Below are 57,671 nucleotides of genomic sequence, written 5' to 3'. Positions count from 1 at the left end.
GAGATATGGTCCGTTGTAACGGAATCGCCCAAGAGAGCCAGCACGCGCGCTTCCTTGATGTCCTGGATGTCGTTCAGGCCGTTGCCCAGGCCTTCAAAGAATGGCGGGTTCTGGATGTAAGTGGATTGATCGTCCCACTCGTACAGCTCGCCTTCAGGAACAGGAATCTTGTTCCAACGCTCATTGGCAGTAAACACATTCTCGTACTTCTCACGGAAAGCGTCAGGGCTAACGGCTTGACCGATCGCTTCGCGGATTTCCGCACTCGTTGGCCAAATGTCTTTCAGATAGACAGGCTCATTGTTCGGATCGTAGCCGATCGGATCGTTCTGCAGGTCGATGTTCACTGTGCCTGCCAGAGCGTAAGCAACAACCAATGGCGGCGAAGCCAGGTAGTTGGCTTTGACTTGAGCATGCACGCGGCCTTCAAAGTTACGGTTACCCGACAATACGGCGGCTACCGTCATGTCGTTGTCGGCAATCGCTTCGCTCACTTCATCCGGCAATGGACCGGAGTTACCGATACAAGTTGCGCAGCCATAGCCTGCAACATAGAAGCCGAGAGCCTCAAGGTAGTGCAAGAGACCGGACTTCTCGAGGTAGTCGGTTACAACAAGGGAACCTGGGGTCAAGCTGCTCTTCACATAGCCAGGCTTCGTCAGGCCGCGTTCAACGGCTTTCTTCGCCAGGAGACCTGCGCCGAGCATAACGCTTGGGTTGGAGGTGTTCGTACAGCTGGTGATGGCTGCGATAACAACCGCACCCGTTCCCATTTCACTGGTAGAGCCGTCTTTATGATTGACTTTAACGGTTTCCGCAATTTTCTCATCGCTGAGGCCGTACCCGCCTTTGTCGATTGGCGTACGGATGATATCGTTAAAGTTTTGTTTCATGTTGGTAAGCTCGATACGGTCTTGCGGACGCTTTGGTCCAGCCAAGCTCGGTACAACCGAAGCGAGATCCAATTCGATCACATCGGAGAACTCAGGGTCCGGCGTATCTGCCGTACGGAACATGTTTTGCGCTTTATAGTAGCTCTCCACGAGCTCAACCTGCTCATCGGTACGGCCCGTATTACGGAGATAAGCCAAGGTTTCGCTATCAACCGGGAAGAAGCCCATGGTAGCGCCGTATTCCGGAGCCATGTTGGCTACCGTTGCGCGGTCAGCCAGGCTGATGTTCGCAAGACCAGGGCCGTAGAATTCTACGAATTTGCCTACAACGCCTTTCTTGCGGAGAAGCTCGGTTACCGTGAGGGCAAGGTCGGTCGCTGTTGCGCCTTCCGCCAGGCTGCCTGTCAGCTTGAAGCCGATAACTTCAGGTGTTACAAAATACAGCGGTTGGCCGAGCATGCCGGCTTCCGCCTCGATACCGCCTACGCCCCAGCCCACAACGCCAAGACCGTTGATCATGGTTGTATGGGAGTCCGTACCTACGAGGGAATCAGGGAAGACCAGCGTTTCGCCGTCAACCGTCTTCGTAGCGGCTACGGAAGCAAGGTATTCCAGGTTAACCTGGTGAACGATCCCCGTTCCCGGAGGAACTGCGCGGAAGTTGTTGAATGCCGTTTGAGCCCAGCGGAGGAAGCGGTAACGCTCTTCGTTACGCTCAAATTCAAGCTTCATATTCGTTTCCAGAGCTTGATCGGTACCAAAAGCGTCAACCATGACGGAGTGGTCGATAACGAGGTCAACCGGAACGAGAGGGTTGATCTGTTTAGGGTCCCCGCCGGATTTTTTAACGGTGTCACGCATAGCTGCAAGGTCTACGACAACCGGCACACCGGTGAAGTCCTGCAATACGATACGGGCAGGAATGAACGGAATTTCCTTGTTGTTGTCGCGTCCTTCATTCCACTTGGACAAGAGTTTTACATGATCTTCGGTAATTGCGCGTCCGTCGAACTGACGCACGGCTGCTTCCAGCAGCACCCGAATGGAGAAAGGAAGCTTGGATACACTGCCGTATCCTTGCTCTTCGAGAGCCTGCAGGCTGAAATAACGGTAACTTTTACCGCCCACCTCTAGGTTGCGGGAGATGGAGAATTGATCCTTTGCTGGCATTGATGAACCTCCTTAAGTCATTTCATAAATCGAATAAAGACAGTTTGAGATAAATCCTCTTTCGTTTCACTAGGTGAAACCTAATTTCATAAATTGACTACTTTAAGTATACCGTTTTCAACTCGCTGCGTAAAGCATTTTTTATAGAAGAAACGTATTTCAAAAAGGTGAAAACAAGCCTGTTTTTTACCTGAATACAGTCGCTGTGATCCCGGTGTTTCTGTATTCTCTTGACCGAAGTACATAGCCCGAACATTTTCTTCATATAGTTGTGATAGGGAACAGCGTGAAAGGCAAGGTTAGAGGAGGAGAGTAGATGAACAGTCTGAAGCAAGCAGAGAAGCCTTGGAAGCAAGCTCTATATATTTACGTCAATCAATATAACCAAAATCGCGTGGACTATTCTTCAGGCCTGAAAGAGCAGATTGTAGCGGATCTGAATTTCCTGGTAGAGAGAGGAGAAAGGCAGTTTCGGCTGCAGTCGTGGTATGCGCAGCGGGAGGTTACGCCGCTTAAGAGCGAGACTCGTGCCCGCCTCCTGCGCATTCTGAGGGAGACGGAGGATGATGTGGTCGCGGACGTGCGGCTTCACAGCGTATTTTATTATGAAAAAAGAGGGATGACGCACCGGGAAGATACGGTTTTTAGAGAGCGGCTGACGCTGATCCGGGACGGGGATGCCTGGTTGATTGTAGGCATCGAACGTCTGCAGGATGAACGCCATCCCCTGCAAAGAGCCGATGTTCCGGCAACAGGCGCGGATGGGGCTGGAAGAGAGCCGTCCACTCCCTTTATGAACGGACGCGTATACGCCGCTGGCAGCAGCCCGCGGTCAGGACGTTACGAGCGTGAAGCCGCAGCTGCATATGCCGACCGTTGGTGGGATTCCGGGAATCCGGAGTTTGAGGAATTTGACGTGGATTGCACGAATTATATCTCCCAGTGCCTCTTTGCAGGCAAAGCCCCAATCCACTATACTGGTAAAAGAGAAACGGGATGGTGGTACAAGGGGTACGTAAACAAACGGGAATGGTGGAGCTACAGCTGGGCGGTATCGAACAGCTTTGCGCATTATTTGAACGCCAGTACCTCGGGGCTGCGGGCCGAGCGGGTGGAACGTCCCGAACAGCTGATGCTGGGGGATGTCATCGTATACGATTGGGATGGTGACGGCGGGTTTCAGCACAGCACCATCGTGACGGCGTTTGACGCGGGCGGTATGCCGCTCGTCAATGCACATACGGTGTCCAGCCGCCATCGCTATTGGGACTACCGGGATTCCTACGCTTGGAATGATAACACCGAATACCGGTTTTACCATATCCCCGATTATTTTTAAGTGACAGCATGTCGTGCTGCAATACGGACAAGAGAGAGGTTAACATGGGACAGGATAAATTGACGGTAGGTTTAGTATACGGGGGGAAATCCGGCGAGCATGAGGTGTCGTTATCCACGGCATTCGCGGTCATGAACGCTTTTGATTTTGATAAATATGAGATTGTTCCATTTTATATTTCCAAGCAGGGTAGCTGGAGAATCGGCAGCAAGCTGTCGGCTCCTTTTGCCCAGTTGGAGGAATTGAAGCTGGCTGAAGGGGAAGGCACGCAAACCGCGCTGAACGCCGTGTTCAGCAGATTGTATGGCCAAGAGAGTCAGGCGGTGGATATTATGTTCCCGCTGCTTCACGGGACGTTCGGTGAGGACGGAACGATTCAGGGACTGTTCGAAATGGCGGACATTCCTTATGTGGGAACCGGTGTGCTTGCGTCTGCAGCGGGGATGGATAAAGTCGTGATGAAGAAGCTCTTCGCACAAGCGGGATTGCCGCAATGCGAGTACTGTTATTTCAATCGTACCCAGTGGGAGCGGAGCCAGCATGAAGTGCTGAAGGATATCGAGGACAAACTCGGATACCCGAGCTTCGTCAAGCCGGCTAACCTGGGTTCAAGCGTCGGGATATCCAAGGCTAAGAACCGGGAGCAGCTTAAGGCAGCGATTGAATCCGCGCTCCGGTTCGACGACAAGATCATCGTTGAAGAGTTCGTAGATGCGCGCGAAGTGGAGGTCAGCGTGCTCGGCAATGATGAGCCGATGGCATCCGTTCCGGGTGAAATTGTCTCTTCCAGTGAATACTACGACTATGCGGCCAAATATACGGATGGACAATCACAGATGCAAATTCCGGCCGAAATCGAGCCGGATACGGCTGATCGTCTGCGCGACCTCGCCATTACCGCGTTCAAAGCGATTGAAGGCGGCGGCATTACTCGGGCCGACTTCTTTGTCCGCCGTTCGGACGGCGCGATTCTGATCAATGAAGTGAACACGATGCCCGGCTTTACGCCGTTCAGCATGTACCCGCTCTTGTGGCGGGAAACGGGCGTGTCCTACCGCGAGCTGCTTGACCGGATGATCGAGCTGGGCCTTGAGCGGTACAACCGCAAGCAATCCCTGATTTATGAGAACCAGGCGTAAGCCGTCAATAGGATATGAAACACCAGGGGGAGTCCGCGCTATTTAATACGGCTCCCCTTGAGTCTAATATTATGGGATGAAAGGAAGATACGTATTATGGGATTTCAAACCGAGTTCAATTCCGTTTGTAAGTTTAAGAGTGAGCAGGAGCTCTATGAGCTGCTGGAATACGGCCGCGGTAAAATGCTGAAGGACGGGCTTCGGGTATTTCCGACAGGACAGAAGGTTATTGCTTATACGCCGGATAACCAGGCGGTGGCCATCGTCCTGATCACTGCATGCGTATCGGAGATTAACTTCCAGGGCCGCGAGGTCACTTCGGTCGAACTGCAGCTGATCCGCAAATTGACGGATGAGGAAGCACGCGTACAAACAGCGCTGGCTCACGAAATGTTCTTTGGAGATCATGCATGATTGTCCGTTTCGGTTATGTGGCCATGTCCACGGTCGTGCAGAATGCTTCTCCTTCCAAGACGATGACCATGAAGAGTTTTATGAAGCTGAATGACCGTGAGGCCGGCTTACACAAACTGGAGCGGATCGCGAATGAGAATCTACATAATACCCTTCGGCTTCTGAAGCATAATGCGGCTCACGATATCAAGGTGTACCGCTTCTCGTCCAAGCTGATTCCGCTGGCCACGCATAATGACATGCGGGACTGGGATCCGTTTCCGGCTTTGCGGGAAGGCTTTCAGGCCATTGGGGAATTCGTGAAAAAGCACGGGATGCGGGTCTCCTTTCATCCGGATCATTTCACGGTGCTGAGTACGCCGCGTCCCGAAGTGCTGGCCAATTCGATCCGTGATCTGGAGTCGCACGTCCAGATGCTGCAGGCGATGGAGCTGCCTGCTTCCATGAAGAATAACATTCACATCGGGGGAGCTTATGGGGACAAGCCTTCGGCAGCGGCGCGATTCGTTGAACATTTTCTTGAGCTTGAGCCGCACATTAAGGAACGGCTGACCCTTGAAAATGACGATAAAACCTTTACCGCCCAGGAAACGTTGGCCGTGTGCAAGCAGACCGGGCTGCCGATGGTACTGGACATTCATCACCAGTGGGTCAATAACGATGGCGAGGCTCCCTGGGAGCTGTGGCCGGATATCCTTCGCACCTGGGAGGCGCCGCTTGCGCAGGCCGATTCGGACCGGGCGCAGCCGCTCCCGCCCAAGATTCACGTATCCAGTCCCAAGAGCCCTACCGATATCCGCAGCCATGCGGATGGGGTGGATGTCGTGCCATTGCTGGCGTTTTTACGGAATATTGCGGGGGCTACGCCGAAGGTGGACGTCATGATTGAAGCGAAGATGAAGGACGGCGCCTTGTTTGATCTGATGAAGGATTTGGGAGATTATACGGAAGAGGGCGTAACCATTCTCGATGGTGCTTCCATCGAAGTAAACCCTTAACCCGGTAAGATGAGATTGTTAACACTTGCAAGTTGATGGATTTTGGGTTACGTTGGAAGTGTCCAAACAGAGATTCCCCTTAACACATGACATCGGATAAAAAAGTTCGTTCTCGCCAAGCATTCAGGTGCACAGCATAGGACGGACTTTTATTGAAATAGGCGGAATTTTCGCGTGGTTGCCCTTTCGATTACCGCCATGACTGAATAGGATGTAGGGATTGTCAAAAATCACTAGATTTATATAGAAAGTAGAGTGAATGCTTTGAACGAGAATGAAAAGATTCCTTATGTTGTCAGCAGTAAGAGTTACACCGCCGTTGCGATTAATTGCGCCGCCAAAGCGGGTGAGTGGATTAAGAGCAAACTCGGTACCGTCAAGCAGTTGAGCACCAAGTCTTCGGCACAGGATATCGTAACCGAGGTGGACAAAGGCGCGGAGCAGATGATCCGCAAGCTGATTTTAACGCACTTTCCGGATCATGCGATCCTCGGTGAAGAAGGGGTTGCCCCGGGTACCGATGCCTACAATAAGGCACTCGAGGACGCCAAGGAGGAAGAGTATCTCTGGATTATTGACCCTGTGGACGGAACGACGAACTATGTTCATGGATTTCCGTTTTACTCCGTGTCGATTGCACTGGCTCATCATGGAGAAGTCATTGTCGGCGTTATTTACGACCCTTCCCGGGACGAGTTGTTTGTTGCGGAAAAAGGAAAAGGGGCCTACGTTCACGGCAACCCTACCTATGTTTCCAAGGAAGATCAATTGTCGGACAGCTTGCTGGCCACGGGCTTCCCGCTGGACAGCACGGTCAACCTGCCGCTGAATATGGCGGAGCTGCAGGCGCTTTTGCCGCTGGTCCGCAATGTAAGAGCAGGCGGTTCCGCTGCGCTTCATCTTGCTTATGTGGCTGCCGGCCGGCTCAGCGGATACTGGGAGCACGGCTTGAGCGCTTGGGATGTTGCCGCAGGCGCACTATTGGTTCAGGAGTCCGGCGGTAAAGTAACCGATACGGAAGGAAAGTCATACGATTTGTCGGTGCGTCATTTGGCGGCAACCAACGGGCTGATTCATCAGCGTTTTCTGGATACACTAAAGGACGCGGGCGAAGCTTTGGTTCGCTAAAGGCCCGGGACAGCAGAGAAGTGCAGGTCACTTACAACCGCTTGATAAAGGAGTGTGCTTACGATGAATGAGAAGTCGGATCAGGATTTGGAGCGCCAGCTCAGCGAGATGTTAACGGACGGTGAAATGCAGAAGAAGGACCGGGAGAAGGAGGAGCGCAGGCTTCTCTCTCCGAAATACGAGATCCGGATTCAGACGCAGCTCGATCCCATTGTGGAAGAGACGCAGAAGTATCGCAGCATGGCGAAGGAAGTGGATGATCGCTATGACAAGTACATGGATAAGGCAGTTAAGAAGGATAAGCCTGAGAATTCAGGTGAAGAAGCTTGATAGCGCTTTAAGAGATGTTTACGAAGCGGGACATCTCTATTCATTAAAGACCGAACCAGGAATGGACAGCATAGAGCGTGCTGTCCATTTTTTTATGATGGCTGGCCAAGATAACACTGTTCTAGGCTGGCTCAAGTTGGTGTGACTATGGTTGACCTTGTCCACATAGGGGGGAAATCGGTGCGAGTTCGGCTTATTCCGATGAGAACAGCTGGAAACCGGCCATAACTACGTTCGTTATGCTGTTTCTTCCAGCCAGCTTGGCGATGCTCGGGGTGATTTATTCCTATCGATTGCTGCTGCTGGTTGCTTTTGGATGGTCGATATTGCCAAGCCTGTATCTGGCAGCCACGCCTGGGATATTTGCTTGGTTTGGAGCTACATCCCTCGGTTATTTATTCGCTTATCTTCTCATGAAGCCTTATCGTCCTGGTTGAGTTCAGTACCATTCACAGGTTGCTGGTGGTAAAATAAGGCTGTATTAAGATAATTGATGTTAAGGGAGTGAAGGCATGTTCAAACAATGGAAGAAGGGGCTGGCGGCAGTAACCGGCACCTTGACGCTCGCGGTGGCACTGGTTGGACCGGGCGTTGCGCCGGCTTATGCCGATGAGGTTACAGCCAAGGATACATATCATATTGTAGCATTGGGGGACTCGTTGACCGTCGGGTATGAGCCGGGAATGGATCTGAACAGCAAGCCTTACGGTTTTGTTGACCGGCTGTATGAGCAAGGTTTGTTCCACGGCCGAACCGAGATAACGAATCTGGGGATCGGCGGCCTGAAAACCGATGGGCTGAACCATTACGTCAAGGCCGTCTTGGATGAACGCGCAATTACGGCGGAGGAGCTGCAGCCGGGGTTAAGCGGCATCGATCCGCGCACTAAACAGATGGGCGCTGACGCAGCGAAAGCCAAGCCGATTATCGCGGGTGCGGATCTGATTACCATTACCATCGGCGGCAATGACATGATGAGTCTGGTCAGTACCGTCGAAACATTAAACGATGAACAGCTGAAAGCAAAGATGCAGGAACTGTTCAAGATCTATACCGATAATGTCTCATCCGTTATTACCAACTTGCACGCCATCAATCCGGATGCCGCAATCGTGGTGTCGGACCAGTATAATCCGGTGCCCAAAGTCGCTGACGAGGTCGCATACGCTAAACTGCTTGCAGCATCCGGAGAGTTTACGAAGCTGGTGGAAGGCGTAGCTGACAGTTTTGCCACACAGGGCGTGAATATCAAGGTAGCGCATGTCGCGAAGAAATTCGTGGGCTCCGAGCTGACGATGACCCATATCCTGAAAGACGATATTCATCCGAACCAATATGGATATGAGACGATGGCCAGTGTGTTCGCAGAGACGATCTGGGGCAGCTACAAGAATCCCGCTGTCCAAGAACAGGGGCAGCCGATGCGCATCATCGTGAAGGGGCAGGAGCTGAACACGCCGTATAAGCCAATCCTTCGCGATAACCTGAATTACGTAGCGATACAGGATATCGTAGATGCAGTGGGGGCGACGACCACATGGGAAAATAAAACGTCCAGTGCAACGATTACGTTCGGAGATCAGACGGTGGTAGTGAAGATCGGTGCCAAAACCGTTCAAGTTAACGGAACGGCTGTCCCGATCGATACGCCGGCTTTCCTGCAAAAAGTAGGAAAAGAAGATAAAACCTACGTTCCGCTCGCGGTAATTGCATCCGGTCTTGGTTTTGATGTTCAATACAGCACCAAATTGCGTACCGCATTCATTAACTTGTAATCCATAAGCAAGCTGCATCGGCTGGAAGGAGCCGATGCAGCTTTTTTTGTAATTACCGATTGTGGTGATGGCCAATGAGAGATTTCCAGTTGCTATCCCCCCTTTGTTGACGACGCGTTAGAGAACATGCTTGGGATTTAGTTCAGAGATGTCTTTGCACGGCGGTGTGATGTTTTTAACGTAAGTAACTCCAGGCAGATGGTACAATACGACATCATTTCCTTTCACGGATGATTTGACATCAGATCAGATTTTGAACCCCGACTCCCGCCAGACACGCCCGCCGCTTTTGCAGGAAATCGCTTGTCGTAAGGCTAATACATCAATTTAGGACTTTCTGCCTGATCGTAAAAATACGCATCATTTCCGTAGAAATAACTACGCTGATGCCGCTGGATTGTTGCTATGCTTGAGAAAGCCGGAGGTGCAAGGACCGATGAAGAACCGCTTCAAAAATCCGCTGGGCCGCATGAATATCAAGCAGCAGATGATTCTGCTGTTCCTGGTGCTGGTCATTCCGTTGTTTGCGCTGAACGCCTACGGGAATTCCATGGCCGGTCAAATTCTGAAGCGTCATGTGACCAATGCTTATATCGAACTGAACAAGCAGAACTTTAAGCTGATTAACCGTGATGTTGAAACCGTTAACAAAGTGACCTCCACCATCATCCAAAACTCGCAGATCCAGCAACTGGATCCCTTTGCCGAGGGCACCGTTCTCGCACGCGTCAAAAACTACGAGAGGCTGGAAAAGATGCTGTTGTCCTTCTCCCAAGAGACAGATGAACGCGAGCCGGTTTATTACTCACTCTATGTGTATGATCCTGACAACAGCTACTTCTTTGCTCCCTATTACCCTGACCGCAGAAAAGCGGGGGTGTATTTTTTCTCCGACGAGAAGGAGAAGCCGGCATGGTTCGATGAAGCCGTGGCGATGAAAGGGAACGGGTATCTCAAGCGCATAGCGAATCTGTCGCCGCCGGTACAAGGGCGGCAGGATCAAGAGACCTTAAGCTATGTGAGGGCCGTGAACAATATTTATAAGGGCGGGACCATCGGCGTTCTGGTGGTCACGAATTTAGACGCGCGGATCGGCGAGTCGTTATCGACGGTATCGATACCGGATGGGGAGCTGTATTTTACGGATGGGAACGACCATATCCTGACTTCGTCGGTACAAGGTTTGGCAGGAAGGCTTGAATTGCCGCCTGAAGCGGATCCGGGTCAATCCACGATCGGTATTATGGACGTGATCACGTCGGATTTTATTTATGTCATTGATTATAACTACGTGCTCAATCAGAAGCTGGTCTATAAGGTGCCCGTCAAAACGCTGCTCTCCCAGCAAAGCGAGATGAAGCGTGTTATCCAGTTTATCTCCATCGCTTACTTTGCCGTGGGTCTCATTATCGTTTTTTATTTCTGGCAGTCGCTGATGACGCCGCTCCAGAAGCTGGCGCATTTTGTGAGAAGGTACGAACCGGGGAACGTTGTACCGGAAACCCCCTATCGGCGCAGAAAAGATGAAGTCAGTGTCCTCATCTCCACGATCTATGACATGGCCCGCCGATTGAATGATCTGATCCACTACAAATACCGTATGGATCTGAAGCAGAAGGAAGCGCAGCTGCAGCTGCTTTATCAACAGATTAACCCCCATTTGCTGTATAACACCTTGGAAAGCATCTATTGGAAGAGCACGATGGAGGGCAATACCGAGTCCGCAGAGATGATCAAGGATTTGTCCAAATTGATGAAGATCAGTCTCAGCCGGGGGCGGGATCTCATTATGCTTGGGGAAGAGCTCGAGCATGCTGGGGCTTATATCAATCTGCAGCTGAACCGTTACGATTATCAGTTTACCGTCCACTGGGAAGTGCCCGAGTCCTTGCTGGTGAACCTTGTGCCGAAGATTACGCTGCAACCGCTGCTGGAGAACGCGATCATTCATGGCATTAAAAATATGGGCGAGGACGGAAATATACGGATTTCAGGGCATCTTGAAGAGGGACAATGCCGAATCGTCATTGAAGATAACGGCTTCCGCCCCGTAAACTACGAGTCCATCCACAGGCTGCTCCATGATGAAGCTCCGGACCCTTCGCTAGGCTACGGGATCCGCAATATCCAGGAGCGGCTCCAGCTGCATTTTGGAAGCGGCTACGGACTACAATATAAACCAAGAGAAGAGGGGGGAACCCGCGTGACGATCGCGATTCCCCGAATAGAAGAAACAACCATTACCGCAACCGGACAGGAGGTTTCCTGATGTATAACATTTTGGTGGTAGATGACGAGCCTTTGATCTGCAAGGGCTTGGCAGGGCTGTTAACGTCCTCGGGCCTAGCCATCGATGGGATTGCTACGGCCTACAGCGGGCAGGAAGCGCTGGATTACATACGGATGGGAGATATCGACCTGCTGGTCACCGATATCCAGATGGGCGAGATGAACGGCATCGAGCTGATGCAGCAGGCCAAGATCGTGAAGCCTTGGGTTCAGACGATCATTATTTCAGCCCATGAAACATTTCAATATGCGCAGCGGGCGCTCCAGCTCGGAGCCAAGGATTATTTGATCAAACCGCTGAACAGCGAGCAGTTTCTGGATTCGGTTCGCAGCGTTCTGCTCAAGATGGATCGATCGGCGCCTCAGATGGAGCCATTTCTCATGGCCGATAACGAGCATTTTCGGATGGAGGAGCCTCCCTCCGAACGAATAGATCGGCTGAATCAACGGCTCTCCACGGGGCGGGATCAGCCGCAACTGGCCGGCCTAGACGATTCGGAGTTGGGCTTGATCGGTCCTTATTTTGCGGTCATCAAGATGAAGCTGGGATTAAGGGAAGACAGCAGCGCTTCTTTTTCAAGGCAAGATCTAAGCCTGATTCAATATGCCGCGCTGAATATCGCCAAGGAACTGCTGGAGCAGGAGCCGCACGCCTTCGTATTCTATTCGCCGGAGCGGGACATCAACATCATTCTCCAATGGAGCGAGCAGGAGATGGAGGAGAATGCGAGCGGCAAGATCCACCATCTGGAGATGATCGGCCGGAGTCTGCACTACCATGTGGAGCTGTACCTGAAACGAAGCTGTACCGTTGGGATCAGCCAAATATTGAGGGGGCCTGAATTTTTGACTGTGCTCAGCCGTCAGGCGGACAAAGCGATGCTGTGGAGCGAGCAGCTGCAGGACTTCCACGTGTTTTATTACGGGGATTTCAATTGGCACAACTATGCCCATGAGACATCGCACGAGGTGCTCTCGAGCCAGGGCAATCGGATCGTGGAGAATACGAGGGAATATATCGAGGAGCATTACCGCCAGAAGGGATTGACGATTCACGAGATAGCCAAGAACAATCACGTGAGCCCGAACTATTTGAGTTATCTGTTCAAAAAATATACCGGCAGCAGCCTGTGGGAGTATGTCGTGAAGCTGCGAATGGAGGAGAGCAGGTCCCTGATCCTGAGCACGGATCTCCGCCGCTACGAAATCGCGGAGCGAGTCGGCTATGAATCCCCGGAGCATTTCAGCAAAATCTTCAAAAAATACTACGGCGTCAGTCCCAGCGAGCTAAAGAAGTAAGAACGGTTATACTTCACATAGTTTTAGACATGTTCGAAGACTCCCTGTCTTTTTAAAATTAAAGCTGGACATTTAATTAAGGAATGAGGGAGTCAGATGGAAGAAACGGCCATGCCGCAAGGCCAGGCTCGGATAGAGCCCGGTCATCGCACCCGGCAGGAGCACAAGCGCAAGCCGCTGTGGAAGAAGTACATATGGGGGTATATGTTCCTCGTTCCGGCCATTGCGATCTTTATCGTTTTTTTATGGGTGCCGATCTTGAAAGGGATCTTTTACAGCTTTTTTCATATCGATTTCGTCAAAGGCAACACCTTCGTCGGGTTCGATAATTATGCCAAGGTTCTCAGCAATCCTGATCTGCTGCTTTCCGTTCGAAATACATTGTATTTCATGCTGTTAACGCTGGTCATCGGCTTCTGGGTGCCCATCGCGGCCTCTATCGCCATCTCGGAGCTGAAGCTGTTCCAGGGCTTTGCCCGGATTGCGGCGTATCTCCCGTTTGTCGTACCTGGCGTCGTGCTTTACGGCATGTGGAGGTGGATGTATGACCCGGTAGGACCGATCAACGCCCTGTTCGGCTTCTTCGGGGCAGAAGCGGTATCGTTTATTTCGGATAGCCGTTTCTCCATGGTTTCGCTGGTCGTGATGGAGACATGGCAGCAATTCGGCTCGGCGATGCTGATCTATCTGGCCGGCGTGCTCAGCATACCGAAGGATTGGTATGAAGCCGCCGAGATCGACGGTGCGGGCGTATGGGCCCGGATTAAATACATTACGCTCCCCTCGATGCGCAATTTGATTATGCTCATGCTGATCCTGCAACTGATCGGTACTTCGCAGGCGTATCAGTCGCAGCTGGCGATGCTGGACGGCGGACCGAACAAGGCCACGCTCACCTACGCGCTTCTAACCGTAAAATATGCGTTTAACCAGCTGGATTACGGGGCAGGAACCGCGATGGGCATCTTGATGTTTCTGGTGCTGAGTTTGCTGGGCATCCTGCAATTCAAGATGAACAGGGAGGAGTACTAGGATGAAAGAGAGAGGCATACTGTCCGCTTCGGATCTGAGAAAACCGTGGAACAAGGCGGTATACGGATTTATGGTGCTGTGCATCGCGGTGATGATCTTTACGATGCTGTACCCGATCGGCATGACGATGTTTAACGGGCTGAAGAGCAATCAGGAGATCAACACGTTTCCGCCGCGCTTTTTCCCGTCGGAATGGCATTGGGACAACTTTCCGAAGGGGTGGGAATACATCGATCTGCCGATGTTTCTGAAGAATACGCTGCTTATTTTTGGCGGCAATCTGCTGGTGACGATTCTGGTACTGGGCTTGGCGGCATTCAGCATTTCCCGTATCCGGGTTCCCTATCACCGCGTCATCTATTTCTTCATTCTCATGACCTTGTTTATTCCGGCGTCGAGTTACATGATTCCGAACTTCGTTAATTTGAAGGAACTGGGGCTGCTGAATTCTTACTGGGCCTTCTGGCTTCCGGCGGGAGCGAATGCGTACTTCTTCCTGCTGATCAAAAACTTCTTTGATGGTATTCATCCGGAGATCTTCGAGGCGGCACGCATCGATGGCGCTTCGGAGTTGAGCAGCTTCCTGCGAATTGCCGTTCCGCTGTCCGTCCCGATTTTTGCAACGCTGGCGATTTTTATCTTCTCCACGGCATGGAATGACTGGTTCTGGCCGTCGCTGGTCATGCAGACGCAGGACAAGTACACGCTGGCCACGGCCATCTACAAGTATGTCATCAACGCAAGGAGCCTGGACAGCAGCATAAAATTCGCGATCCTGTTCATGGTCATGGTGCCGCCGATCTTCGTATTTCTGGTGTTCCAGAAATTCATTATGCGCAGCGTCAGTCTCTCGGCTGTTAAAGGGTAGGGCAGCGTGTACACCATCGTAGCCCTGCACATGATCGTCATATGAATGCACATCGTCCTTTAAGAGTTTCGATTCTATGATGGAGATAAGAATGGACATTATCAATTCAATAAGGAAAAGGGGAGTATCCATGCGCAAGTTCTCAGCACTACTGATCTGCCTTATGCTGTTCAGCTCCTTGCTCGCCGCTTGCGGCGGAGGCAAAGCAGCGCCGGAGGCCGGCAATAAAGACGGAGGGACTGCCAATTCGGGCGGAACGACTGCAACGCAGACGGAGGAACCGAAACAGGATATCGCGGATCAAAAAATAACGATCAAGATCCACTATCCGCTGCCGGATGACACAACGCTGCGTCAGCAGGAGGATGATAAAATCGCCCGTTTCCAGGCGAAATATCCGAACGTGACCATCGTGAAGGACGACTGGCAGTACAGCGTCAATGAAATTGGGGTGAAGATGGCTTCGAACGAAGCGCCGACATTTTATAACACTTGGGCCACGGAGGCACAGCTGCTCGTGGAGCGGGGCTGGGTGGCCGACATCACGGAGTTCTGGAACGAGTGGGAGTACAAGGACGACATGAATCCCGTGCTGCAGGATCAATTCATCGTGGACGGCAAAGTGTATGGTGTTACGCAGAACGGGTACATCACGTCAACGATCGTGAACAAAAAACTGCTGGATGCGAAGGGCGTACCGGTTCCGCCGATGGATTGGACGTGGGACGACATGTACAACACGGCGAAAGGGGCCGCAGATCCAAAGGCCGGCATATCCGGCATAGCGCCAATGGGTAAGGGTAATGAAGCCGGATGGAACTGGACCAACTTCCTGTTCGAAGCCGGCGGTGATATCGAAGTGAACGAGGGCGGCAAAGTGAAGGCCGTGTTTAACTCGGAAGCCGGAGTGAAGGCGCTGGATTTCTACAAGAAGCTGAGATGGGAGGCGAATGCCATTCCGCAGGACTGGGCCCTCGGTTGGGGGGATGCCGTCAGCTCGTTCCAGCAGGGACGTACGGCGATGGTCATTGCTGGCGCATTTGACGTGATCCAGCCGGCATTGAATGAGGGCGGCATGAAGCCCGAGGATGTGCTGGCATATCCGATGCCTGCCATGGAGAAAGGCGGAGCGCATCACGGCATTTTGGGAGGCAATTATTTGGTTATCAACCCGAATGCCACGAAGGAAGAGCAGGAAATGGCTTTCCGTTACATCACGTTTGATTATTTTACGGATGATGCGCTGAAATCGGTGGAAGATACGATTAATGCCCGCAAGGCCGAAGGCAAATACTTTGTACCGACGCCGCTGGAATATTTCAGCGATGATTCCGAGTATGCCGCGAAGGTGAAAGCCATCTACGATAAGTACGACAACGTCTACAAATATGATCCGCAGCTCTTCAGCCTGTTGGAAGGCAAACCGGAAGCGCAATTCGGTACGCAGGATTATTATGCCGCGATGTCCAACGTTGTACAGGAATCGTTCTCGAAGGAAGGCACGGACTCCAAGAAACAGCTGGATGAAACAGCTAAGCTGGTTCAGGAGAACTTCTTCGATAAGATCGAGCAGAAGTAAGAGGGCGGATGCCCGGATGGGGTTGGGGAACATGGCAGCACAAAAGAGAGACGCCGGAGCGGCGTCTCTCTTTGCTGATTCATATCCTTGGTTATAGTTGCTAAAGCCGGACGAAAGATCAGCCCTTCTTAAGCACGGCCGCCTGATTGGTGTCCGGATCCCGAGACCTGCACAGACGACTTTTTGTATTATCTTTCATTTACAGCGTTCCTACGAGAAAAGAGCCATACTGTATAATGATTGGCTATGATGACAGCCTTAAGCCAAAAAACATCATGCTGCTTACTTGGAATCCGCCTTTGGAATGATTGTCTTGGCGATGCGGATCAGCTCTTCGACAGCGATGTCACCCGTGGTAGAGTTGAGCGAAAACAAGTAGTGATGTCCGGTGGTTGGTTCTTCATAGACCCAGTCCAGCTGCACCAGCTGCGCCGAGTTTCCGCCGTTCCACGTTTTTTGCAGCACACCCTGCCCGTTGATCTCGATTTTCCGACTGGTCATGCCCGTGCTCTCATCCCAGTAGGAGGTCACGCTTCCGTGGTCCCCGTTATTCAGAATGGTAAGGGAGACTTCCTTGTTGTCGCTGGTATAATATACCGTTGAAAGCCAGAAGTTATCGGTGAACTTCACCGGCATCAGGGCGTAGTCCTTCCCGGAAGCTTTGGCTTTCTCAAGCAGCTTTTTGGCGATGTCGGCTTTTTCCTGCTCGGTCAGCGGGTTCACGTCAGTCTCGCGCTCCATGTGCACGCTGGCGTTTTTGAACGTATACTTGCCCGAACCGGACAGCTCCTTGGCGAGCGGTAAACCGGGCACGTTCACCATGCTTTGCAGCTTGGCGAAATCCTTGACGGCATGTGGAGTGGATTTGATGTCGATGGCATGCTTCGGATTATCCGGTACGACATAAATGATGGCGGCTTCGCCCGGCTTGATCTGTTCGTCCCAGATGGTGTTCATGAGGTGTATGCGGTTCAGTTCCTCTTTTGAATAGTCCTTAGGGGAAGGCGACTCTGCGCTCGATTTCTCCTCATAGACTACCTCTCCCTTGCCGTTGGTTAAAGAGTGGTACTTTACCGCTGCGAAACCGGTCGATGCGGTAAGCAGCATGCCGGTAATTAAGAGAATGCTTACTTTGTTTTTCACGAAAAATCGCTCCCTTTTCAAATGCTTTTCACGAATTTGGTTCATGACGCGTTCCTGGAGGGCCGTCCCGATCGGCTCAACCCTTTGAAAGAGTGGTTTCAGGTCCTGGTCGTTGTCCATGCTCATTCGTTTCTTCCCCCTTGGCCATGGCATAATGTTTGCGGAACTTGGCTGCGGCTCGCTGAAATTTTTTCCTAAGATAGGTCGTGCTTTGTTGCAAAATAAGGCTGATCTCATGATAGCTCTTGTCCTCGACGCAGCGCAGGATGAGCAGGCTTCGTTCCTCGGCGGTCAACCTGGCCAGCGCCCTGAGCACGGACGGATTGTAGTATTTGTGCTCGATGACCTGATCGACATGCCTGTTATCCTGATCCTTCTGGTACAGAAAGGGGAGGTATCGGGATAGCTTTCGCTTGCGGAGGTAGTCGATGCACTGGTTGGAGGCGATGCGGTACAGCCAGGCTTCGAAAGGCTTGTCCGGTTCGAAATTAGATAGATTGCGATAAGCTTTCAAAAAAGCTTCCTGGGTGCAATCTTCGGCTTCGGCATAGTCGCCAAGCATGTGATAGCAATAGTTGAAGATGGCTTTGTGGCAGCGGTTCATGATCAGCTCATATTTGTCGATCTCTCCCTTCAAAACATCAGCAACGATCTGATGGAATGCTGGTTCATCCAAGTGGTTTCACCCCTTTACAATCTGTATTACGCTTGGGCAAAGCACAAATGTGACAAATGGATTTAATAAATCTTGTTTGCAGGAGAGGGCATTCGGCAAAATCAAGTTGGAGTAAGCGGTGCCCTGTATGGGTTGGCGGGAATTCTGCAACAAATAAAGAGAGACGCCGGAGCGGCGCCTCTCTTTACTGATTCATATTCTTAGCAATCGTGGCTTCATTTGGACCAGTGGTTATTCCTCTTCGGGCCGGGCTGCCCGGGTTCGATATTTGGAATCAAGGGAACCGCAGCTTCCCGCAATCTTAATAGATCGCCTTGGCATCCGCCGGCAGCTGCCGGACATGCTGCAGGAAGGAGGTAACGCGCTGATCCTGTCCCATATCGTATTCGAAGCCCAGTTGTTCAGCGACATAAAGCGCGGTTCTGCGGAACAGCGCTCCCATCGTAAACAGCGCCTCCCACACCTCTTCGTAGGTTCCGCGAGGGTAGGTGGACATCAGCTCGTTCCAGCTGTCCGATGTCAGGTAGTTTTTCAAGTACTTGCCGTTCTTGCCTATGCTGAGCGAGAAACCGGTCTGGGTACCTACCTGCCACCCCAGCATTTTCATCAGCATCGGACGCATGATGTTGTGAAAGTGGTCTTGGGCATACAGTATTTCTTCCCGCCACAAGCCCTTGGCTACATACGTGGATACCCACCAGAATTCATTGCAGCAATCCTCGAAAAAGGCTGCCGACGGGCGCTTTACCCAGAAATCCTCGTCGGAGGGAGCAGGAATATTGGGAAAGGCCTGATCTTTATCCATTAGGATTCGGATCAGTTTGTCTTCCTTGCAGTATTTCTCCTTCTCCTCGATGGGAATCAGAGTCATGTCAATCCGGTTGCCGTCGGTAAATAACATCAGGTACGAGAACCAGCCTCCAAGATCCGGAGGGAACATGGCCATATCTTCGGGCGTCTGCAAAATAATCCGTTCCCCGAAGACGTCGATCCAATCAGGATCCTGAATAAAGCTCTCCATGTCCGTTACATGAAAGCTGATATCGTAATCCTGAAATATATCCTTAGGCACGTTCGGATTCGTTCTGGAGCCTTCGAGGGTCACGGCCCGAACCCGTTCGTCGTGGGCTGCGTAGCCCAATATCAAATCCATTATTTCTTGCTCGCTTCTCATGTTATCCAGCCTCCGCATTCATATTTAGATTACTCAAGGTTTGAATCGGACTGGTCAGGAGGTCCACGAATCCGGACCGAAGAAGCATGGCATGGATGTGGAGCACGTTATAACTTGTTCAACAGCTTTTTCATGAGGAGATCTCCTTTCGCGGTTTTGCATTTATCTATATTAATTCTTCATGGCCTTAAAAGATTCCTCCGCAGCCTCAAGCGTAGCCTCAATGTCGGCATCCGTATGGGCTGTGGTCATGAACCAGGCCTCGTACTTGGAAGGAGCCAGGTTCACGCCACGGTCCAGCATATGGCGGAAGAATGCGGCGAACGCTTCGCCGTCGGTGTCCTGCGCTTCATCATAATTCGTGACCGGATGATCGCAGAAGTGAGTGGAGAAAGAACCACGGATGCGGCTGATTGTGAGCGGAATGCCGTGGCGGTCGGCGGATGCCTGCAAGCCTTCCGTCAACTTGATGGTCAAGCGCTCCATTTCTTCATATACGCCTTCACCCTGCAGAACCTCCAAGCAAGCGATTCCGGCGGCGATGGAGGCAGGATTACCCGCCATAGTTCCTGCCTGATAAGCAGGGCCGAGCGGTGCGACCTGTTCCATCACGTGTTTACGGCCGCCATAGGCGCCGATCGGCAGACCGCCGCCGATGATTTTGCCAAGAGCCGTAAGATCCGGCTGAATTGCCTCGTGATTGTTCAGACCCGCATAAGTTTGGGTAGATCCGTAGTGGAAGCGGAAAGCGCTGATGACTTCGTCATAGATGACCAGCGAGCCGTTGTCGTGCGTCATCTGGCATAAGCCTTCGAGAAACCCCGGCTTCGGCATCACCATGCCGAAGTTGCCAACGATCGGCTCCACCATAACGGCAGCCACATCATCGCCCCATGCGTCGAGGGCAGCGCGCAGGCCTTCCAGATCGTTGAACGGAACGGTAATGACTTCCGTTGCAATGCTGGCCGGGATCCCGGCGCTGTCCGGAATGCCGAGCGTGGAAGGGCCGGAGCCTGCTGCCACGAGGACAAGATCGGAATGGCCATGGTAGCAGCCGGCGAACTTGATGATTTTGTTGCGTTTGGTGTAGGCGCGTGCGACCCGGATCGTGGTCATGACCGCCTCGGTGCCGGAATTGACGAAACGCACCTTATCCATGGACGGGATGGCGGCCTTCAGCATTTTGGCCAAAGTGATCTCAAGCTCCGTTGGGGTCCCGTAGAGGGTGCCGTTTTGAGCTGCTGCCGTGATTGCTGCCGTAATATGGGGATGGGCATGTCCGGTTATGATCGGGCCATAGGCTGCCAAATAATCGATGTAGCGATTGCCGTCCTCGTCCCAGAAGTGAGCTCCATTCGCGCGTTTCATGAAAACGGGGGCGCCGCCGCCTACGGCTTTGAACGAACGGGAGGGGCTGTTTACGCCGCCTACGATATGCTGCAGCGCTTCTTGATATAGAGTTTCCGAACGGTTTCTTGATGTAGTCATCATATTTAACTTCCTTTCTTCATGAAGCAGGACAGGCAGCTAAAATGACATAGCTCCTGTCCTGATTGCTGTAAGTGTATTAGTTACGATCCGTTGTTGCAGATGGAGCAGTGGTGCTATCCGAATGACCATTCTCAGAATCGTTATTCTCAGAACCAGTGGTTTCAGAATTGCTATCCGTACCTTCGCTGCCTTCTGTCTCAGGGTCAGGCGTTGGCGGATTTAAGATGTCCTGGATATACTGTTTCAGCGTATCCGAATTGCCGACCGTTAGCACGGCTGCCCCGCCAATATGTTCTTCCTTCAGGAGCTTCATCGGAGGCACCTGTTCGCTGCCGCTCATTTTACTCTTGTAGGCAACGTTCGCAAGCTTCCACATATCCTCAACATCGAGATTGGTATCGATATACGGGCTGACGGACTTCAGAATGTCCGGAAGCTTCATGATGGAAGTGGTGGTCTGCATTTTCTTGGCTACGGCCTTCAAGAGCTCGCGCTGACGCTCGGTGCGGGTAAAGTCGCCCATCGCATCATAGCGGAACCGGACATATTGCAGCGCCGCGTTGCCATCCAGATGCTGCATGCCTTGCTTCAATTCGATGTCGTATTCGTTTTTGTCAGCTTTACTGGAATATTTCATGTCCTTCTCAACATAGAAATCAACTCCGCCAACGGAATCAACCAGCTTCATGAAACCCTGGAAATCCGTATAGACGTAGTATTGAACCGGAATGCCCAGCAGATCGCCAACAGCTTTCATAGCCGTATTCGGGCCGTGTGTAATGGCCGTATTGATTCGATTTCGGTCGTACCCGGGTATTTCTACGTAAGTATCGCGCAAAATAGAGAATAAGTGCATTTTCTTCTTCACGGGATCAATCGAGGCAACAAGCATACTGTCGGAACGAGGAATTTCGCCTTCCTCAAAACCGCGCGCATCCACGCCCATCAGCAGAATGTTAACCGTCTCCGTTCCTTCCCACTCGGGCGGCGCTGGTACTTTGGCATCTACCTTTTCAATTTCACGAAAAGGGGAGGATTCACCTGATTTCTGAAGACTCTGCAAGCCGTCGTAGAACGATGCCGCATAATAAATGCCGTAACCAATAATAGCGGCGAGGATCAGGCTGACACTCCATATAATCGTCTTCTTTGTTTTTTTGGTCATTGTGTTCTTCCTTTCGGATTACGCTGATGAATTAATTCGATAGAACATTTGAACATTCGACATTCATTCTATTATAATTTTTTTCGAAAAGACAATCAATTTTCGGGACTAAAGTCCGTATTTTAGGAGTTGAGCCTTATCGCAGATCAAACGCAGTTGACAGTTGGAAGCCAGGTGCCGGATTTTTCACTTCCGGCTTCGAACGGGGAGAAGGTAGCTTTAAGCGATTTTCGTGGACGTAAAGTCGTGCTGTTCTTCTATCCGAAAAATATGACCCCAACCTGCACGGAAGAGGCTTGCAGCTTCCGTGACCATTATGGAAGCTTGGAGCAGGCAGGGGCAGTCGTGATCGGGATTAGCCCGGATCCCCTGAAATCCCATGCCAAATTCATCGATAAGCATAGCCTGCCCTACTTGCTCTTGTCTGATGAGGAGCATAAGGTAAGCGAAATGTTTGACGTGTGGCAGATGAAGAAGATGTTCGGCCGCGAGTATATGGGTATTGTACGCTCGACCTTCTTGATTGATGAGCACGGAAAGCTGGCCGCCGAGTGGCGGAAAGTGAAAGTGAAAGGTCATGTCGAAGCGGTTCTTGCAGCCGTGCTGTCATAGCTATATGAAGAACGGTCCCTCAGCATGCCTGGACAGGCATGATAAGGGACCGTTTTTTAAATAAATAAGACCAGAGGTATAGGTCGGCCTAGTTGGATGAATGCTTCAAGAACGTGCCATTCCGATACTCGCGAAAAGCTTCGTTCACTTCTTCTTCCGTATTCATGACGAAGGGACCGCGGGCCGCCACGGGCTCTCGCACTGGTTCGCCCGCATATAGGACAAAGCGAAGAGGCTCCGTCGCCGTTGCCTGTATTTCACTTGGCTCTCCATCGATTCCAGCGCCCAGCCGCAACACCTGGCCTTTAGCCGCGTTCACGCCGTTGCTGCCAAAAGTTCCGCTGCCCTCTAGGATGTAGATGAAGCCGTTATAACTGCCGGGCAGATCTTGCGTGAAGGAAGCGCCAGATTCCAGGGACACCTCAACCATAGTGACCGGAACATGATTTTTAGTGGGGGAAGCGACATCGCCGGAAGAACCGGAGAAGACCCGAACGAGCGCGCCATTTTCTTGTCTGACCGGCATATCGGTTCCCTTCAGGTTTTGGTAGCGGGGAGTTGTCATTTTCTGCTCGCGGGGCAGATTGACCCAGAGCTGCAGGGTGTGAGCCGTTATTCCCTCTGACGGCACTTCGTTGTGAATGACGCCGCTTCCGGCTGTCATCCATTGGACATCTCCCGGTCCCAGCATCCCGCCTTGCTTGGAGAGGCTGTCATAATGCTCGATAGTCCCATCGATAACATAGGTAACGGTCTCGATTCCCCGATGGGGATGGTCGTCGAATGATCCGGCTTGGAACTTGTCTTCCATCATTCCGAGAAACGGATCGGATTGGCTCCAGTTACCAAATTCGATGACGGGTCCTGCAGCATGGATCGGGCTGTGACGCCGAAGAATGACATCTTGGACGTCCGTAATATCACGCTTAATGAGAGGTTGGTGATTCATCTGTTCTATCATCCCTTCCAATTGTGTAATGGGTGAAGAGGGCATTTCGTATAGCGAAGCTCCAAATGCAGCTATTTGAACATGATAATGAATGTAGGAATTGAATTCAGTTTACTAGTAATGTGAAGATAAATCAAGACAAAGAAAATATCAAATCCTAGTCTTTTTTTGAAACGCCCTCCATATAATCTATCAGGAAGCCGAACTCATAGAAACGATGGAGGTAGAGTTGATAATGAAAAATATGGTGCGGGTAACATCAATTGCGGTATTTTTCGGCGTGTTGGCATTGCTGATTATGATCGGTATGGGGCTTGAGGTCCAGCGGCCGATAGACATATATGTGGAACAGGCTCCTCTGGCATCGGCGCCAATGACAGTAACTCGGCAGGATGTACAGGTGAAGCCGGAAGAGCCCAGCAAGCCAATCGTCACGACTGCATTCAAGAATACATCGGAAATGAACGCCGCACCTGTTCAATATAAGAAACAAAATGACAAAACGGTATACCTGACATTTGACGACGGGCCATCGGATCTGACGCTTGATGTTCTGGATATTTTGAAGGGGGAAGGAATTAAAGGCACATTTTTTGTACTGGGCAAGGAGGCGGAGACCCGTCCCGAAATTATCAACCGCATCTATGAGGAAGGCCATGTGATTGGGAATCATACATATGATCATCGTTATGACGAGCTCTACGGGCATTTTCAGGATTTCTGGGGGCAGATTAAGAAAACGGAGGAAATCATCCGTTTGATTACAGGGGAACGGCCGCAGCTGGTCAGAGCTCCCGGGGGGACGGCCGGACATTTTGACGAAGCCTATTTTCAATACATGAAGCAGGGGGGATATCATGTATTCGATTGGAACGTCGACAGCGGCGATTCCAGGAATAGGGGCGTCCCGGCTAAGGACATCGTAAAGGGGGCGACCACGAAAGTGAACGGCAATGAGGCGATCGTGCTTCTTCATGACGGTAAAGGGCATGCTGAAAGCGTAAAGGCCCTGCCGGATATTATTTCCTATTATAAAAAGCAAGGCTATGCCTTTGACGTATTGTCGCCGGAGATCCAGCCTGTTCAATTCCGTGCCCAGCAGAGTGCACGTAAGGCTTCGCAGCCTTCAAAGCAGTGGATTCGCGAGCATGTCACAGCCAACGCCGCGCTATTTGAGACCGGGAGAACGCTGGCTGTGGAATTCGGAGGAATGGAGACTGCGTTCGCGGCAGGTGAATACAAAATGGTGGACGGCCGGTTGATGGTACCGCTGCGATCCCTGGTGGAGCGGCTCGGCGGAAGCGTGTCCTGGAAGTCTCACAACAAGACCGTGCATGTGACGCTGGCAGGGAATCGCTGGGAAGCCGACCCGGTGGGTGGCTTGCTATTCCCCATGCAAACAGGGGGCAAACCGGTGTCTTCGGATGTTCATTTAATCGGCGGTACCGCTTGGATTCCGCTTCGGGAAGCGCTTGACTTTTCCGGCCGCCCTGTTACAAGAGTTACATATGAAGAAAGCGAGTATCGCGTTCTAACTTTGTAGTCGAAAATTGCATTTTATGTTTGTAATTATGCTTCACAAGTTATAGACTAGTACTTAGAGATATTTATCACAATCCCTAAGATTGTTTCCGAATAAAGGAGGGGGAAGTTTCCCCCTGCTTTATTTTTGGCGATAGTGAGTCACCCATAAGTTCGCACTTTTGTAAGTGATGCATAATAGATACCGGTTATCCCAAAATTAAAGCTAGCCGGTTCGATCGTCGCCAAGTTCATCTTGGGAATTCACTTAAAGAAAAGGAGGCAATTCTTTATGACAGAAACATCTTCTCCACAGCCGTCCGAAACTCCGGAAAATGTTGTAGGAAACCAAGAAGCTGCGGCGTCCAGCCGTCCTGATGTGCTGCTCGAACAACTGCTCAAGCCCGAGGTTCAGGAATCCCTCACAACTCTCGTGGACAATCTTCCAAAACTTACGGAAATGCTGACCGTCATGACCAAAGCTTATGACTTCGGTAAATCCGTAGCTACGGATCCCGTGCTTGCGGAAGACACTATGGCTTCCCTTAGCGGATTCGCGAAGCCGATCACGACAGCAGCAAAAAGCGTTGCATCTGCAGCCATCGAAGCCGGAGACCGTGTACACGCTCAAGGCGACCAAGCTCAGATCGGCGTATTTGGTCTGATGAAAATGCTGAAAGATCCTCAGGTTCAAAAGGGTCTTCGCTATGCTCAGGCTTTTTTGGACGTTCTTAACGAGCGCGACCAACAAAACAAGCGTTAATCCATAAATCATACGAAGAACGGAGGATGGTCATGTCTAAACATATTTTAATTTTGGGCGGAGGCTATGGCGGCTTGCTTAGTGCGCTTTCTGCACGCGAGCATTTTGGTGCTGCTGCACAAATCACGCTGATCAACCGTTTCCCAACCCATCAGATCATTACGGAATTGCACCGTCTGGCAGCAGGCAACATCGCAGAGAAAGCAGTAGCTTTGCCGCTCGACAAGCTTCTGCGCGGCGCGAACGTTGACCTGCGCATCGGCAACGTTAAGGAAATCAAGCCGGATGAGCGTTCGGTTTCCCTCGATGACGGCGGAAACTTCACCTATGATGCCCTGGTTATCGCACTGGGCAGCGAAACGGCATTCTTCGGCATTCCGGGACTGCAAGAGAACAGCTTCATTCTGAAGTCCGTGAACGATGCTAATCGTCTGCGTGCTCATGTGGAGTCCCGCATTGCGGAATACAGCAAAACGAAAAACAAAGCGGACGCTACCATCGTGGTTGGCGGCGGTGGCTTGACAGGCGTTGAGCTTGTTGGTGAATATGCCGATATGAGAAGCGAGCTGGCTCGCAAATACGGTATCGACCCACAAGAAATCACGCTTTATTGTGTTGAAGCAGCTCCTTCCATTCTGCCGGGCTTCCCTGCCGAACTGGTTGACCGCGCGACAACAAGCCTGCAAAAACGCGGCGTGAACTTCCTGACCGGATTGCCGATTACCAAAATGGACGGTACAACCGTTGAACTGAAAGACGGCAGCACGATCGAAACCAGCACATTGGTATGGACTGGCGGCGTACAGGGCAACTCCGTTGTGGCTAACTGCGGCATCGAAGTCAACCGCGGACGTGCGGTTGTCAACGAATTCCTGCAATCCGCTTCCCATCCTGACGTATACGTTGCCGGCGACAGCGCGGTGGTTATGGGACCGGAAGGCCGTCCATATCCGCCAACGGCACAGCTCGCATGGCAAATGGGCGAGCTGATCGGCTACAACATCTTCGCTCAATTGAATGGCGGCGCACCAGCTTCGTTCACACCGGTATTCTCCGGTACGCTCGGCAGCTTGGGACGTAAAGATGCCATCGGTACCATTGGCGCTAACAAGACCCAATTGAAAGGTCTGCCTGCAACCTTGATGAAAGAAGCAAGTAACATGCGTTACCTGTCCCACATCAACGGTTTGTTTACACTGGCTTACTAAGCCTAGAAGGCGGCATTATATCCACATATAAAGAGATGGACCCGAGATTTTCGGGTCCATCTTTTTTTTATTTGCGCAGTCCAAACATAAGCAGATGGACTTAGGGACATCGACATGAAAACATAATACGATGATTACACCCGGGAGCGAGGGATACAACAGGATCTTCATGGTGCTCCGGAGCGGGATGTTAGAGAAGGAGGTAAGGGAAAGGCAGAAGGTGAAAAGGAAGAAGAAAGAAGGTCGAATAGTTATGTAAGCGCTATCGTAAAAGGTTCGCAGTTTTCATTTTATGAAACGGAGGGAGCTTGTATGCGGGGATATCATCGTCTTCATTCCATTGTCACTCAACTGTTTTTGTTTTTTTTCATCGGCACAACACTCCCGGTTCTCATTATGGGGTTCCTGTCGTATAACAAATCGGCCTCGATCGTGGAGGAACAGGTCAGTAAAGTGGCTTCCCTCACCATCACCCAAGTCAGTGACAAGCTGAACATGTTCTTCAAGAAGCTGGACGACTCCTCGATGATGGTGCTGAACAGCAAGGTGGTTCACGGCATACTAGAGGATCAGGATATCAGTAAGTATGACCTGACGTTGAAGGTGAAGGAGGGAAAGGACCTGCTGACCTCCATCATGATTAACTCGCCGGAGATATTGGACGTATACGTGTTTGACGTGCAGCGGAACAATTCGGTCCTCAGTGCCGATTCCTTGATGTCCATCCCGGACCAGTGGGATTCTCCATGGTATCGATCGATACTGGAGGCGAACGGACAGGCGGTATGGTTCGGCTTGTCGGATACCTCCTACCTGAAGCAAACGGGAATGGGATTTCCGGTCTTCGGACTAGGCCGGGCGATTCGGAGCTGGGATACAGGGGAGATTGTCGGGGTCATGTTTATCGAGATTATGGGGGATGTCCTGATTGATGAATTAAACCACGTCCAGTTCGGGGACACGGGGTATATGTACGTGGCCAATGACGAGAATCGTTACTTCTATCATCCGGATCCTTCGATGTACGGGAGGCAGTCCCGGATCAAGCTGCCCTCGGGTTTGACGGAGTATAACTTGAACAACAACAAAACGCTGATGATCCCCTCGCGCCTGAACAACGGCTGGCATGTGGTAGGCATGGTGCCGCTGAAGGAACTAACGGCCGATTCCGCCAGCATCCGGAGCTTCACGGTCTGGATTGTATTCGGATCGATTCTGGCAGCGATCGGCATGGGTTATTTCATGACGCGGAAAATCGGCAATCCGCTCGTTCACTTGAGCCGCTTGATGCGCAGAAGCGAGGCAGGCGATTTATCGGTCCGCAGCAAGAATGTAGGACCCAGCGAGATCGGTCAGCTGGGCAGAAGCTTCAACAAAATGATAGAGCAGATCGACCTCCTGATCCGGCGCATCGCCGCGGAGGAGTCCGAGAAGAAAAAAGCCGAAATCCGGGCGCTGCGGTATCAGATCAATCCCCATTTTCTCTACAATACGCTGAACTCGATCCGCTGGATGGCCAAGCTGAACCGGACGAATGACGTGGATCAATCGGTTACGGCCCTTGTTCATCTGCTGGAGGGGAGCCTGGAGCGCAATGGGGTGTTCATACGCCTTGGCGATGAACTGGAGCTGCTCCGCAAATATATGATCATCCAGAATTACCGCTATGACCACCAAATCGAGTTAAGGGTCGATTGCCCCGAGGAGATGGAGGGCCTTTATGTCCCCCGGATGCTGCTGCAGCCGATCGTGGAGAATGCGATCTTTCACGGAATTGCCCCGCTTGATGAAGGGGGCGTCATTCAGATCAGGATAACATCGCAGCATCAGGATGTTATGGTGCGGATCGAGGACAATGGAATCGGCATTAAGCCTGAACGAATCGAGGGACTGCTGTCCTATGAGCAGGATCACTCCAAGCATGGCATGACTCATATCGGCCTGCGTCATGTTCACCAAACGGTTCAGCTGTATTACGGCAGCAGATATGGGGTATGGGTGGAAAGCCCGGAAGGCGGAGGAACGCGGGTCACGATCACGTTTGCGAGACAAAGGGGGGACGATTATGTACAGAGTGCTGCTCGTGGATGACGAAGCGATCGCGCGTACGGGACTGCGCTCGACCTTCGACTGGGAGAAATACGGTTACCGGCTAGTGGGCGAGGCCTCGAATGGACAGCGGGCCATGAAGTGGATCGTAAAAGGGGATCTGGACATTCTGATCACGGATATCGCGATGCCGGTCATGGACGGGTTGGAACTGACCCGTCGGACAAGGGAGCTTTGTCCTTGGGTAAAGGTACTGCTGCTCAGCTGTCATAGCGATTTCGAATTCGTGCGTGAAGGCATAAGGCTTGGCGCTTCCGATTATATTCTCAAGCCGACGCTGGATGCGGACTCTCTGGGTGCCGTGCTTGATCACATGCGTCTGAAGCTGGAAGAGGAGAAGCAGATGCAGCGGATTCTGACCGAGCATGAGCAGCAGCAGCGGCTGAATAAGAAGAAGGCCGCCGAGAAAATGCTCTTTCAGGCGCTTTCCGGAGAGCCGGGCGCAATCGCCGGCCTGGAAGCACGAAATCTTAACGGCGCTTATATGCTGGCCGTGCTCCAGCTTGATTCTGATCCAGGGACTGGCGCGGCCGGGGTGCAGCACAAGGATTGGCATGACGAGATCGAGCGGTTAATGGAACAGCTATATGACCAGGTGCCGGAGGCGCTTGCAGTTCGGCTGGAGACGGACCGGATCGCTGTATGCTTGCCGTTAAGGGACGAAGCAGATCGGCAGGTTTTAGAGCACGAAGCGGCTATCCATCTGCCGATCCGATGCACCATCGGGCTCAGCAGGAGATATAACAGCATGGATAAGCTGCAGGAAGCGTTTCGAGAAGCTAGCGAGAGCCTGGAGGGCCTCTTCTTCCATCGAGATCGACAGATTCTTCGGGCAGAGGAGCTCCCTCTTACCGATGCCGATTCGGCCCAGAAGACGTCTGCTTCCGAAATGCAGGCCCTAAGAGCCGCCCTGGCGGTCGGAAACATGGTCAAAACCGAAGAGCGGCTGCAGTCGGTCATGCAGCACTGGCAGCCCGGGCGGATGAAGAAGCCGGAGGTCCTCCGGGAAGCAGAGGAACTTCTGAGCTTGCTCGCTATGTTTTATCTTCCCGGCGGCCCGCCGCTTCCGCAGATCGGGGAAGTGGGCAAGCTTCGTTCGGTGGAGGAAGTGAAAGAGCTGGTGCTCCAGGGCTTCCATACCTTGCGTGAGGAGGCTATGCGGCACCCCTTACCAGAATCCACGCTGCATGAGCGGATCGTGCTGCAGGCCGTTCAATATATTAAGGCGCGCTTTTCCGAGCCGATCTCCCTGCAGGAGGTGGCGGACGAAGTGGCCGTAAGCCGCAACTATTTTAGCGAAATGTTTAAGCGCGTCACCGGACACAACTTCATTGACTATGTGATTGATCTGCGGCTGAAACGGGCCAAGGAGCTGCTCTCCACAACATCGCTGCGCGTGTATGAAGTGGCGGATCGCTCCGGATTTAATGACGTGAAGTACTTCAGCAAATTGTTCAAGAAGATGGTAGGCATGACGCCCGCGGAGTACCAGGGACAGCATCGGAAATAAGGGGAATTTCATAGGATCGGAAAAGAATCCACTTTTTCGGAACAAAATCCGTTCAAAAGCTTTTTGTCAAAATTTTATAATTAAAGCGTTTACAAGAGCTTGCCAGCGAGTCCAAATCTGGTTTGAATGGAGGAAATGAAATGACAAGGAAACAGGTGAGAGGGTCATTGCTTGCAATCATTCTTCTACTATCATCCATACTCCAAGCGTGTGGAGGCGGTGGAACATCAGAAGGTGGGGAGTCCGGAAGCGGTGAGAAGGTCAAGATCAAATGGGCGACCTGGGGAAATCCCGGCGAGCTTACCCGCTTTCAGGAACTCACGAAGGACTTTAATAAGAATCACTCGGACATTGAGGTCGAATTTATTCCGATTCCGGGCGAGTATGATCAGAAAATATTAACCCAATTAACAGGAGGGACCGCCCCGGATATCTTCTATGCAGGGGACGCCCTGGTCGTGAAACTGATCGAGAATCAGAGCATTGAGAATTTGACGCCGTATATGGACGCACCGGAAAGCGTGATCAAGAAGGAAGATTATTTTGAAGGCTTGTGGGGCGCAGCCGTGCGGGATGGTCAGACCTTCGGGGTGCCGGTGGACTGTAATCCGATGGTGCTGTGGTACAACAAGAAGGTGCTGAAGGAAGCAGGGATCACCGAGAATCCAGCCGATCTTCAGGCGAACGGACAGTGGACCTGGGACAAATTCAAGGAAATGTCGGACAAGATCCGGGACAGTAAAAAGTACGGCTACGTGCTGGATAACTCCTGGAACAGCTATCACAGCTGGGTTACTTCCAACGGCGGCCGGGTGTACGACGACGAAGGGAACTTCGTAGCGGCTTCGGATCCGAAGGCGATGGAGGCGTTCCGCTTCCTGTACGACAACGTGAAATCCAAAAACATTACTTTCTCCGGCACGCTTCCCAAAGGGCAGGGCGGGGATGCCATGTTTATGTCCAACCAGGTCGGATTCGTTGCTGCAGGCCGCTGGTACCTGCCGCTGTTCAAGAAGAATCAAGGGCTTGAATATGACGTGGTCACATGGCCAACCAATACCGGCAATAAAATCGAGCCGGCCGGTATCCCGACCGCATACATGGTGATGAACAAGGCATCGAAGAATAAGGAAGCGGCATACACCTTCTTCTCCGAGTACGTAAGTAAAGAGGGTCAACGTTTCCGCCTGCAGGGCGGCGGTAATGCCGTCCCGTCGGTACAGGGAACGGATGAAGTGGTGCTGGAAGGCAATCTGCCGGAGCATGCCCAGTTATTCCTGGACGCTCGTGAGATCGGGTATTCCCTGACTCCGTTCGAGGCCGGCATTCCCGGGCTTAGCCAGGATATTACGTCCAAGTTCGAGGCGTTGTGGCTGAAAGATCAGGATCTGGAAAGCTCCTTGAAGGATATTCAGGATATGGCCAACAAGAAAATTCAGGATTACAAGAGCGGCAAGAATTGATCCAGCTCTGGGGAGGAACGGTGAGATGAAATGAACATGCAGCCTGCAGGAAGCTCCGGAGCCGCTCCTTCTCCGGAGCGGTTTCCGGAGAGGAGAACGACCTTAAAGAGCAAGACGTCCGACGGTTTATGGGGCTACTTTTTTATCTTTCCCCAGATGATCGGCTTGATCGCTTTTTCATTGGTCCCTCTCATCTCGGCTTTTGTCATCAGCATGATGAACTGGGACGGCATGGGAGCCAAGAAGTTTATCGGTCTCCAAAATTTCGTGTCCCAGCTTCAGGATGAGGAGTTCCATATCGCACTGGTGAACACGGTGTATTACACGATTTTGTCGGTACCGACAGGCATCGTTCTCGCCATGCTGGTAGCGGTAGGCTTGAACCGGGTTCGCGGGAAGATTCTGTACCGGCTGATTTACTTCATGCCGAACATTACGATGTCCGTTGCCGTCGCCGTTGTGTTTATGTGGCTGTTCAACGCCGACTTCGGCCTTATTAACATGTACCTGCAGCAGTGGTTCGGGATAACGGGCCCCTCCTGGCTCACGGATTCCAGGTACGTGATGCCTTCGATTGCCCTGCTGAGCGTCTGGATGGGACTGGGAGGCAACATGGTGCTGTTCCTTGCCGGGCTTCAGGGTATATCGAGAAGTTATTACGAGGCGGCCGAGATTGACGGCGCCGGCAAATGGCAGCAGCTGATCCATATTACGATACCGCTGCTGTCCCCGACGACCTTTTTCGTAACGATCATGTCCATCATCGGTTCCTTTCAGGTGTTCGACCAGTCGTTTGTCATGACCTCCGGCGGGCCGGCGAAGGCCAGCTATACGCTTGTCTATCACATCTACGAGACGGCCTTTGCGGACTTTACCTTTGGCAAGAGCACGGCGTCGGCGGTCATCCTGTTCGTGATGATTCTGTCGCTTACCTTGTTCCAGATGAAAATGTCCAAACGGTGGGTGCATTACGAAGACTGACGGTCGAACCTTTAGGAAGGAGGGAAAATGAATGATACATCGGGGATTGAGGATGTCCACCGTGGTGCTGCATATCGTGCTGATCCTAGGCGCCTGCATGATGGCCTTGCCGTTTGTGTGGATGGTGCTGAGCTCGCTCAAGGATTTGTCGCAAGTATTCGTCGTGCCGCCCAAGTGGATTCCGGACCCGTTCATCTGGTCCAATTATAAGGATTCGCTGACGGCGCTGCCGTTCGGGCGTGCGTATTTCAACAGCTTCTACATCAATATAATCGTCGTAGTTTCACAGCTGGTAACCTGCTCCATGGCGGCTTATGCTTTTGCCAAAATCACGTTCCCGTTCCGGGAGCCGCTGTTCATTCTGTTTCTGGCAACCATGATGGTGCCGGGACAAGTGACCATTATTCCGCTTTATCTGATCATGAAAAATATCGGATGGCTGGATACGCATCTGGCGATTATCGTCCCTTCTGCGCTCCTGAACGCCTTCGGGGTGTTTCTGCTCCGGCAATTCTTCAGAGGCATTCCGAAGGAAATGGAAGAGGCCGCCATCGTGGACGGCGCGAATCGCTGGACGATCTACGCCCGGATCATGATTCCTCTAATCAAACCGGCTTTATCGGCACTCGGGATTTTTACCTTTCTCGGGATGTGGAACAACTTTTTTAACCCGCTGATATTTCTCAGCAGCACGGATAAGTTTACCGTGCCGATGATGCTGAATTTGTACCGGGGCATGTATTCAACGGATTGGACACTGATGATGGCGGGGGCCTCCATTGCGCTCGTCCCGGTTCTCATCGTGTATATCATAGGGCAGAAATATATTATTGAAGGCGTTACTTTATCCGGGATTAAGGGGTAGGCGAGCTTAAGCAGCCCGTAAGCGGAGTTCTTGTATAGGAACCCGCTTACGGGTTATTTGTGTTCTGACCAGGATACCAATATAAAGCAGAGGAGCTGCAGTATATTCTCACAGATATACTAGTATGGTAGTATAAGGTAAAATGAGTACGCTTACATCTAACATATCATGAAGGGGGACGAGGGTATTGTTCAATGTACTTCTGGTGGACGATGAACCATGGGTTCTGGAAGGACTTCGAACCATGATCGATTGGAACCGGTTTGGATTTCAAATATGCGGAGAAGCTCTGAGCGCTCCGGAAGCGCTAAAGTTAATGGAACAGTTGAAGCCCGAGCTGGTGATGACGGATATCCACATGCCAGTCCTGAACGGCCTGGAATTGATTGAGCACAGCAAACGGATACTGCCTCTTCCTCCGAAATTCGTTATTTTGAGCGGATATGATGATTTTGGGTACGCGCATGAAGCCATGCGCCAACGGGTCGCCGAGTATTTGCTGAAACCGATTGATGACGAGGAGATCGAGGCTGTGCTAGCCAAGCTCAGCCATGAGATCCAGGACGAACGAGACGCTGAACGCAGCTACCGGAAGAAAGCTGGCCTTGCCGTCCATTATTTGTTGAACCGGTTCATTCGGGACGAGTTGAGCCCTGATTTGGCCGAGCAAGCCAGCAAAGCGATGCAAATCCAGGGCGAGCCGCTGCTGCAGTGCCTATTGATTGAAACAGGGATTACTGAAACGGGAGTGGATTGGATCGAATGGATGGACGATTACGGGCTCCCGAGCTTGCTGGGATGCTTCCAGGACAATAGCGGGAGCATCGGAGTGGTGCTGCATGTCGAGCATTCGACCCCGGATGAGGTTATGGAGACTGCGCTGCAATTGCAGTCTGCTCTGGCCCGGGAGCTTGAAGGGCCGGTTATCGTGGCGTTAAGCGGCACAGGGGGAGGAATCCAGGCAATCGGAAAGCTTTACAGGCAAAGCTCGGAGGTGCGCGACGATAAGCGAAGCCAAGGCAGAAGCGGAGTGTTTTGTTACCAAGAGCCGAGAGGAGCCGAGCGGCTCCGGGGACTTCCCTTCGGATGGATGGACGAATTGCTTTCCGTGATTATGGCGGGGGAGCATGCGTCCATCGAGTCATGCTTGGCGCGGATTTTTGCGGCCATGACCGATCATCTCCTCCATCTGAGGGCTCTTCAAGCCGATTTGGCCGATCTGGAATTAAAGCTGTGTCGAAGAATCGCGGAGATGAATGGAGATCCGGATCTATTCATGGACCGGCTGCAAAGGAATCTTGGTCATCTGAGTGATACTTGCCATAAAGCACCGTTGAAGAATTATATGCGGTTGCTCGCGTTTGAGGCCGCTTCGCAGCTGGAAGAGTTAAGCAAGCTTAACGAACACAATACCATTTTTCAAGTGATTCAGTATGTCGACCGGGAGTATCGGAGCAGGCTTCAGCTTCAGGATTTGGCACGACATTTCCATATGAACGCCACCTATTTGGGACAGCTGTTCAAGAAGCATGCAGGCAAGCCGTTCAAGGAATACCTGAATGACAAGCGGATCGAGGAGGCCAAGCTGCTGCTGAAACGGAGCGGAATGAAGGTTTCCGAGGTTGCGCTCTATGTCGGGTTCCCGAACGCGGACTATTTTATCCATAAGTTTAAGCTGACAACCGGGATTCTGCCCTCGAATTACAAGAATCATGTTGAAAGCAAGCAGCGCTAAACCGGGAGGGTGCCTTCATGAAGAGGATGTTCAGGCTGGGGAATTTCGTGAACGATATTCCGTTGAAAACTAAATTTTTTCTTATTTTTGTCATTGGTGTACTGCTGCCTATTCTGGTGGTCAACCTCATCTTTATGGATCGGATGTCGGAGCTGATCCGGGAGAGAGAGGAGCAGAACCTCGATATCTCGATGGAGCGGGCTAGGAAGGATATTCATAATTTCATCGACGGCGGGGTGGCTGTAAGTCATGCGCTGAGTACGGATAAGACCCTTTACGAAATGCTCGATCGTGAATATGAGTCCCAGCTGGACTTCTACGAGACCTTTGATGAGCAGCTCCGTAATCGGGTAACCAGCTACATACCGGTTAACAACCAGATTCAGCGGATTAGCATCTTCACCGAAAATTCCACCATTGTGTCCGGCGGCAATTATCATGTGATCAACAATAATGTGCTCGAGAGCGACTGGTATGCGTTGTGGAAGAGTTCGGCCCATCCGGTGCTGGTGGCGGCATACAGGGCTACGGAAGCAAGCAACTCGGCTTCGACGGCCCCGTATTTAAGCGTCATTGAGAAGATGGATTATTTTGATGGTTATTCCACTTATGAGAAGCTGCTTCGCATCGACATCGACCTGAGCAAGATCTATGACGTCATTGTACGGGAACGCGATTACTTGGATATGTATTTGGTGAACGAGAACAATGAGATTATTATGTCGGCCGGCAGCGGTTATGAAAGAGGGAAGTACAGCGCGTATTCGAAGTTTGATCTGGGGCAATACGATGAAGAGGATCGGCATGTGTTCTCGATCGGAACGGCCAGGTACGTGAAGGGTTGGAAGCTGATCGGCATCAACCGGGGCAGCCGGATCACGAGCGCCATGCTGGATATGCAGATGTTTACCGTTGTATTGGCAGCGGTTGTTACGCTGGTTGCGGCGGTCTTTATTACCATTATGCTTCGGTCCTACAATTACCGGGTGAAGCGTTTGTCCCGTCATATGCAGAAGGTGAGCAACGAGAAGTTCGACTTGATTGAACTGGACGAAGGCCGGGACGAAATCGGTGGACTCATCCGGAATTTCAATCAGATGACAGCGAAGATGAACTCCCTGATCAACAATGTGTACAAGCTGGAGATTCAGAAGAAAAGCCTGGAGATGGAGCGGGTTCGGGCTGAATTGAACTTTTTGCAGAGCCAAATGAATCCCCATTTCCTGTTCAATACCCTGAATGCGATATTGGTCGTCTGCACGAAGAACCGATACACGGATGTGACGGATATTATCAAAAGCTTGTCCAAGCTGCTTCGCAGACTGCTGAGCTGGAGAGAGGATTTGGTTTCCGTGGAGGAGGAAATCAGATTTATCGAAATGTATCTCAAAATCGAAAAATTCCGCTTTCGGGATAAATTCGAATATCAATTCAACATCGATGTGGAAGCGCTTCATTATAAAATTCCGAAAATGAGCATTCAACCTCTCGTTGAGAATGCATGCAAATATGGCCTGCAGGCGATGGATGGAGCGGGTCTGGTGACCATATGCGCTTCGGTTGCCCGTGATTATCTTCGCATCGTCATTACGGATAGCGGTAAGGGCATTGAGCAAAGCAAGCTACGGGACATTATTCTCTCGGTTCGCAACGAGCAGTTCTCGGGCAACAGCTTCGGTATTCGAAACGTATATCGGCGGCTGGAGCTGTACTACGACGATCATGTCATGTTCAACATTGCCAGCACCCCGAATCAAGGGACAACCGTTTCATTCGAGATTCCGATCCGGCTGTTGGAGTCTCGGGAGTTAGAAGGCGGAGAGGGGGAGAACCATGCCATTCAAAGTGCTGTTGATCGATGACGAACCGGGTGCGCTGGAAGGGCTGGCGCTGTGGATCGATTGGGAACGCTTGGGGTTTAGCGTCTGCGGAACCGCGGGCAACGGAGTGGAAGGCTTGAAGATGATTCATGGGCTTGCGCCGGATTTGGTCATTACCGATGTGAACATGCCGCTAATGGACGGACTTCATATGATTGAAACCTGGCAGCAGCATCACCGGGATAGCGGTGTAAAGTTTGCCATCATGAGCGGCTACAGTGAATTTGAATATGCAAGGAAGGCATTGCGGCACGGCATCCATCACTACATGCTGAAGCCTATTATTGCAGAGGAAGCCGAGGAGGAGCTCGGCAAGATTCATGCAGAGATGATGCAGGAGCATCGCAGATTAAGCCTGAGCGCGATTGCTAAGAGGGAAGAGGATGTTTCGCTGATCATGCAAACGCTTCTGGAGATGCCGCTTCGGGCTAGCGGCCTGTCGAAGCTTCAGGTTTTATCCTCCGCCCATCAAGAGTGGAACGTATGTCTGATCCAAGCAGAGTCTGCCTTGTTTCCTGCCGTCAGGGAAACCGTCGCCCGCTTGTCCGCCCACGCGAATTCGGAGTATGTCATCGATCTGGAACCGAACCGGCTTGGTTTGGTGTACGGTTATTCCACTGACAACGGGAGCGTACCCTCAGGCACGATCCGCGAGCTGCTCCGCCATTATGCAGGACAGCGGCTTTTTATAGCTGTAGGAGAAGGCCAGCAGTCTCTGGTGCAGATCCGTCGCTGCTACGAGACCGCCAGGGAAGCCATCGAGCATCAATTTTACGATCCGGCGTACGGCGGGATGATTTCATATGAAGAGGTACGGGATCGGCCGTTTCATTATCGTTACCCCACGAACCTGATGGATGATGTCATCAGGTCCGTGGAACTCCTCGACAAGAAGGGATATCGCGAGGCTGCCCGATTGGCTGCGTCCACGTTTGTGGAGCAGCGAATCGCGCCGGGGATCGTGAAGAAAATGGTGATCCATGGTTTGTATAAAATTATGGATTTGGTAAGGGAGGCGGAAGGTGCGGAAGCTCGAATCCTGGCAGCCAAATCCAATGCAGCTGGATTAACGGACGGAACCACCCATTTGAACGACTTGATGGGAGAGCTGCTGCGCTTCGGGGAAGAGTGCATCGAGCTTCTTCTCAAGGAACAGGCCCGGCATTCGCAAGGCGTAATCCAGGAGATTAACGATTATATTCGGCAGCACTACCGCGAGAATCTGACCATTAAGCGATTGGCGGAGCTTTTTTATCTTCATCCGGTCTATCTCGGCCAGCTGCTGATGCGTAAGAATGGGATTGGCTTCAACGAACTCATACATAATTTGCGGATTGAGGAAGCGGCCGCGCTGTTGAAGCAGAACAAGCTGAAGAACAGCGAAATCGCCGAAAGGGTCGGCTACAGCCACTACAACCAATTCCTTAAGCATTTCGAAAAAAGATGGGGCATGGCACCGAATGAGTTCAAGAACAGGATGTTCTAAAGTTTTTAAGGTTAATGCTTTAATTATAGTATAGTCCGCCTTTGAAAGCGCTTTTACAATAAAGGAAGGTTACATGAAGAGGCGTAACGACCAACGGTGTAACCACATTATGACGGAGGTGCTTTTATGGGGGGGAAGACAAAATCATGGCTTCGGCTCAGCACGGTGTTGCTGTTGTCGCTTTGCATCGTCCTTACGGGCTGCGGGGGCGGAAACGGGAATAGCGGGGCCCAGCCGGAAGCAAAGGACTCCGCAGAACAAACAACACCCGGGACGGACGGGGATAAGATCGAACCATTTGAGGTGAGTGTTTTTATTGGAGAGGCTGGGCAGCAGCCGACGCCGGATAACAAAATCTATAAGAAAATCAAGGATGAGCTCGGCGCCACCTTCAACTTTGAGTTTCTGGCCGGCGATATCAATCAGAAACTGGGCGTTATGATTGCCGGTTCCGATTATCCGGATATGATGACTGGAAATACGAAGCTTACAGCGGCAGGCGCTTATATTCCGCTGGAAGATTTGATTGAGGAGCATGCTCCCAACTTGAAAAAGCATTATGCAGACTACTGGAACATGATGAAGGACCCGAATGACGGACACATCTATATTCTTCCGAATTATGGCGTGTTCAACGGCAAGCTGAACAGCACCTGGTATTCGGGACCGGCGTTCTGGATTCAGAAGGCGGTGCTGGAGGAGTTCGGTTATCCAAAGGTCAAGACGCTGGATGAGTACTTTGATCTGATCTCCAAGTATAAGGAGAAATACCCGACCATTGACGGCAGCCCGACGATCGGGTTCGAAATCCTGAATTACGACTGGAGAAACTGGGGGCTGTTCAACGCCCCGCAGCATTTGATTGGACATCCGAACGATGGAGGTGTCGTCGTTAAGGATGGCGTTGCCGAGGTATTTGCCAACAAGGATTATGCTAAGCAGTACTACCAGAAACTGAACGAGATGAATGCGCAGGGACTGATCGACAAAGAGACCTTCGTGCAGAACTATGACCAGTATCTTGCCAAGCTTTCCAGCGGTACGGTGCTGGGGATGTTCGATCAGCACTGGAACTTCCAAAACGCGGAAAACTCCCTGATTACGCAGGGTAAGGATGAAAGAACATATGTAGGCATTCCGCTGGTCTACGACGAGAGCATCAAGGATCATTATCGCGACCGCGGGCCGCTCAACCTGAATAATGGCTTCGGCATCAGCGTGAACGCCAAGGATCCGGTCAAAATCCTGAAGCTGCTCGACGCCTTGATTACGGAGGATTGGCAGAAGGTATTGAGCTGGGGAATCGAGGGCGAGGATTACATCGTGAATGACGAAGGCCGCTTTATGAAAACGCAGGAGCAGCGTGATGCGTTTACGGACGGGACCTGGAAGCTGGCGAACAAAGCGGATGCCTTCTTCGGCTTCGCACCGAAAATCGAAGGAAGCTACAGCGACGGCAACGCGACGGATGCGGCGGCTCAGCCTGAGGAGTATAAAGCCGGCCTGAAGGAATACGACAAGAAGTTCCTTGAAGCTTACGGCTTTGACAGCTACGTGGACTTCTTCAGCGAGCCGCCGGAGAACGAGGTGGCCTACCCGGCATGGACAATTGATTTGGTTGAAGGCTCGGAAGCGAAGGTGGTCAACACGAAGCTGAATGACCTGTCTACCAAACACTTGCCGAAGGTCATACTGGCCAAACCGGCCGATTTCGAATCGGCATGGAGCGAGTATACGGCCGAAATCGGAAAAATCAACATCAAGGCCTATGAAGACCGAATTAACGAACAGATCCAATGGAGAATCGATAATTGGAGTAAATAACCGGTTGAGAATCAGAGGGTGGAAGGCGAGCTATTAGCCTTCCACTTTCTAAAATTAAGGTTGGTGGGGAGAGCAGCTTGATATGGAGACCTTAGCGAAAAAAAGAGCCGTCCGGCCCAAAAGGGGAAAGAAACAGTCCATCACATGGACCCTCATCAAAAATCAGAAGCAGCTGATCCTGATGTCAGTCCCGTTGATGCTGTATATTATCCTGTTTGCCTACGTTCCCGTATGGGGCTGGACAATGGCTTTCCAGGATTACAAGCCGGCCAGGGACTTCGGGCAACAGACGTGGGTGGGGCTGAAGCACTTTAAATTCCTGTTTACGGACGACAATTTCCTGCGCGTGCTGCGCAACACGGTAGGCATGAGTTTGATCAACCTCGTGCTTGGGTTTGTTACTGCCATTATTTTGGCGCTGCTGTTAAACGAAATCAAGAAAGTATTCTGGAAACGAACCGTCCAGACCATTTCGTATCTGCCCCATTTCTTGTCCTGGATTATCGTAACGGGCATCGTGGCTACCTCGCTTGCCTCGGACGGCATTATTAACGATCTGTTGATGAAGCTTCGGATCATCCAGGAACCGATTCTGTGGTTGAGCGAGGGGAAATATTTCTGGGGGATCGTCGGGGGCTCCCATGTCTGGAAAGAGGTGGGCTGGAACACGATCATCTACTTGGCTGCCATTGCTTCCATCGACCCTGCGCTTTACGAAGCCGCTGAAATCGACGGGGCCAGTCGCTATCGCAAGATGCTTCACGTGACGCTTCCAGGCATCAAGGCAACCATCGTGATCCTGCTGATTATGTCCATCGGACACATTCTTGAAGCCGGATTCGAAGTGCAGTATCTGCTTGGCAACGGGCTCGTAGTGGACTGGGCGGAGACGATCGATATCTTCGTACTGAAGTATGGAATTGCGCAAGGGAACTACTCGATGGCAACGGCCGGCGGGATCTTTAAGACGGTGGTCAGCGTCACCATGCTGCTGCTTGCCAACTGGACCGCGAAGCGGCTTGGGGAAGAGAGGTTGTTATAGACATGGGAAATCAGCAGCTCAGCCCGCAAAATGCGGCAAACGCTCCCGTGAAGAAAGATATCGTTAGAACGCGCGTGGAGCCGGTTCTGTTCAATACGTTTAACACCGCTTTTATGATCTTCCTCGTGATCGTGACGCTGTACCCGTTCCTGAACACGATTGCGGTGTCGTTCAATGCTGGGAACGATACGATCCGCGGCGGAATCTACCTGCTCCCGAGGGAGTGGACGCTGCAAAATTACAAGGCGGTGTTCGCTTCCGGGACGATTTATGACGCATTCTGGGTCACGGTGGCCAGAACCGTTCTCTCCACCGTATTGAATATCTTCCTGACGACGATGCTGGCGTACACGTTAAGCCGGCGCGAATACGCCTTCCGCAAGCCGATTACGCTGGTGTTTGTGTTAACGATGTACTTTAACGCCGGTTTGATCCCGGGTTATTTCCTGATCAAGGATTTGAATTTGCTGAACAGCTTTTGGGTATACATCCTGCCGTCCATGGTGAGTGCGTTCAACCTGATTGTGATCCGCACCTACATCGGCACCCTTCCCGAAAGCCTGGTCGAATCCGCAAGAATCGACGGCGCGGGGGATTTCAAAATCTTCATGCAAATCATCTTCCCGCTGTGCAAGCCGGTGCTTGCCACGATCGCGCTGTTTGTAGCAGTTGGCGCATGGAACACATGGTTTGACGCCTTCCTGTATACGTCTTCAACGCAGAAGCTGAGCACGCTGCAGTACGAGCTCATGAAGCTGCTCTCGTCAAGCATGAATTCCAACAGCAATCCGAATGTCGCTGCTGGCGCAGGCATGAACCAGGATTCGGCCGCCGCCATGGTAACGCCGTTGTCGATACGGGCGGCCGTAACGGTCGTGGCCTCCGTTCCGATTCTGGTGGTATACCCGTTTCTGCAGAAATATTTCGTTGTTGGATTGAACGTGGGCAGCGTAAAAGAATGACCAAGGTTTCGCTATAGGACAGACCATAAATGCAACCGATGAGGAGGCAAGCATACCGTGTCTATGAGAACAGTCTTTAGGAAAATCAGCCTGATGCTGATCGCGTCCATGCTGCTCATTCCGCCCAGCTGGAGTGCGGCGGCAGTTGAACCGGCTCAAACGCCCGTTGATCAGGATCTTGTGATTCACCATCATTTCGATGGCGGGACGGAGGGGTGGTTCAAACGGGGGACGGAGACGGTGACTTCCGCAACCTATGCCTATGAAGGGACAGGGAGTTTGCTTACGGAGGGAAGGACGGCGAACTGGAACGGACCGGGGTTTAATCTATCCGCCACCAATCAGCTGGACAAGGGAGCTACCTATGAAATTTCCGCCTATGTCCATTTGAAGGAGGGCACCCAAGGGTCTCAGAAGCTTCAGCTTGCCATGCAGCAAACCGGAACTGAGCCGGAATATGTGAACTTCAGCAGTCCGGTCGATGTATCCGCCGACGGGTGGGTAGAGGTAAAAGGCAATTATAAATACGATGTTAATGCTTCAGCCCTGCAGGTTTATTTGCAGAGTCCCAGCAGTCCGGACGTCGCTTATTATATGGATGAATTCAAGGTCCGGCTGATTGAGCCGGCACCGAACCCGGGGAATGAAATACCGGGGGGAGAGAATACGGTCGTATGGGATTTTGAAGACGGAACGACGATGGATTGGGGACCACGCGATTCGGAGACAGTAGAAGCTTTACCAGAAGCAGCCCATAGCGGCGGCTACGGCTTAAAGGTCCATGAGCGGACGAACAGCTGGAACGGGCCCAGCCAAGACGTTAAAAACATCATGGTGAGCCAAAAAACGTATACGATCTCAGCCTATGCGAGGCTTGAGCAGACGCCTGCCGCTCCGGTCAAAATATCTCTTTCGATGGAGAACAAAGCAGCGGGCGCAGCAGACACGTCCTATACGACCGTTGCCTCAGCCTCCGCGAGCGGCACGGAGTGGGTGGAACTGAAGGGAACCTTCGGCTTCAGTTCGGATATGGAAACTTTGAAGCTGTATGTGGAAACCGCAGATCTTTCCAATTTCTATGTCGATGACATTAAGCTCGCACTGCCAGGCTCGATTCAGACGGATATTCCGGCACTGAAGGATGTGTATCGGGATTATTTCGAGATTGGGGCAGCCGTGGAGCCCAAGCATCTGTCCGGCGTGCACAAGGAGCTTCTGGATTACCATTACAACTCGCTTGTTGCCGAGAATGTGATGAAGCCGGAATCTCTCAGTCCGAGAGAGGGGACCTATAACTTTACCAACGCGGATCTCATCAGGGATTATGCCAGGGATCATGGCATGAACCTTCGGTTCCATACGCTGCTGTGGCATCAGCAAGGAGCCGAATGGATGCTGAAGGATGATCAGGGCCATTATCTCGAGGTCACGCCGGAGAATAAAGCGCTCGTTCTTGGGAGACTGGAAGCCTATATTCACGAAGTGGTCGGCCGCTATAAGGGGGATGCCCGCGATTGGGACGTCGTGAATGAGGTCATTGACGAAGGGCGTCCGGATGGCATGCGGGACAGCCAGTGGTACCGGATGACGGGGCTCGACTATATCCGGACCGCCTTTCATGCTGCGCGTGACGCTGCCGGCCCCGAGGCCAAGCTCTACATCAACGATTACAGCACGCACAATCCGAAGAAACGCGATTACTTGCTGAATCTCGTGAAACAGCTGAAGGAGGAAGGCGTTCCGATTGATGGCGTGGGCCATCAAACGCACATCAATATCAGCGGACCGTCCATCCAGCAAATCTCGGATTCCATCCGAATGTTCGGCGAGGCCGGCTTCGATAATCAGCTTACCGAGCTGGACGTTTCGGTGTACACGAACAATACCGACGCCTACCAGATCGTTCCTCAGGAATTGCTTGACAAGCAAGGCTATCGGTACAAAGAGCTGTTTGAAGAATTGAAGCGGCTGGATCAAATGGGCGCCGATGCAGGCGTGGAAGGGGGCTGGATCAGCAATGTCACCATTTGGGGGATCGCAGACGACCATACCTGGCTGCATGACCGTCCCGCGGGTACGGGACGGCAGGATGCCCCGTTTCCCTTTGACAAGCAATATCAAGCCAAGCCAGCCTATTGGGGGATGGTTGATCCCTCCAGGCTAACGATTGTGAGAAAAACCGGAACGGCTGCGGAGGGTAAGGCGGTCATCGACGGACAACCGGACTTTGCCTGGAATTTGGTTCCGGCACTTAAGACAGAGCAGCTAGGATCGTTATCTGCTGAATTTAAGACACTATGGGACAAGGACCATATGTATGTCAGGGTTGACGTGTTGGACGGTTCGATATCCCCTGGAGATCAGGTTGACATCTTCGCTATGGTGAACGGTACCCTGCAAAAAGCCCGGATTCAGCGTGAAGCCGCCAATACGGTCGAGACCGCTGCGGGTTACGCAGGGGAAGCCCTCCTCCAGTTAAACGGAGCAGGAGCGCTGGGCGGCGAGATTTATTTCGATGTCCGAGTAACGGATTCCGGTTCGGATGACGGCTCCGAGCATGGCAAGAACGGAGCGGTGGTGTCCTGGAGCGATCCAAGGCATGCCCAGGACAGCGATCAGGAGGGACTCGGCATTCTAACACTCTCTGCTGCGCCGAAATCGGCCCAGGCCGGCTATGGCACCCCAACGGTGGACGGCGAACTCGACGGCATCTGGAAGGATGCCGGGGAATTGGCAACCGACGTGTGGGTCGAGGGAAACAGCGGCGCGACCGCTACATTCCGGACGCTATGGGATGAGAATCACCTGTACGTTTATGCCATCATTAGCGACAGCTTGTTATCGGATGCGAGTCCCAACGTATGGGAGCAGGATTCGGTAGAGATTTTTGTGGATCAGAATAATGGAAAGACGGATGTTTACCAAGAAGATGATGGACAGTACCGGATGAACTTCAACAATGCGCGTTCTTTTGGCGGTCATGCGGGCGAGGATAACTTCACATCCGCAGCGAAGGTAATCGACGGGGGATATATCGTTGAAGTTGCGATCCGCCTGGATAAGATCAAGCCTGAGAAAGGGACAGTCATCGGGTTCGATTTGCAGGTGAACAACGATGAAGACGGTCAGGGTACAAGAGACAGCGTGGCCATATGGTCGGATCCGACCGGCCAATCCTACCAGAATACGTCCAGGTTTGGCGTGCTGGAATTCTCGAAGAGCTCGGCTCCTGGCGGAGGCAATGGAAACGGCGGAGAACATAACGGCGGCGGTAACGGAGGAAGCGGAGGAACCACGGGCGGAGGCGGAAACAGTACGAGTCCGGCTCCAAGCACGTCTTCGTCTTCACTCGAAATCCGGAACAACAACGGGCAGATCATCGCTGCTGTCTCGAGTCAAGTCCTTCAGCAGGCGTTGGATAAGGAGGCAGCCGGGACGGAGGGGACGAAGCTTGCGTTTGTTGATATTCCGGCGCAGAAAGGAGCCCAGTCCTATGATATTCTGCTGCCGGGTAAGTGGCTGCTGGGGAATCCGCAGGCAGTTCTCCTAGTCCAAACAGAGTTCGGTACGCTGGAAATGCCAAGCGTGTTGATTCAGGGGACCGGTGTAAAGGATACGGATACCGTCACGCTGCGTCTGGCGAAAGTCTCCGGCAGCAATCTGGATGCGGCCCTTCGCGAGAAGATCGGCGATAATCCGGTGTTCCGGGTAGAGGTTATTGCTGCCGAGCGGGCTTTGTCCTGGAAACAGGGCAAGCGTCTCATCTGGTCGGTGCCTTATTCCCCCACCGAGGAAGAGCTTGCACGACCGAATCATATCATGGTTTGGAATATCGACTCTAACGGACGAGGAGTTCCGCTTTCCAGTAGCCGGTATAATTCCGCAGATGGGATCGTTCGTGCTGCGCTGCCGCATGGCGGCACGTTTGCAGTCGCCTCCGCATTCAAGACGTTCCATGACCTGAAGCATGTGCCGTGGGCGATCGATGCAATCGAAACGATGGCATCTCGCGGGATCATTCAAGGTGAGACCGAAACAAGATTCAATCCGTTGAACCCGATAACTCGAGCTGAATTCCTCATTATGCTCGTACGCGCGTTGGAGCTGGAGGGCTCGGGCGATGGCCGGGCAGCATTCGGAGATGTTACGTCTTCGGCATATTATTACGAAGATGTGCAAATCGCTGCAGAGCTTGGGCTCGTTCAAGGCGTCGGCGGAAACCGCTTCTTGCCGAACACACCGATGAAACGCCAGGACATGATGCTGATAACGCAGCGTGCCCTGGAGGCGGCAGGCAAGAAGCTCGGAGGCGAAGGGTCACTGGATTCTTTTGCTGATGGGGATCAGGTCGCCGAGTATGCCAAATCGAGTGCAGCGGCGCTTGCAGGTTCGGGCATCGTGAATGGCATGAACGGCAAAATCGTGCCGAAGGCATACTTTACGCGTGCTCAGGCTGCTGTGATCCTTGACCGGATTTGGAATTGGAAATGATTAAGGCTGTGAATCGTTAATAGGATAATCGGACGTGAACGATGAAAGCCAGCATGTAAGTAAGATGGAGTTTGAGGCCAGCCGTGAGTGACGGGCTGGCCTTTTTCGTGTAGATGCCGATCAGTCAAGGCGGACCGTACGCTATAAATCATGAGGGAAAGGCCAATCCTTTTCTAGCAAATGACGTCTATCTTCTTGCTTTCTTGGAAAACCTATTCATAGATTCAAGATTCCAAGTTACCGCTATCTAATAATCTATGAATATAGGTTGGGGGTTGATGTTCTTGTTTAGTTCATCCGTTCAGGCTGAAGAAGCAAATCATCCGGAGTGGGCACCCGAGCTTCTGGGGAGGGTTACCCAACGGATCGGCAGTGTCATTGTAGGACATGAGGAGCAAATCTCGTTAACGATGATTGCCTTGCTGGCCGGAGGACATGTGCTGTTGGAGGATGTGCCGGGAGTCGGGAAGACCATGCTGGTGAAGTCGGTGGCTGCGTTAATCGGCTGCGATTTCAGCCGCATTCAGTTTACGTATGATCTGATGCCAGGGGATATTACAGGGGCGTCGGTCTATTATCCGCATACGGGAGAATTCGTATTCAGGCCAGGACCCGTGATGTCCAATATTGTGTTGGCCGATGAAATTAACCGGGCATCGCCGCGGGCGCAATCCGCGCTGCTGGAGGCAATGGAAGAGGGACGGGTCACCGTGGACGGCCATACGTATCCTCTGCCTGCCCCGTTCTTCCTGCTGGCAACGCAAAATCCGTACGAATATGAAGGCACAAGCCGCCTGCCGGATGCGCAGCTGGACCGCTTTTTGATGAGATTATCGCTGGGATATCCCAATATGGAAGGTGAATTGGAGCTGCTGGAGCGGGGGATGGGCAGTTCAAGACTGGATGATCTGAAGCCGCTCATGATGGGTTCCGAACTCATCCGGATGCAGCAGATGGTTTCCCGCGTATTCGTGGATGACACCATCAAACGTTACATGGTCAGTGTTGCCGATGCATCCCGAAAACAGCAGGGCGTGACCCTGGGGATTAGTCCGAGAGGGACATTGGCGTGGCTCCGCGCTTCTCAGGCAGCTGCGTTTCTGACAGGTCGAATGTATGTCATCCCTGATGACTGCCTGCGTGTTGCCGTTCCTGTACTCACCCACCGGATTCATCTGTCTCATGAGGCACGCGCTGCCGGCGTAACTCCTTATGAAATGGTGGAGTCCATCATTACGAGGTTTGATTTGCCGCGTCAGCGAAGCCGGAAGGGAAATCCGTCATGAGACGCCGTCTCCTGGAATGGTCGAGAGGAGCGGCCATCTGGTCCGTTTCGTTGGGCCTTTATGTCTGGTTAGGCGGGGAATCGCTGCGCCTTGTATGGTGGGCATCCACGATTCTATTGTTTGGCGGGGCATTGACGAGTTTGCTGGGCCCAACCCGAATCACGATTTCGCATACAAGCTCCCCTTCATGCATACAGGCGGGGGATTCTGCTCAAATGACGGTTCAAGTGGCCTATCGTTCTCTTCTCCCCGTGCCGTGGCTTATCATAACCGACCGGATCGGCATCAGGGAATACCGTAAGCTGCTGTTCCCCGGCATGAAGCGAAGGCTCGAGTATACCTACAGACTGAACCAGGTTCCCCGCGGAGTCTGGTCTTCGATTTATAGCGAGGTGGAATGGGGCGATATGTTCGGCTGGTTCAGAACAAGCCGGAGCGTGCAAAGCGATTCCGGCGGCATGATTGTGCTGCCAAGACCCGCCGAGTGGCCGGAGGCCCAAGTGCCCAAACATGGAAGCGATATGGACATCGAAGATGAACGGGTACGCTTCCATGTTTGGAATGAAATGAGATCGGGCGTGCGCGATTATGTTCCCGGTGATCCCATGAACCGGATTCATTGGAAGAATTCCGCGAAGCTCGGCCGCCTGCAATCCTTCATACCGCATGAGGGGTATGGATCAAGGCAGGGGGTTGTGCTGGATACATCGCTCCAAGGGTATGCAGGTCTTGGCGCCTTGAAACCGGAGGATGCATTTGAAGACGCGGTATCTGCGGCAGCCGGATTTGTATCCCGGCTCATCCGCTACAAAGTTCCCTATCAACTATATATCGATGGGACTGGGATGGAGGATCGGCGAAACGAATACAAGGACGTGTTCAAGGGGCAGCAGGACACGTTAGTACCGTTTGCCTCCGTTCAGCTAACCGGGAACGATCCTGTAGGGGACCGAAGTTTCGAGAAGTCTCTTTCTCCCTCGCAAAAGAATAAGGATTGGGCGATTATTACGGGCGTTTTTCATGAGGGAGCGGCTGTCGCTGCAATCCACCTGCTGAATGAGGGCAGCAGAAAGGTTACCATCTTCTGTACGCAAAGTGTAAAGCGTTTGAAATCGGCTGGTAACTCAGGCTTAGAGGTGAGTCCATTAGAGAATCAGGAGCAGCCGGAGTGGGCACGGGAGTTTTTCAGCAAAGGCGGAAGGCTGGTTTACTTGCAGGAAAAGCGGATAGATAAGAAGCCAACGAAGATAGGAGGTGCCGACCATGAGCGGACCGGGAAGCTCGCCCGTTAGGGATGGAGGCCATCAGAAGGCCGGAATATCCGGAGCCTGGAGTGGCCCCCATATTTTCGTATCCCGATTGTCGCACGGAACGCTTCTTCATCGTATATTGATTACGCTGCCGGTTATGGGACTGCTGTCAGAGTGGCTGTTGCCGCTTCGGAATGCAGGGGATATGGGCAGCCATCTTATGCTGCAAACCTTATTCATCTGGGCTTTATTCTTGCTGCTCCAAGGATTGTTTACGCTCCGGGGCTGGGTATGGCTGCCGCTGAACGCCATTCTGGTGGTCTGGCTGTGTGCCCGATTGTTTGAATATAGTCATCCGCTAGCATGGCTGTCCGATTATGCTTCGGAGACACTTCCGGGTGACGTTTCGGCATTTGGAAATGCGTGGGAGTTTACTGCCTTAAGCCAGGAGACGAGAACGATCATCCTGCTTGTCGGCTGGGCTATCATGGTATCCGCGGTCCATATGCTGGCTTTGTATCGCCGAACCGTGTGGTTGTTTGGCGGTTCGACGCTGGTTTATTTGGCGGTGCTGGAATCTGCCATGGAAGAAAGCATCTATGGCGATATGCTGCGTGCGGTGCTGTACATTTTGATGGCCCAGGGCATGATGCTCATCCTTAAGCTGAAGCAGGAAACCGTGGAGGGAACTTCTTTTGAATTGGACATTCCTGAGCCTGTTCGATCCGGCCGCTTGTCCGGGCTGCCTGTGCTTCGCTGGAGTCTCGTGGTGCTGCTTGCTTCCGGTCTGATCACCGGGATTACCCGAGTGGGGGGAGCTATTAGCGAGCCTTCGGCAGGTGTGGGGTTAACGGTTTCCGAGATGGCGTCACGTCTGACGGGATGGGGAGAGCTTGTCTGGGGAAACAGGGAACCGTCGATTCCTGCCTCCCAGGTTGCCGGATACGCTTCCCAGGGAAATGATCTGGGAGGTCCGTTAACGCTGAGTGATGCGTTGTATTTTACCGCACAATCGCCTGAACCGACTTATTGGCGAGGAGACACGTATAACCGGTATGATGGGCGGAAGTGGGAGGCGGATCCTTCCATCCGCAAGCCCGTCAAGCTATCCGAGGACCTGAGCGGCATCCTGCCCTATTGGGAGCGTCCTTCCGGAGACAAGCTCGTCCAGACACTGACTTTTGAACAAGATACTCCGATCCAGTCTGTTCTGTCCGGAGGCATTATTACCAGCGTAAAGGAGATACATTTCTCCAAAGAGAGGGGTACACCGAGGCTCGCCGTTGACAGGCTGTCCGAAACGGTATCCCTGCAGGGCGAGAGGGCGGTATCCGGTTATACCATAGAAACTTTATATAGTCAGCCTGAGGAGCAACCGCTCCGCAGTGCGATCAACAACGATCCTGAATATATGAAGGAGATGTACCTGCAGCTTCCCGAGCAGCTGCCCCTTAGGGTGAGGAATTTAGCGAGGGAGATAACATTGGACGCCGTGAACAGGTATGAAAAGGCGAAAGCTATCGAATCCTATTTGGAGCAGAACCATGCCTATTCCCTGCAAACGTCCGTGCCTCCGGAAGGCCGGGATTTTACCGATTATTTTTTGTTTGATACGAAGGAAGGGTACTGCGTTCATTTTGCTACGACCATGACCGTGCTGCTCCGATCCGAGGGCATCCCGGCACGCTACGTGACCGGATTTGCGCCGGGTGAACGGGTGGCAGGTACGGTTGACCGTTATGAGGTAGCCCAAAAGAATGCGCATGCATGGGTTGAGGTTTTTTTCCCGGGACAAGGTTGGGTGCTGTTCGATCCGACCCCAGGCTTTAGCATCGATCAGATGTCCACGCCTCCAATGGTTGGTGATTCCGGTTCTGCCGGGCTTAAGCACTGGAACAGCCTGTGGAACTCCATGATTTACGGAGCCGTTAAAGTACTCTTTCTGATAACCGCCATCGGTCCTGTGATGTTTGGGGGAGTTTTACTATTGATTCTTCCCATCCTTGTGGCGATTGTTTATCAAATTCCGACCGTGCGCCAAAGTTTGGCCTTTCTGAGGATGGCCAGAACGATAGCGGTAAGCGGTCGGGAGGGACTCGTATCGATCTCGGTATGGGTTTGGGACAAACTCCAGCGAAGGTTTGGAGATTTGGAAAGAGGGCAGACCATGTGTCAATACGTCAATGCCTTGTCGATTGCCGATGCCGAATTCAGAGCGGAGCTGGAGCAGTTTGCGCAGCGCTGGGAGCGGGCGGCATACGATGACGAACCGTGGTCCCGTACCGAAAAAGTACTCTTTTTACGCCAATGTATTCGAATTGTCAAAAAACTGGCATGAAAACAAAGGGCCCTCTTTCTTGACGGTATGAATTAGGGTTGCGTATAATTAATTTCATTAATCAAGGGAGGCCCGGTAATGAATAAGCCTAATGAAATCATCGTCGTTATGGACTTCGGTGGACAGTACAACCAACTTATAGCACGACGCATTCGCGATCTTGGCGTTTATAGTGAGCTTCTGCCATACAACACGCCCGCCCAGAAAATTAAAGAACTTTCCCCGCGCGGCATTGTTTTCTCAGGAGGTCCTTCCAGCGTGTATTCCGAGAATGCACCGCATGTGGATCCAGCCATTTATGACCTGGGACTGCCGATTTTCGGCATTTGCTACGGCATGCAGCTGATGGCTCAACAGCTGGACGGAAAAGTAGAACGTGCCTCGAAACGTGAATACGGCAAAGCCGAATTGGAATTTGCTCCGAACTCAACGCTTGTCAAAGGGATTGAGCAAAAACAAACGGTATGGATGAGTCATGGTGATCATGTGGTATCGCTGCCTTCCGGCTTTAAGCTGGATGCAGGAACGGAATCCGCTCCGATTGCTGCGATGAGTAACGAGGATAAGAAGCTGTACGCCGTGCAGTTCCATCCGGAAGTTCGTCACTCCGTCCATGGTAATGAAATGATCAAGAATTTCTTGTACGAAGTGTGCGGATGCGAAGGCAACTGGAGCATGGAGACTTTTATCGAGGACCAGGTTCGTGAAATTCGTGAAGTCGTTGGCGAGCAAAAAGTGCTGTGCGCGCTGAGCGGCGGCGTGGATTCCTCCGTTGTGGCCATGCTGATTCACAAGGCCATCGGCGATCAGCTGACATGTATGTTTATCGATCATGGACTGCTGCGCAAGGGCGAGGCTGAGAGCGTTATGGAAACCTTCGTCGGCAAGTTTGATATGAAGGTCGTTAAGATTGACGCTCAGGAACGCTTCATGTCCAAGCTCAAAGGCGTAGACGATCCGGAGAAAAAACGGAAAATCATCGGCAACGAGTTCATCTACGTATTCGATGAGGAGTCCAGCAAGTTTGATGATTTCGCATTCCTGGCTCAAGGCACGCTGTATACCGATATCGTTGAGAGCGGTACGGACACGGCGCATACGATCAAATCCCACCACAATGTCGGCGGGCTGCCTGAAGACATGAAATTCACGCTGATCGAGCCGCTCAAAGCACTCTTTAAGGATGAGGTTCGTAAAGTCGGCGAAGAGCTGGGTTTACCGGATGAGATCGTTCACCGTCAACCTTTCCCTGGCCCGGGTCTTGCGATTCGCGTACTGGGTGAAGTAACGGAGGACAAGCTGCAAATCGTTCGTGATTCCGACTACATCCTGCGCGAAGAGATCGCGAAAGCGGGACTGGATCGCGAGATCTGGCAGTATTTCACGGCGCTTCCGAACATGAAGAGTGTCGGCGTAATGGGTGATGCACGTACGTATTCCTACACGGTAGGTATCCGTGCCGTAACCTCCATTGACGGCATGACAGCGGACTGGGCGCGTATCCCATGGGATGTGCTGGAGAAAATCTCCGTCCGTATCGTGAACGAAGTCGAGAACGTCAACCGTATCGTGTATGACGTGACTTCGAAACCGCCAGCAACGATCGAGTGGGAATAGTTTTTATACAGCTGTACTAGACCAAAAAACCTTCAAATCCACATCTGTGGGATTGAAGGTTTTTTTATGTGTGCTTGTACCACCCGAACCGTTCTCCTCTAGACGATAAATGCCGTTGGTTTATTGTATGCATCTTTTATGAAATAAGATAAATAATACGTTAGGGTGCAAAAGTCAGGTGCGAGCGTTAAGGGAGATTTAACCAAGACCTGAACCTATGAGGAGGATAAGAATGAAAGCTATCGTCATTGATCGATATGGGGGCAAGGAAGAACTACAGGAAAGAGAAGTACCTACCCCTACACCGCAAGCGCATCAGGTCTTAGTTAAAGTGGCCGCCACCTCGATCAATCCAATTGACTGGAAGCTCCGTGAAGGCTATTTAAAACAAATGATGGATTGGGAGTTTCCGATTATTTTGGGTTGGGATGTTGCCGGGACGATTTCAGAAATTGGAGACGAGGTAACGGATTGGAAGGTGGGAGACGCAGTATTTGCCCGTCCGGAAACCACCCGTTTTGGCACATATGCCGAATATACTTTGGTGGATGATCACCTGCTGGCGCGGAAGCCTGCTGCAATCTCATGGGAGGAAGCCGCATCCGTTCCGCTCGCAGGACTGACTGCTTGGCAGGCGCTGTTTACACATGGTGAACTGACTGAAGGGGAGAAGGTATTGATTCACGCCGGCGCAGGTGGCGTTGGCATGTTCGCTATCCAGTTTGCCAAACAAGCGGGGGCCTACGTGATTACGACAGCCAGTGAGCGTAATCATGAGCTGCTGGCTTCACTCGGAGCTGATCAGATGATTGACTATCGCACGAGCCGATTTGAAGATGTATTATCGGATGTGGACGTTGTGTTCGATACGATGGGCGGTGATGTTCAGAAGAACAGCTTTAAAGTGCTGAAGAAACATACCGGGCGAATCATATCCATTGTCAGCGATTTTGATGAAGAGCTGGTAAGGGAACATGACGTAACCGCCAAAAATATATGGCTGGATCCCAATGGTCAGCAGCTTCAGGAAATAGCCGCCCTGTTGGAGCAAAAAAAGGTAAGATCAGTCGTGGGAGCTACGTTTCCTTTTTCGCAAAAAGGGCTCTACGATGCCCACGCATTAAGTGAGACCCATCATGCTGTCGGTAAAATAGCAATAAGTTTCTCCTAATGAGCACAGTGCTCCCTGTTTCATCCTGCGTGTGGAAACAATCCGGTTTCGAGCGCGTCTCCTACTATCACGAATGAAACGCCTCCCGAACGGATTTCAGTGTTCATGTGCGCATTATCCTATGTTTTTGGTGTGTATTTTGTCGTATGTAGTTCAGTTGTCCTAGAATGAATGGGTTGTGGAATATCAATTCCCGAACATTTCTTTAAATTGACAAGTTTAATATTCGTTTTTGTTATTGACAAGGTTGGGCTTCTCGTCCTAGAATATGTGTAGAAACTGACATGACAACTACAAATAACGAGCTTTTTCGTATAATCCCGGGAATGGGCCCGGGAGTCTCTACAGGTCACCGTAATGATCTCGCTACGAAAAGAAGAGCGGCAATATAATGATGCGGACTCGTCCAGCATTCGAGATATCGGCCTGCAAGATGGAGCATCGTTCCATATAGCAGCAGCCGGTTATTCGATAAGGATGCTGCCCTGCAGCATGCGAATGATTGTTTTGCGGCTCTTTTTTCAAGCGACGGCCCTGGGGATTTATCCTTAGGGTCTTTTTTGTATGTTGCCGGTCATTAATTTTAAGGGGGATATCTCTACAATGGAGCGTTTCTTTAAACTAAAGGAACACGGAACAAATGTAAGAACCGAGATTATCGCAGGCTTGACGACCTTTATGACCATGGCTTACATCCTGCTGGTCAACAATCTGTTCCTGGGTCCTGATGGCGCAGGTATTCCGCAGGAAGGCGTATTTTTCGCTACTGCAGTAGGTGCCGGTCTTGTGACGATGGCGATGGGCTTCTTCGTTAACATTCCGGTTGCGTTGGCACCAGGTATGGGTTTGAACGCGTATTTCATGACGGTTGTATTAAGCTCGAACGGCGCAATTACTTGGCAGGCCGCACTCGGTGCAGTATTCATCTCCGGTATCGTCTTCATCATTCTCACGGTAACCAAAGTCCGCCAAATGCTGTTGACTGCAGTTCCGAACAACTTAAAGATTGCCATTACGGTCGGTATCGGGTTGTTCATTACCATCGTAGGTCTCAAGCTGGGCAACATTGTGACGGCTTCCATTAACCCGGGAACGGATATTACTCATCCGGTACCAGGCGGTGCCTTCAATCTTGGCCTTGGGAATTTCGTTGAGAACAAGGATACGCTGCTTGCGATCATCGGGCTGTTCCTGATCGCCATCCTGATGGTCCTGAAACTGAAAGGCGCTCTGCTTATTGGTATCGTGCTCACGACGCTGATTGGCATTCCGATGGGAGTAACCGATCTGTCAGGTCTGAGCACAGCAAGCTGGATTCCTTCATTTGATAATCTGGCTGTCGGACAGATGGACTTGAAGGGTGCGCTTGGCATTGGTCTTATCGAAGTTATTTTCATCTTTACGTTCGTTGAACTATTCGATACGTTCGGTACATTGGTTGGTACCGCAGGTCGTGCGGGACTCCTCAAGAACAAAGAGGAAGGCGAGAAGAAGCTTGGTAAAGCGATGCTCGTGGATGCCGGCGGCGTAAGCGCGGGCGCATTCCTTGGAACAAGTACAATCACAGCTTTCGTGGAAAGTACTTCCGGTGTTGCAGAGGGTGGACGTACTGGCTTAACTGCGGTTACTACAGGCGTACTCTTTATTCTGGCATTGTTCTTGGCTCCGATTGCTCTGGTTGTTCCTTCGGCTGCTACAGCTCCAGCGCTTGTCATTGTCGGTGTACTGATGATGAGCCAGGTGCGGGATATCGAGTGGGATGATTTCATGCAGGCATTCCCGGCATTCTTGACCATCATCCTGATGCCTTTCACTGGCGGTATCGCTAACGGCATCTCTGCCGGTATCATTGCTTATGTCATCCTGGCGGTATTCGGCAAGTTGATCGGACGCACAGATACTAAGGTGCATTGGCTGATGTGGATCCTGTTTGTGATCATCTTGATCAGGTACGCTTTCCTCGGTGCCGAATAGTTTCGGAATATTACTCTATATAAATGAATAAATAGAGCGAAGGCTTCGGGTATCTATCCGAAGCTTTCGTTTTTTTATTTCTGAAATGTAGATATGGGTGATTGATAAGATAAAAACGATGCATATGACTCATGAACGGTTAAGGAAAGTTGGTAGCTTACTCAGACATTCTCCTATGGATTTCGGATGAGGTAGGACGTTTTCGTAGCTGAGACTTAAGTTAATCGTATTATTATAGAAATGTTCAGTCACCAAGTAGACATGTCATCAAGAACAGGAACGGAAAACAGCGGGGGCTTTCTTTTCTGTCAGCCATACTATATTCAGAGGTCTTTTATATTAGATAGAGAGCATTCTATGAAAAACTTTAAAAAAAGACTTGCATTCATGATCTGCACATGGTATATTATATTTCCGGCCAAGAAATACGGTCGAAACAAACGCTTGGGACAACAAGCCAAAATGAATTTGAAAAACAAATTCAAAAAAAAGCTTGCAATGATCGAGCGGATGTGATAAGATATAAAAGTTGCTAACGAGATAAACTGTTGGCGACAAACAAAGAAGTTGATCTTTGAAAACTGAACAACGAGTGAGTAAAACGAACCACTTCGGTGGGGAGTTGAAATAGAGAATCGAACAAATTCTCGTCAGTTAAGAAATGAGCAAGTCAAACACTTTATTGGAGAGTTTGATCCTGGCTCAGGACGAACGCTGGCGGCGTGCCTAATA

The 57,671-nt window shown here is 51.7% G+C and carries 41 protein-coding genes and 1 riboswitch (1 of these 42 running past the window's edge); of the genes, 34 read left to right on the top strand and 7 right to left on the bottom strand.

The features are described from left to right. On the bottom strand, positions 1-2,063 hold the 5' portion of the coding sequence (gene acnA / locus ACQKPA_RS10120) for an aconitate hydratase AcnA (protein ID WP_427491814.1). Its footprint begins 655 nt before the window's first position; the window shows 2,063 of its 2,718 coding nt (coding positions 1-2,063); it begins with the start codon at positions 2,061-2,063; the stop codon falls past the left edge of the window. 316 nt (positions 2,064-2,379) lie between these two features. On the opposite strand from acnA, the gene ACQKPA_RS10115 reads away from it, so the two are divergent. The 12 genes from ACQKPA_RS10115 to ACQKPA_RS10060 all read left to right on the top strand — a co-directional run bounded on the left by ACQKPA_RS10115 (position 2,380) and on the right by ACQKPA_RS10060 (position 16,253). Beyond that, a complete protein-coding gene (locus tag ACQKPA_RS10115) occupies positions 2,380-3,402 on the top strand; it encodes an amidase domain-containing protein (protein WP_427491812.1) in 1,023 nt (340 codons plus the stop codon). Positions 3,403-3,446: 44 nt separating this feature from the next. After that, a complete protein-coding gene (locus ACQKPA_RS10110; protein ID WP_071220871.1) occupies positions 3,447-4,541 on the top strand; it encodes a D-alanine--D-alanine ligase in 1,095 nt (364 codons plus the stop codon). 96 nt (positions 4,542-4,637) lie between these two features. Further along, positions 4,638-4,955 carry a hypothetical protein gene (locus ACQKPA_RS10105; protein WP_006208215.1) on the top strand — a complete coding sequence of 106 codons (318 nt, stop codon included), beginning with the start codon at positions 4,638-4,640 and terminating at the stop codon, positions 4,953-4,955. Beyond that, positions 4,952-5,953, top strand: a complete 1,002-nt coding sequence (uvsE, locus tag ACQKPA_RS10100) for a UV DNA damage repair endonuclease UvsE (RefSeq protein WP_427491809.1) — start codon at positions 4,952-4,954, stop codon at positions 5,951-5,953. Before ACQKPA_RS10105 ends, uvsE begins: the two co-directional genes overlap by 4 nt. A gap of 264 nt (positions 5,954-6,217) precedes the next feature. After that, positions 6,218-7,081, top strand: coding sequence for an inositol monophosphatase family protein (locus ACQKPA_RS10095; protein WP_427491807.1), 864 nt, complete (start codon positions 6,218-6,220; stop codon positions 7,079-7,081). Between the two features lie 63 nt (positions 7,082-7,144). Continuing rightward, complete coding sequence (locus ACQKPA_RS10090; protein WP_427491805.1) at positions 7,145-7,411, top strand: hypothetical protein; 267 nt, start codon at positions 7,145-7,147, stop codon at positions 7,409-7,411. Between the two features lie 512 nt (positions 7,412-7,923). Further along, positions 7,924-9,186 carry a stalk domain-containing protein gene (locus ACQKPA_RS10085; protein ID WP_427491803.1) on the top strand — a complete coding sequence of 421 codons (1,263 nt, stop codon included), beginning with the start codon at positions 7,924-7,926 and terminating at the stop codon, positions 9,184-9,186. A 436-nt stretch (positions 9,187-9,622) separates the two neighbouring features. Next, on the top strand, positions 9,623-11,455 hold the full coding sequence (locus tag ACQKPA_RS10080) for a cache domain-containing sensor histidine kinase (protein WP_427491801.1): 1,833 nt from the start codon (positions 9,623-9,625) through the stop codon (positions 11,453-11,455). Next, entirely contained in the window at positions 11,455-12,774 is a 1,320-nt protein-coding gene (locus ACQKPA_RS10075) for a response regulator transcription factor (protein WP_427491799.1), read from the top strand. Before ACQKPA_RS10080 ends, ACQKPA_RS10075 begins: the two co-directional genes overlap by 1 nt. A gap of 96 nt (positions 12,775-12,870) precedes the next feature. Next, on the top strand, positions 12,871-13,806 hold the full coding sequence (locus ACQKPA_RS10070; protein ID WP_427491797.1) for a carbohydrate ABC transporter permease: 936 nt from the start codon (positions 12,871-12,873) through the stop codon (positions 13,804-13,806). A gap of 1 nt (position 13,807) precedes the next feature. Continuing rightward, positions 13,808-14,674 carry a carbohydrate ABC transporter permease gene (locus tag ACQKPA_RS10065; RefSeq protein WP_427491795.1) on the top strand — a complete coding sequence of 289 codons (867 nt, stop codon included), beginning with the start codon at positions 13,808-13,810 and terminating at the stop codon, positions 14,672-14,674. Positions 14,675-14,804: 130 nt separating this feature from the next. Beyond that, positions 14,805-16,253, top strand: coding sequence for an ABC transporter substrate-binding protein (locus ACQKPA_RS10060; protein WP_427491793.1), 1,449 nt, complete (start codon positions 14,805-14,807; stop codon positions 16,251-16,253). Between the two features lie 282 nt (positions 16,254-16,535). Here the strand turns inward: ACQKPA_RS10060 and ACQKPA_RS10055 are convergent, their stop codons facing one another. From ACQKPA_RS10055 to ACQKPA_RS10035, 5 genes are all read right to left on the bottom strand, one after another. After that, a complete protein-coding gene (locus ACQKPA_RS10055; protein ID WP_427491791.1) occupies positions 16,536-17,522 on the bottom strand; it encodes a DUF4367 domain-containing protein in 987 nt (328 codons plus the stop codon). Further along, on the bottom strand, positions 17,473-18,072 hold the full coding sequence (locus ACQKPA_RS10050; protein WP_427491789.1) for an RNA polymerase sigma factor: 600 nt from the start codon (positions 18,070-18,072) through the stop codon (positions 17,473-17,475). The genes ACQKPA_RS10055 and ACQKPA_RS10050 overlap by 50 nt, the downstream gene beginning before the upstream one ends. A 301-nt stretch (positions 18,073-18,373) precedes the next feature. Next, positions 18,374-19,246, bottom strand: coding sequence for an aminoglycoside 6-adenylyltransferase (locus ACQKPA_RS10045; RefSeq protein WP_427491787.1), 873 nt, complete (start codon positions 19,244-19,246; stop codon positions 18,374-18,376). 171 nt (positions 19,247-19,417) lie between these two features. Continuing rightward, the gene (locus tag ACQKPA_RS10040) at positions 19,418-20,734 is read right to left on the bottom strand and encodes a glutamate-1-semialdehyde 2,1-aminomutase (RefSeq protein WP_427492767.1); all 1,317 of its coding nucleotides are present in this window, start codon (positions 20,732-20,734) and stop codon (positions 19,418-19,420) included. Between the two features lie 79 nt (positions 20,735-20,813). Next, positions 20,814-21,902: an LCP family protein gene (locus tag ACQKPA_RS10035; RefSeq protein WP_427491785.1), complete on the bottom strand. Its 1,089-nt coding sequence runs from the start codon at positions 21,900-21,902 to the stop codon at positions 20,814-20,816. 129 nt (positions 21,903-22,031) lie between these two features. On the opposite strand from ACQKPA_RS10035, the gene bcp reads away from it, so the two are divergent. Further along, positions 22,032-22,514: a thioredoxin-dependent thiol peroxidase gene (gene bcp, locus ACQKPA_RS10030; protein ID WP_427491783.1), complete on the top strand. Its 483-nt coding sequence runs from the start codon at positions 22,032-22,034 to the stop codon at positions 22,512-22,514. Positions 22,515-22,602: 88 nt separating this feature from the next. Here the strand turns inward: bcp and ACQKPA_RS10025 are convergent, their stop codons facing one another. Next, positions 22,603-23,463 carry a pirin family protein gene (locus tag ACQKPA_RS10025; RefSeq protein ID WP_427491781.1) on the bottom strand — a complete coding sequence of 287 codons (861 nt, stop codon included), beginning with the start codon at positions 23,461-23,463 and terminating at the stop codon, positions 22,603-22,605. A 235-nt stretch (positions 23,464-23,698) separates the two neighbouring features. Between ACQKPA_RS10025 and ACQKPA_RS10020 the strand changes: the two genes are divergently transcribed. The 21 genes from ACQKPA_RS10020 (at position 23,699) to ACQKPA_RS09920 (ending at position 56,939) form a co-directional block, all read left to right on the top strand. Beyond that, positions 23,699-25,006, top strand: a complete 1,308-nt coding sequence (locus ACQKPA_RS10020) for a polysaccharide deacetylase family protein (RefSeq protein WP_427491779.1) — start codon at positions 23,699-23,701, stop codon at positions 25,004-25,006. Positions 25,007-25,276: 270 nt separating this feature from the next. Next, entirely contained in the window at positions 25,277-25,747 is a 471-nt protein-coding gene (locus ACQKPA_RS10015) for a DUF1641 domain-containing protein (RefSeq protein ID WP_194540930.1), read from the top strand. A 32-nt stretch (positions 25,748-25,779) separates the two neighbouring features. Then, positions 25,780-26,955 (top strand): NAD(P)/FAD-dependent oxidoreductase, encoded by a 1,176-nt coding sequence (locus ACQKPA_RS10010; protein ID WP_427491776.1) that lies wholly within the window; start codon positions 25,780-25,782, stop codon positions 26,953-26,955. Positions 26,956-27,267: 312 nt separating this feature from the next. Next, positions 27,268-29,046 carry a sensor histidine kinase gene (locus ACQKPA_RS10005; RefSeq protein ID WP_427491774.1) on the top strand — a complete coding sequence of 593 codons (1,779 nt, stop codon included), beginning with the start codon at positions 27,268-27,270 and terminating at the stop codon, positions 29,044-29,046. Next, positions 29,021-30,574 carry a response regulator gene (locus ACQKPA_RS10000; RefSeq protein WP_427491772.1) on the top strand — a complete coding sequence of 518 codons (1,554 nt, stop codon included), beginning with the start codon at positions 29,021-29,023 and terminating at the stop codon, positions 30,572-30,574. Before ACQKPA_RS10005 ends, ACQKPA_RS10000 begins: the two co-directional genes overlap by 26 nt. Positions 30,575-30,714: 140 nt before the next feature. Beyond that, entirely contained in the window at positions 30,715-32,037 is a 1,323-nt protein-coding gene (locus ACQKPA_RS09995; RefSeq protein ID WP_427491770.1) for an ABC transporter substrate-binding protein, read from the top strand. A gap of 30 nt (positions 32,038-32,067) precedes the next feature. Beyond that, positions 32,068-33,018, top strand: a complete 951-nt coding sequence (locus ACQKPA_RS09990) for a carbohydrate ABC transporter permease (RefSeq protein ID WP_009591117.1) — start codon at positions 32,068-32,070, stop codon at positions 33,016-33,018. 31 nt (positions 33,019-33,049) lie between these two features. Beyond that, a complete protein-coding gene (locus ACQKPA_RS09985; protein ID WP_427491767.1) occupies positions 33,050-33,883 on the top strand; it encodes a carbohydrate ABC transporter permease in 834 nt (277 codons plus the stop codon). 187 nt (positions 33,884-34,070) lie between these two features. Then, positions 34,071-35,618 carry a response regulator transcription factor gene (locus tag ACQKPA_RS09980; protein ID WP_427491765.1) on the top strand — a complete coding sequence of 516 codons (1,548 nt, stop codon included), beginning with the start codon at positions 34,071-34,073 and terminating at the stop codon, positions 35,616-35,618. Between the two features lie 17 nt (positions 35,619-35,635). Then, a complete protein-coding gene (locus tag ACQKPA_RS09975) occupies positions 35,636-37,480 on the top strand; it encodes a histidine kinase (RefSeq protein WP_427491763.1) in 1,845 nt (614 codons plus the stop codon). Then, positions 37,452-38,984 (top strand): response regulator, encoded by a 1,533-nt coding sequence (locus ACQKPA_RS09970; RefSeq protein WP_427491761.1) that lies wholly within the window; start codon positions 37,452-37,454, stop codon positions 38,982-38,984. Before ACQKPA_RS09975 ends, ACQKPA_RS09970 begins: the two co-directional genes overlap by 29 nt. 126 nt (positions 38,985-39,110) lie before the next feature. Continuing rightward, on the top strand, positions 39,111-40,808 hold the full coding sequence (locus ACQKPA_RS09965; RefSeq protein ID WP_427491759.1) for an ABC transporter substrate-binding protein: 1,698 nt from the start codon (positions 39,111-39,113) through the stop codon (positions 40,806-40,808). Positions 40,809-40,890: 82 nt separating this feature from the next. Next, entirely contained in the window at positions 40,891-41,850 is a 960-nt protein-coding gene (locus tag ACQKPA_RS09960; protein WP_427491757.1) for an ABC transporter permease, read from the top strand. 2 nt (positions 41,851-41,852) lie between these two features. Next, positions 41,853-42,812: a carbohydrate ABC transporter permease gene (locus ACQKPA_RS09955; RefSeq protein WP_427491755.1), complete on the top strand. Its 960-nt coding sequence runs from the start codon at positions 41,853-41,855 to the stop codon at positions 42,810-42,812. Positions 42,813-42,875: 63 nt separating this feature from the next. Beyond that, positions 42,876-47,303, top strand: a complete 4,428-nt coding sequence (locus tag ACQKPA_RS09950) for an endo-1,4-beta-xylanase (protein ID WP_427492765.1) — start codon at positions 42,876-42,878, stop codon at positions 47,301-47,303. 278 nt (positions 47,304-47,581) lie between these two features. Continuing rightward, positions 47,582-48,589, top strand: coding sequence for an AAA family ATPase (locus tag ACQKPA_RS09945; protein WP_427491753.1), 1,008 nt, complete (start codon positions 47,582-47,584; stop codon positions 48,587-48,589). Next, the gene (locus ACQKPA_RS09940; RefSeq protein WP_427491751.1) at positions 48,586-49,881 is read left to right on the top strand and encodes a DUF58 domain-containing protein; all 1,296 of its coding nucleotides are present in this window, start codon (positions 48,586-48,588) and stop codon (positions 49,879-49,881) included. The genes ACQKPA_RS09945 and ACQKPA_RS09940 overlap by 4 nt, the downstream gene beginning before the upstream one ends. Then, positions 49,853-52,177, top strand: coding sequence for a transglutaminase domain-containing protein (locus tag ACQKPA_RS09935; RefSeq protein ID WP_427491749.1), 2,325 nt, complete (start codon positions 49,853-49,855; stop codon positions 52,175-52,177). Before ACQKPA_RS09940 ends, ACQKPA_RS09935 begins: the two co-directional genes overlap by 29 nt. Before the next feature lie 78 nt (positions 52,178-52,255). Then, the gene (gene guaA / locus ACQKPA_RS09930) at positions 52,256-53,794 is read left to right on the top strand and encodes a glutamine-hydrolyzing GMP synthase (RefSeq protein WP_127595218.1); all 1,539 of its coding nucleotides are present in this window, start codon (positions 52,256-52,258) and stop codon (positions 53,792-53,794) included. Positions 53,795-54,026: 232 nt separating this feature from the next. After that, positions 54,027-54,965 carry an NADP-dependent oxidoreductase gene (locus ACQKPA_RS09925; RefSeq protein ID WP_427491746.1) on the top strand — a complete coding sequence of 313 codons (939 nt, stop codon included), beginning with the start codon at positions 54,027-54,029 and terminating at the stop codon, positions 54,963-54,965. A 290-nt stretch (positions 54,966-55,255) separates the two neighbouring features. Further along, a riboswitch (purine riboswitch) is annotated at positions 55,256-55,354 on the top strand. Positions 55,355-55,568: 214 nt separating this feature from the next. Continuing rightward, a complete protein-coding gene (locus ACQKPA_RS09920; RefSeq protein WP_071220837.1) occupies positions 55,569-56,939 on the top strand; it encodes an NCS2 family permease in 1,371 nt (456 codons plus the stop codon). Positions 56,940-57,671: the final 732 nt, after the last annotated feature.

The organism is Paenibacillus sp. NPDC093718, assembly GCF_050279985.1.
GTDB lineage: Bacteria > Bacillota > Bacilli > Paenibacillales > Paenibacillaceae > Paenibacillus_AQ.
This window is presented reverse-complemented; position numbering and strand designations above follow the sequence as displayed.

Coding starts and splice junctions, on each gene's coding strand:
- ACQKPA_RS10115 (WP_427491812.1), top strand. CDS start 2,380: ATGAACAGTCTGAAGCAAGCAGAGAAGCCTTGGAAGCAAGCTCTATAT.
- ACQKPA_RS10110 (WP_071220871.1), top strand. CDS start 3,447: ATGGGACAGGATAAATTGACGGTAGGTTTAGTATACGGGGGGAAATCC.
- ACQKPA_RS10105 (WP_006208215.1), top strand. CDS start 4,638: ATGGGATTTCAAACCGAGTTCAATTCCGTTTGTAAGTTTAAGAGTGAG.
- uvsE (WP_427491809.1), top strand. CDS start 4,952: ATGATTGTCCGTTTCGGTTATGTGGCCATGTCCACGGTCGTGCAGAAT.
- ACQKPA_RS10090 (WP_427491805.1), top strand. CDS start 7,145: ATGAATGAGAAGTCGGATCAGGATTTGGAGCGCCAGCTCAGCGAGATG.
- ACQKPA_RS10085 (WP_427491803.1), top strand. CDS start 7,924: ATGTTCAAACAATGGAAGAAGGGGCTGGCGGCAGTAACCGGCACCTTG.
- ACQKPA_RS10080 (WP_427491801.1), top strand. CDS start 9,623: ATGAAGAACCGCTTCAAAAATCCGCTGGGCCGCATGAATATCAAGCAG.
- ACQKPA_RS10075 (WP_427491799.1), top strand. CDS start 11,455: ATGTATAACATTTTGGTGGTAGATGACGAGCCTTTGATCTGCAAGGGC.
- ACQKPA_RS10070 (WP_427491797.1), top strand. CDS start 12,871: ATGGAAGAAACGGCCATGCCGCAAGGCCAGGCTCGGATAGAGCCCGGT.
- ACQKPA_RS10065 (WP_427491795.1), top strand. CDS start 13,808: ATGAAAGAGAGAGGCATACTGTCCGCTTCGGATCTGAGAAAACCGTGG.
- ACQKPA_RS10060 (WP_427491793.1), top strand. CDS start 14,805: ATGCGCAAGTTCTCAGCACTACTGATCTGCCTTATGCTGTTCAGCTCC.
- ACQKPA_RS10055 (WP_427491791.1), bottom strand. CDS start 17,522: ATGAGCATGGACAACGACCAGGACCTGAAACCACTCTTTCAAAGGGTT.
- ACQKPA_RS10045 (WP_427491787.1), bottom strand. CDS start 19,246: ATGAGAAGCGAGCAAGAAATAATGGATTTGATATTGGGCTACGCAGCC.
- ACQKPA_RS10040 (WP_427492767.1), bottom strand. CDS start 20,734: ATGACTACATCAAGAAACCGTTCGGAAACTCTATATCAAGAAGCGCTG.
- ACQKPA_RS10035 (WP_427491785.1), bottom strand. CDS start 21,902: ATGACCAAAAAAACAAAGAAGACGATTATATGGAGTGTCAGCCTGATC.
- ACQKPA_RS10025 (WP_427491781.1), bottom strand. CDS start 23,463: ATGAATCACCAACCTCTCATTAAGCGTGATATTACGGACGTCCAAGAT.
- ACQKPA_RS10020 (WP_427491779.1), top strand. CDS start 23,699: ATGAAAAATATGGTGCGGGTAACATCAATTGCGGTATTTTTCGGCGTG.
- ACQKPA_RS10015 (WP_194540930.1), top strand. CDS start 25,277: ATGACAGAAACATCTTCTCCACAGCCGTCCGAAACTCCGGAAAATGTT.
- ACQKPA_RS10010 (WP_427491776.1), top strand. CDS start 25,780: ATGTCTAAACATATTTTAATTTTGGGCGGAGGCTATGGCGGCTTGCTT.
- ACQKPA_RS10005 (WP_427491774.1), top strand. CDS start 27,268: ATGCGGGGATATCATCGTCTTCATTCCATTGTCACTCAACTGTTTTTG.
- ACQKPA_RS10000 (WP_427491772.1), top strand. CDS start 29,021: ATGTACAGAGTGCTGCTCGTGGATGACGAAGCGATCGCGCGTACGGGA.
- ACQKPA_RS09995 (WP_427491770.1), top strand. CDS start 30,715: ATGACAAGGAAACAGGTGAGAGGGTCATTGCTTGCAATCATTCTTCTA.
- ACQKPA_RS09990 (WP_009591117.1), top strand. CDS start 32,068: ATGAACATGCAGCCTGCAGGAAGCTCCGGAGCCGCTCCTTCTCCGGAG.
- ACQKPA_RS09985 (WP_427491767.1), top strand. CDS start 33,050: ATGATACATCGGGGATTGAGGATGTCCACCGTGGTGCTGCATATCGTG.
- ACQKPA_RS09975 (WP_427491763.1), top strand. CDS start 35,636: ATGAAGAGGATGTTCAGGCTGGGGAATTTCGTGAACGATATTCCGTTG.
- ACQKPA_RS09970 (WP_427491761.1), top strand. CDS start 37,452: ATGCCATTCAAAGTGCTGTTGATCGATGACGAACCGGGTGCGCTGGAA.
- ACQKPA_RS09965 (WP_427491759.1), top strand. CDS start 39,111: ATGGGGGGGAAGACAAAATCATGGCTTCGGCTCAGCACGGTGTTGCTG.
- ACQKPA_RS09960 (WP_427491757.1), top strand. CDS start 40,891: ATGGAGACCTTAGCGAAAAAAAGAGCCGTCCGGCCCAAAAGGGGAAAG.
- ACQKPA_RS09955 (WP_427491755.1), top strand. CDS start 41,853: ATGGGAAATCAGCAGCTCAGCCCGCAAAATGCGGCAAACGCTCCCGTG.
- ACQKPA_RS09950 (WP_427492765.1), top strand. CDS start 42,876: ATGAGAACAGTCTTTAGGAAAATCAGCCTGATGCTGATCGCGTCCATG.
- ACQKPA_RS09945 (WP_427491753.1), top strand. CDS start 47,582: ATGTTCTTGTTTAGTTCATCCGTTCAGGCTGAAGAAGCAAATCATCCG.
- ACQKPA_RS09940 (WP_427491751.1), top strand. CDS start 48,586: ATGAGACGCCGTCTCCTGGAATGGTCGAGAGGAGCGGCCATCTGGTCC.
- ACQKPA_RS09935 (WP_427491749.1), top strand. CDS start 49,853: ATGAGCGGACCGGGAAGCTCGCCCGTTAGGGATGGAGGCCATCAGAAG.
- guaA (WP_127595218.1), top strand. CDS start 52,256: ATGAATAAGCCTAATGAAATCATCGTCGTTATGGACTTCGGTGGACAG.
- ACQKPA_RS09925 (WP_427491746.1), top strand. CDS start 54,027: ATGAAAGCTATCGTCATTGATCGATATGGGGGCAAGGAAGAACTACAG.
- ACQKPA_RS09920 (WP_071220837.1), top strand. CDS start 55,569: ATGGAGCGTTTCTTTAAACTAAAGGAACACGGAACAAATGTAAGAACC.